This window comes from Stagnihabitans sp., from assembly GCF_964946895.1.
In genome coordinates, this window is record NZ_CBBQHX010000032.1 from 1 (window position 1) to 52213 (window position 52213).

Genomic DNA, 52213 nt, shown 5'->3' on the forward strand with positions numbered 1-52213 from the left:
TCTTCTCGTCATCCGTCCAACGGCGACGGCGACCCGTATCGGAAACCGACAAAACCTGAATGCGGGGGGTGTCTTCGTGTGCGTCCATACGGACACTCGATAATCGATCAGGACAAAGCCCCTCAAGACGGCCCTCACCGCAGGCTTACTCTTGGGCTTGCTCCTTTGGAAATACTCTCGGGGGGCAGACAGCCCCCTTCCGCCGCGATTTATCGCGGCTTGCGCCAGCAGGGGCCGGGCGCTTCAGCGTCCGGCTGCGGCTGGCAGGGCGTCGCCTGGCCCTCGGGATCGCCTGCCTTTGGCGTCAGACCCGTATCGGATTGGCCTTGGCCAGCCGGTCGAAGTCCATCAGGGTTTCGGTCAGCGCTTTCATGTCCTTCAGGTAGATCATGTTGGGGCCGTCGGAGGGCGAGGTATCGGGGTCTTCATGGGTTTCGATGAAGACGCCGGCGATGCCCAATGCCACGGCCGATCGGGCCATGACCGGCGCAAAGCGGCGGTCGCCGCCCGAGGAGCCGCCCTGTCCGCCGGGGGCCTGCACCGCATGGGTGGCATCCATGATCACCGGGTAGCCGGTCTGCGCCATGATCGGCAGGGCGCGCATGTCGGCGACAAGGGTGTTGTAGCCGAAGGAAACCCCCCGCTCGGTCAAGAGGATGTTGTCGTTGCCGGTGGAGGCGACTTTCGCCGCGACATTGGCCATGTCCCACGGCGCCAGAAACTGGCCTTTCTTGATGTTGATCACGGCGCCGGTTTCGCCGGCGGCCAGAAGCAGATCGGTTTGACGGCAAAGGAAGGCCGGGATCTGGATCACGTCGACGATCTTGGCGGCGATGCGGGCCTGTTCGATATCATGCACGTCGGTCAGAACCGGGATGCCCATGGCACGCACGGCCTGCAGCACCTTCAACCCCTCGTCCATCCCCAGACCGCGGCGGCCTTTCAGCGAGGTGCGGTTGGCCTTGTCATAGCTGGCCTTGAAGACATATTGGGCGCCTGCGGCCTTGCACACCTCGGCCATGTGGCCGGCGATCATCTGGGCGTGGGTCAGGCTTTCCAGCTGGCAGGGGCCGGCAATCATCAGAAGCGGTCTGTCGTTCGAGACCGTCAGGCCGCCAATCGTCACGTCTTTCATGCGTCTATCCTATCCCGCGACCTGTTCGCGCAGGATCGCGATGGTCATGGATATCATCAGGTAGATGCCGGCGAAGATCAACATCACCACCAGCGTATTCTCGAAGGCGCGCGGATAGCTGGGGGTGTCGGGGGCGGTGGGTTCCACCGCCGTCTCAAGATAGCGGGTCTGGCGGTTCGCTTCGATCCGGCTGGTTTCCATCGCCGTGGTGGCTTGCGCCAGCATCATCGTCCGCGTGGTGACATCGGCGGTGGCCATGGCCATCTGGCTTTGCACGGACGCGGTGGAGGGCGCATCACTGCCATCCGCGGTCAGGCCCTGTTTCAACTGGGCAATCTGGTCGTTCAGCGTGTTGATGCGGGTGATCACCGGGTCCATCCGGGCCTTGTTGGGTTCGGCATTGGCCTGCAACTGCGCCAGCGACAGTTTTTCGGTCATCAGCTGGGTGTTCAAGGCCGAGATCTGCGCGTTGACCATGCTGGCATCGACTTCCGTGCTGAGCGTCTTGTACTTTTCCTGCAGGGCCACCAGCCTGGTTTGCGCGTCTTCCAGCTTGGCCTGGGCGTCGACGAAATTGGCCTTGGCATTTTCCTCTTGGTCACCGCGCTGGCGGAGCGACATCTTGTCGACCTGATCCTCGGCATAGCTGATCAGCGCCTTGGAGAAATCAACCGCCACATTGGGATCGGCGGCCGAGACTTCCATGTTGATCAGGCCCTCGGTCGGGTCATAGCTGACCTTCACGTAGCGCTGGTAGAGATTATAGGCTTCTGTCTTGGTGGCGTTGGCGGGCAGGCGCTGGATCGGGTCGATCTTGGGCGAAGAGAAATGCGCGCGAAAGCCCTTGTCGTGATCCAGACGCTCCATCGCGACGGGCGATTGCAGGTAGCCTTGCACCGCCACCGAATCCGGCCCGGTGGCAAAGCTGGTGCCCGAGAACAGCGAGGTGATCTGCGAGGCCTGGGTGGCCTGCTGGATGACGAATTTCGAGGTCACCGAATACATCGGTGTGGCGACCATGAAGTAATACCAGCCGGCAAGCAGGGTGGGCAGCAGGACGAAAACCCCCAGCTTGGCCCACATCAGCAGGGTCTTGCGGCGACGGCGGGCGACGATATCGGTCTGGATGCGGCGGACTTCGGCGATATGCGCCTGTTCCAGACGGACCTCGGTCGAGGGGAGTTGCGGCGGCTTGACGGTTTGCGGCAGCTTGTCGGGCGACAAGGCCAAAGCGCGCGAGGGGGCGTGATCGGGGACCGGCAGGCCCGCGGGGTCAAGACCGCCGTCCCCTTGCACCAGTTCCAGCACGGCGGAGCGGCCAAAGGGGTCGATGCCGGATTTGCGCAGCAAGCGGACGGCGTCAAAGTCTGACGTCGCAGGCAGATCGTGCTTTTGCGCCATGCGGCGGGCGACACGCAACTGGCGACCGGTCAGCCCCTCGCGCCGGATGGCGTCGATCTCTTCGGGGGGGGAGGCGTCGGGCGACAGCGCGGCCGAGGCGGCTGGCAGCGGCGGCAGGAAGCTTTGCCCGGCAAAGCCGTCATCGCCATCCTCGGGCATGAAGGGATTGTTGGCCACCTGAAAGGCGGGCTCTGCCAAGGCGGCGTTGCCTTGGGTTGCAAAGGGTTTTTGCGCCACCGGATCGGGCTTGCGGGTGCGGAAACGGCTAATTGTGAGCTTCGTAGTCATACAGCTGTTTCGCTTCTTCGAGGGTTTCGAACATGTAAAGCTGGCCATTCTTCAGCACGGCTGCGGAACGGCAGAATTTCTCAAGCGTCTTGGCCTGATGGCTGACCACGATCACCGTGGCGTTTTGCAGGCGCTGGCGCAGGATCAGCCCGGCCTTCTTGTTGAAGGCCACGTCTGTGGTCGAGGGCATGCCCTCGTCGATCAGGTAGATGTCAAACTCCAGCGCCAGCATCAGGGCGAAGTTGAAGCGCGACCGCATGCCCGAGGAATAGGTGCCGACCGGCTGGTCAAAATACTCCTCGATGTCGCAGAGCCAGCGGCAGAAGCTTTCGACATAGTCGGGGTCAAGCGCATAGAGCCTGGCGATGTAGCGGGCGTTTTCGGTGGCGGAATGCTTGTTGACCACGCCGCCCATGAACCCCAGCGGAAACGAGATGCGCGAGGTGCGGCGGATCTTGCCCTCATCCGGTTTTTCCAGACCGGCCATCATGTTGATGATCGTGGTCTTGCCGGTGCCGTTGCGGGCCAGAATCCCCATCGAATTGCCCAGCGTGACCTTGAACGATGCCCTGTCGAGAATGACCTTGCGGCTTTTCCCGGTCCAGAAGCTTTTGCTGACATTCTCGAACTCGATCATGTCTGTCCTGTGTGTGTCACCCGGCCAAAGCCTGCCACTGGTACCAACATCTGCCCCATGCGTCCGGTCTGCGCACCGGCCTATCCTACTGACATTAACGGCAGGTGCATACCTGACCCCACCCCGGAATTTAGGCCTCCAAGGTTAATGAGACAATACAGCGCATTCGGGCAGCAATGTGACTTTGCAGCGCGATTGCGCGGATTTTCTTCAAAGGCGTGTCAGATTTCGCGGCCGACCTGGCCGCAGGATCAGCGCAAGGCCGAGGGCGAGGGGTCCGAAGAGCAGGCTGAGCGCCACGCCCGCGCGGGCCTGTTCGGCAACCAGACCGCCGGGCAGCGCGGAATCCAGCGCCAGAAGCGGTACCGTCGCCCCCATGCCCGACAGGATGGCGATCAGGACAAGGTCGGACAAATGCACGCCCTTGGGCAATTGCCAGCCGCGCAGGCCCAGCACGGCCAGCGCGCCCAGCAAAAGACCCAGCGGCTTGCCGATCCACAGGGCCTGCAGCACCCGGAAGGTCGTTGGCCCAATGACATGCACATCGACCCCGCCCCGCGTCAGGCCAAAGAGAAACAGCACCCCGGGCAAGGTCCGGATTGCCTGTTGCGCCAGCCGGTTCAACGGGTCGTGCAGATAGGCCTCGGCTTCGGCAAAAAGGCCAAAGCTGCGCTCGGCATGCGGGATGACGAGGATCAGCGGCAAAAGGCCAAGCGCGCCGGGCAGGCCGGACAGAAGGACGCCCAGCCAGCACAGCCCCCCGGCCAGGATATAGGGCCAAAGATGGGCGGCGCGGCGGTGCTGACGCTCGCTCGCCTCCGGTTTGGCAAAGCGCGAGGACAGGGTCCAGACCCCGGCCAGCGCCAGCAGCGACAGCATCAGCCAGGCCGGACGCAGGCCGCTGGTCGGAACATCAAGGCCAAGCGCAAAGAGGCCAAGGATGTCGAAGGCGATCGAGATCAGCAGCAACAGATGCAAAGCCGGATGGGCGCGGCCAAAGACCTTGACGCCGAAGACATAGCACAAGACGACATCCGACCCGATGGGCAGGGGCCAGCCGGTTGCGCGGCCAAGGTCCGCCAGATCGGGATCGGCGGGCCAGGTTACAAGCCACAGAAGCACCGCGCCCAGAACGCCCCCCAGCACCGCGCCCAAAGGCATCGAGCGTCGCGTGGCCCCGGCCAGCGCCCCACGTTCCAGAACCAGCGCCTCCCACAGCTCTTTGGCGATGAAGGCGATGAACAGCGCCATCAGCCCTTCGGAGGTGATATATTGCAGTGTCAGCACCGGATCGGGCAGTCTGGTCCAGGCCGGGAGATTCGGGCTCGGCAGACGATATTCGATCAGGTCGTAGTAGCTGTCGGGCGCAAGGCTGACCCAGAGCGAGGCGATGGCGGCCCCGCCCACCAGACTGGCGGCGAATTGGCGGACATGGGGGGAGATGCGGTACATGTTGCGAATCGTCGCGTTGGGGCTACTTCCCTTTGGGATAGGCCTCGGCAGGGTGTCTGGCAACGCACGGCTTGGCGCGGCGCGCATTTGGCCTGCGGCCGGGGGGGGCAAAGCCCCGCGCCCAGCCGAAGAGCGGGGGTTTCACCCCCCCGCGCCCACCGAAAAAGCGGGGGTTTCACACCCCCGCGCCCATCGAAAAAAGCGGGGGTTTCACACCACCGCGCCCCCGTGGGATATTTGAACCTGAATGAAGGGGGGCGTTGTGGAATTGCAGGAGCAGATTGCGGGCTGTCGGCTGTGCGGAGCGCGGTTCGCGGCAAAGGTGACGGGGCATGGTCCGCGCCCGGTGGTGTGGTTCAGACCCACGGCCCGGATTCTGGTTTCGGGGCAGGCCCCGGGGGCACGGGTTCACGCCTCGGGTATTCCGTTTGACGATGCGAGTGGCGAAAGGTTGCGGGACTGGATGGGGCTGGACCGGGCGCAGTTCTACGACCGGGATCGCGTGGCCGTGGTGCCGATGGCGTTCTGCTTTCCGGGCTATGATGCCAAGGGGGCGGACCTGCCGCCGCCCGCCCTTTGTGCGCAGACCTGGCGGGCGCCGGTGATGGCAGCGCTGGCGGCGGTGCGGCTGACGCTTTTGGTGGGTGGTGCTGCGCAGGGATGGCATCTGGGCCGCGCACCGGTTGCCGCCTGCGTGGCCGCGTGGCGCGACCATGCGGCGGCGGGCGTTTTTCCCTTGCCGCATCCGTCGTGGCGCAATACCGGCTGGCTGAAACGCAATCCGTGGTTCGAGGCCGAGTTGGTGCCGGACTTGCGGGCGGCCGTGCGACAGGTGTTGGAGGCAGGATGACGGTTCTCGATATGGCCCACGCGGCGATGGAAGCGGGCGGCGAGGCGGAGGCCCTGGCTTTCTGGCGCGCCTTTGCCGATGCGGAGCTGCTGCTGGTGCTGGACCGTGACGCGCAGGGGGACACGCTGGAGCCAAGGGTCTTTGATCTGTCGATGGGGCAAATGCTCTTGGCTTTCGACACCGAGGAGCGGCTGGCCACGATCAGCGATGTGCCGGTGCCCTATGTGGCCTTGCCGGGGCGGGTGCTGGCTGGTCAGCTGGCGGGGCAGGGGCTGGCCCTGGGGTTGAACCTTGGCACCGGTGCAGGATGCGAGACGGTGCTGGCCGCAGGCTCGATCGACTGGTTGGCCGAGATGCTGGATCAGGCCGAACCCGAGGAGCGGCAGGCGCAGATTGCGCGGCTGGCCGCGCCCTTGATGCCTGAGGGGTTGATGGGGGCGCTGACCGGGCTTCTGCCGCCGGGCGGTGTGGCAGCCCTGGCGCAGGCCGAGTATGAGGCGGGCGGCTGGGGACATGTGCTGGCCTTCGCAGGGCTTGACGCCTCCGTCGAGGCGCGGATGGCGCGGGCGGTGACCGAGGCGCTGGCGTTCTCGGGACTGGATGCCGCGGCGCTGGATCTGGTGTTTCTGGCGCCCGATGCGGCGCTGTTTCAACGGATCGCCCGCGCCGGGCAGGTTTTGCGGCCTGCGGCACCTGTGGCCGCTGTGGAGCCGCCGGTTGCGGCCCCCAAGGGGCCGGGAATGGACCCGGAGCGGCCGCCGCGGATCAGATAAGTGGGGTATTTTGATACCCCATGCAATAACCAATTGAAAATGCTTAATTTAAACTTTCCCATGCCTCTTGACCTGTGATCCGGCTTCAGCGATAAGCCGCCATCCGAGATCACAAGGCGGGTCGTCCGCTTTCAACCGCCGCCCTTCAACTTAGGTTCCGATATGAAAACCTTCACCGCAACACCAGCGGATATCGAGAAGAAGTGGGTCCTGATTGACGCTGAAGGCGTCGTTCTGGGTCGCCTCGCCACGATCGCCGCTTCCATCCTGCGCGGCAAGACCAAGCCGACCTTCACGCCCCACATGGACATGGGGGACAATGTCATCATCATCAATGCTGACAAAGTCCAGATGACCGGGACCAAGCGCAAGGACAAGAAGTACTACTGGCACACCGGCCACCCGGGCGGCATCAAGGTCCGCACCGCCGAGCAGATCCTCGACGGCGCACACCCTGAGCGTATCGTGGAAAAGGCCGTTGAGCGGATGATCTCGCGCAACCGTCTTGGCCGTGTGCAGATGACCAACCTGCGCGTTTACGCCAGCGCCACGCATCCGCATGAAGCCCAATCCCCCGAGGTCATCGACGTCAAGGCGATGAACCCGAAGAACACCCGGAGCGTTTGATCATGGCCGACATCAAGTCTTTGGACGATCTGAAATCGGCCGTGGGTGCAGCTGCTCCGGCAGCGGCGGCCGCTCCGGTGCGTGTGGCTGTGCGCGACAAGCTGGGCCGGGCCTATGCCACCGGCAAGCGCAAGAACGCGGTCGCCCGCGTCTGGATCAAGCCGGGCACCGGCAAGGTCGTCGTCAATGGCCGGACCATGGCGGAATACTTCGCCCGCCCGGTGCTGCAGATGATCCTGCGTCAACCCTTCACCGTCGCTGGCCGTGAAGACCAGTTCGACGTGATGGCAACGGTCGCTGGCGGCGGTCTGTCGGGCCAGGCCGGTGCGGTGAAGCACGGCGTGTCCAAGGCGCTGCAGCTTTATGAACCCGCGCTGCGTGGCGCCCTGAAAGCCGCTGGCTTCCTGACCCGCGACAGCCGCGTCGTGGAACGCAAGAAGTACGGCAAGCGCAAAGCCCGCCGGTCCTTCCAGTTCTCCAAGCGCTGATCGGTTCTTCTGTCACGCCAAAAGCCCCGCAGTCATGCGGGGCTTTTTCATGTGCGGCGCACTGTCAAAGTGGCTGTTATTCCGGTCCCCCTGCTGGATGTTTCAGATGGAGCCGGCCGAAGCAGGTGTGTCACAGCTTCTCCTGTGGGACTGCCTTGGCGGTTGACCTATCAAACCTTGCAGAAGTTGTGACGATCGCAGGCCGTTTTGGGTCAGACTTGACGGCACTTTCCGTCACAGGACAGCCTCCTGCACCGGATGCCGCGCCCGGGCCCTATTCGGCAAGGCAAGACGGCCAACTGCATGGCGTTCCGCTGGCAGATCCCTGCAATTGAGTCCGAAGATCCCAGCAAGACCTTGCGCGTGACGGGTATGCATCCGATGGCACTTTCCAAGTGCATCGTGCGGCACTGTGGGGCCTGGTGACATGTTTTTGCGTGGCGTCGATAACGGTGACGGCAGCAAAGGCGTTCAACGCATCCGCTTCGCCTGATGGGCGCTATCAACCGTGTTTGAAAACAAGTGAATGCAAGCGTGCGCAGGAAAGTGGGCGGATTTACCGCGCGAAAGATTATGAACGCTAACTGATATCCAGATTATCGCCCAAAGCTGTTAAATTTCGCACCTAAGATTTAAAATAGCGGGATATCGTGTTGTAAATTCGAGACATGGTTTGAATAAAATCCACTTGCTGCCCAACTGATCTGTCTTCCATCGGGTGCAGATGTAGATGAAACTTTCAATATGGAGTTCAATATGAGTTTCGTTAATCTGACCGCCGCCTTCGCTATCTCGCTTGTCTCAAATTCCGCTTCCGCTGCGGATATGCCGAGCAAGAAGACCCTTGATCCTACCCCTCCCGTGTCAAATCGTAGTTTCGATTGGTCAGGCCTCTATGTCGGCCTGAACGCAGGTGACAGTCTCGCCAACCTGCATGACGAGGTCTATGACGGCTATTACGGCAACAAAGTCGGCGGAACGTCGGTTGGCGGCCAAATCGGTTACAACTTTGTCATGAACAAGCTGGTTCTTGGCGTTGAAGCCGAGGGTGACTTCGATCACGTGCGGGGTTCAAATCCCAATTGGAAGATCGCCTATCACAAGAATGATTCCACCTCTTTTCTTGGACGATTTGGGGTCAATAAAGGTTCCTATCTGCCTTATGTGATCGCTGGACTTAGTTCGGCGTCTTTGTCCGACAGTGACGGCAACAAGTCCTCGCGGGCGGGATGGGCGGCGGGCTTTGGCGTTGAATATGCTCTGACCGAGAATTTGGTGGGTCGCATTGAATATCGTTTCAGCGATTTCGGATCTATTCCGTCTTCTGAGGGCTGGTATCAATTGCATGCCACAGACTCCACAATTCGGGTTGGCGTCAGCTACTATTTTCATTGAGCAAGCAGGGCCGATGAACGGCACGCCTAAAGCCCGCCGGTCCTTCCAGATCTTCAAGTGCTGACTGGATCACATCTTCGAAAGGCTCGCGCCCGTTGCGCGGGCCTTTTGGCTTGCGGGCGGCTCATAAAAAAACGGGCCGCATCTGCGGCCCGAGTCGGGGAAACGACGGTTTCAGGAAAAGGTCAGGCGCGCCAGAAGGGTTTTGCGGCCTCATGTGCTGCGGCGATCGGGTCAAGGCCGATGTCGCGCAGCATGTGATCCGACATCCCGCGCAGATCCTTTCGGGTCCGGCGGCGCAAGTCCCATTGCACGACAACCATCAGCACGCGCGACAACGGCGGCAGGGGATGGGGCGTGAACGTGGGCAGGGCGGCGTGGGATGCGGGCAGGGTGGTCATTTTCGTCTCTATTGTATTGATACAAGTTACATTATCTCGTATACAATAGGTACAATACTGCGCCCAGAATCGCCAGAGGACAATTGTCATGGATACAATATGGCGGCCAGACTTGGCACAGGGTGGGCCGAAATACCTGTCCTTGGCCCAGGCCCTGCGTGAGGCGATCCGGGTGGGGACCTTGGCCGAGGGCGCGCAACTGCCGCCGGTGCGTGATCTGGCCTGGGCAATCAAGGTGACGCCGGGCACCGTGGCGCGGGCCTATCAGATTGTCACGCAAGAGGGGTTGTTGCAGGCCACCGTCGGGCGCGGCACCTTTGTCGCGGCACGGGTGCCGCGTTTGGGCCCGGTGCCGCCGGCCCCGGCTGAACGCGACAACCGGCCCGTCGCGGGGCGGTTGGACCTGCGCTCTCCCAATCTGCCAGAGGTTGGACAATTTGCGGCCTTGGCCGAGGCAATGCGGCGGCTTGCGACGAAAATTGATTGCCATTGGCTGGATTATACCAATCAGGCCGGCGAGGCGCAGTTGCGGGCCGCCGTGTGCGGCTGGCTGGCGGCGCGGGTTTTGGGGCAGGTCGGGCCGCAGGACGTGGTGCTATGCCACGGCGGGCAAAGTGCAATCTCGCTGATCCTGCAGTGCTGCTTGCGCGGCGACCGGCCGGTCGTGCTGGTCGAGGACCTGTGCTATCCGGGCTTCCGCTATGCCGCCCGTCTGGCGCGCGCGGATGTGCATGGCGTTGAAATTGATGCCGAGGGGGTGGTGCCCGATGCGCTGGAGGCCGCCTGCCGCCGCTATGGCGCGCAGGTCCTGTGCCTCACGCCCGAGGCGCAGAACCCGACCACCGCCCGGATGTCCGAGGCGCGGCGGGCGCAGATTGTATCCATTGCGCGCAGGTACAATCTGCAAGTCATCGAGGATGAATGCTACTCGGCCCGGCTCAGCGATCGGCCGACGCTGCGGGCGCTGGCACCAGAGCGGGTCTGGTACATCGGCAGCCTGTCAAAATCGGTGTCGGCTGCGCTGCGTTTTGGCTTTGTCGTCTGCCCGACGGCGATGGGCGATGCGGGGCGGCTGGCCGCGCAGCAGGGCTATTTCGCCTTGTCGCAGGCGGTGTCGGCGCTCTGCCTGGACCTGTTCCAATCCGGGGCCGCCGACGAGATCCGTGACAAGGTCATGGCCGAGTTTTCGGCCCGCAGTCAGATCGCCGTCAATGTCCTTGGTGCCTATGACATCGGTTGGCAGCCCGGTCTGCCCTTCGTCTGGCTGAACCTGCCCACCGGTTGGCGCGCCTCGACCTTCGCGCGGCGGGCGGAGGAGGCAGAGGTGCTGCTGCGGCAGGCAGACCAATATGCGATGGTTTCGGGGCGGGCACCTAACGCTGTAAGGATGGCGCTGGCCGGGGATTCTTCGCGTGTCAGGCTGGAGGCGGGCTTGCGACGTCTGGCCGGGCTTTTGGCCAGTCCGCCCAATGACATGGCGGTCTGAGTGTTGCCAGGCAGACTCATGTTGCACTGCGGCGGAAGCGGGGGATTGACCTGCAGGTCAATGAGCGGCAACCTGCCGACATGGGCATAATCGAGCAGCTAAAAAGCGCCCAGACCAAGAAAAAGACGAGGCAACATCATGGGACTTCAAACCACGTTTCACGCGCCGCAGGGCGCGGACTTTCTGGGCTGGCGGGTCAGCCGCGCCGGCCGAACCGAGATCGTTTATGAGGATGGCGCAGCACATCGTCAGGTTTGGCGCCTGACCACCGCAGCCCCTGACGAGCGTCTGGTCGAAGCCATGCAACTGGCCGTCTCTGGACCGCATGTCGTGCCGCGTTTGATGGACGAGTTGAAGAAGCGGGCGATTGCCATCGAAAGCAGCCCTCTTTAGCCTGCAATCGTGGCAGATGCCGCGCTGAGGGCAACGCAGGCCTTGCCAGACGCGGCGCGCTTCACCAAGGTTGGCATCAAGGGGCTTGTGCTATCGGCGGCAAGCTGCTTAATTTGATCAAACGTTGATAACAACGCACGCCAGCAACGAAGCGACAGGGTGATAGATGTCAGAACCGCAACCGCGGAACCGCTTCTGGGGGTCTGAGGCCGCAAGTGGCCTGTCCTTGATCAGTCCGACAGCGCTGTACGCCATTCTGCTTTTGGCCGCACCCTTGGCCACGACGCTGATCTATTCGGTCTTCACCGACGGCTACCTGACCGTCATTCCGCACTTCCAGCTGTGCAACTACTTTGGCGAATGCCATTCGCAACTGCAGGATGGCACCGTCTCGCCTGAGGCCTATCTTGGCGCCTGGTCGGATCCGGTGGTGCTGTCGCTGATGGAGCGATCGCTGTTCGTGTCGGTACTGGTGACGGCCACCACGGTGCTTCTGGCCTATCCGGTGGCTTACTTCGTAAGTTTCAACGTCAGCGCCTCGCGCAAGTCGTTGTGGTTGTTCCTGATCACCATCCCGTTCTGGACCTCTTATGTGATCCGGGTGTTCATGTGGAACGTGATGATCAGCCGGACGGGGGTGATCAACTCTGTCCTCGAAGAGTTGCACATCATCACCGATCCCTTGCAGATGAGCTTCACCATTCAGGCGATGGTCGTGACCCTGGCGCATGCCTATGCGCCGTTTGCCATTCTGCCAATCTATGTGGCGCTGGAAAAGATTGACCGCAGCCTGCTGGAAGCCGGGCAGGATCTGGGGGAGACGCGGTTTTCCACCTTCCTGCGGGTGACTTTGCCGCTGTCGATGACCGGCGTGATCGCGGCGGTGCTGATCGTCTTCATCCCCACGATTGGCGACTATGTGACGCCAAACCTGATCGGCGGCGGAAAGATACCGATGATTGCCAACATGATCGAAAAGCAGATGCTGAAGGCCGACAACCGGCCTCTGGGCTCGGCCATCGCGGTGTCGGCGATGCTGGTGGTGGGGTTGGTGTCGGTGCTGTTCCTGTTCCTCAACCGCCGTTTCCTGAAGGGGCAGAAATGAAAATTCCGGTCCTGCGCATCTACACGATCGCTTACCTTCTGTTCTTGTACTGCCCGATCATCATCCTGCCGATCTTCGCCTTCAACAACTCCACCGCGGTGGCCTTTCCCTTGCAGGGCTTCACCACGGAATGGTTTCAAGAGGTCTGGGCCGATCCGGCGCTGCGCGAGGCGCTCAAGAATTCGCTGATCGTGGCGGTCTCAACCTCGGTTGTTGCGACTTTGCTGGGCATCCTCGCCGCCCGCGCCAGCACGCGCTACAAATTTCCGGCGATGGGCTCGTTGATGGGGCTGATCATGTTGCCGATGGTCCTGCCCGAGATGATCATGGCGATGGCGCTGCTGGTGGTGTTCCTGTCGATCGGCATCCCCTTGTCCTTGTTCACTATCATTCTGGGCGACGTGCTGATCTGTACGCCCTTTGCCGTGGCGATCCTGACGTCCGCCTTCCAAAGCCTTGACCGGTCGCTGGAAGAGGCGGCCCAGGATCTGGGCGAGGGGCCGTTTTCCACCTTCTATCTGGTCATCCTGCCCTTGGTCATGCCCGGCATCATCTCGGCCCTGTTGATCTGCTTTACCATCTCGATCGACGAGTTCATCGTGGCGAACTTCCTTGGTTCGGGGCAGAAATTGCTGTCGACCTACATTTTCGGACAACTGCGCTTCCCGAAAAACGTGCCCAATATCATGGCCTTGGGGACCATTCTGGTGGGGGTGTCGATCACCCTCCTGTCCTTGGCCGAGTTTTTCCGCCGGCGTGGCATTGCCAAGACCGGCGCCAAGGATACCGGAGGCTTCCTGTGACGTTCTCGAACGAAAAACCCACGATGATCGAGTTTCGTGACGTCCATAAATATTATGGCGATTATCATGCGCTGCGCGGCATCACGGCCACGATCAAATCCGGCGAGTTCTTTTCGCTGCTGGGCCCCTCGGGCTGCGGCAAGACCACCTTGTTGCGCACGATTGCAGGGTTCGAAGGGATATCCTCGGGTGTCGTGCTGATTGACGGCAAGGACGTGGCGGGGATCCCGCCCAACCACCGGCCGACCAACATGGTGTTCCAAAGTTACGCGATCTTCCCGCATCTGACGGTGGAACAGAACGTGGGCTTCGGCCTGCGCAAGGACAGCCGCTCGAAAGAGGCCAAGGCAAAAGCCGTGGGTGAAGCGCTGGAGATGGTCGGCCTTGCCGGCTATGGCAAGCGCGCAGCACATGCCCTGTCGGGGGGGCAACGCCAGCGGGTCGCCTTGGCGCGGGCGCTGATCCTGAAGCCGAAGGTGCTGCTGCTGGATGAACCGCTGTCCGCCCTCGACAAGAAGCTGCGCGAGAACATGCAGGTCGAGCTGATCAAGTTGCAGCGTCAGGTTGGCATCACCTTCATTCTGGTGACGCATGACCAGGAAGAAGCCCTTGTCATGTCAGACCGTATCGCGGTGATGTTCGAAGGTCAGATCGCCCAGCTGGACAGCCCCGAGGCGCTGTACCGTCTGCCCAAGACCCGCGCCGTGGCCAATTTCATCGGCACGATGAATTTCTTGCCCGCCAAGATCCTGGCCGAAGGGGGCGGCAAGGTCGAGGTCGAGGCGCAGGGCTTTGGACGCATCCTGCTGGATGAACAAAAACAGGTGACCGGCACCACCTCTCCGGGTGGCCCCACGGTGGGCTTCCGACCAGAGACGGCCACGATCCTGTTCGAGGGCCAGACTGCGCCCGACCGCGAGACGATGGCCACGGTGGAAGAGGTCGTCTATTACGGCGACATGACCTATTACGACGTCCGACTGGATGGGACGACAGATCCGATCCGCCTGTCGATGCGCAATGTCTTTGGCCGCCCGGTGCTGGACATCGGCACCCGCACCCGCATTGGCTGGAGCCAGGGCGCCTTGGTGATGTTCCGCTAAGCTTGCACTGTAAGGGCATAGTCCTGCGCTGTAAGGTCGTGCGTCTTATGGCGTAAGCTCCAAGCAGGGTGGGGTAGTAACCCCACCCTACGCAAGCGCCCTACGTGTCGCCGGGCAGCAGTCCCAAGCCGCGCAGATAGATTCCGATCCCGGTCTCCAGCAGATCTTCCGGTGTAAAGGGTGACTTCGCGCCGGGATTGCCGCGCATGAACAATTCCACCACGCCATGGCTCATCGCCCAGATATGGGCCGAGAACATCGAGGCCGGCGGCCGCCGCCCCGCCGGCAAATGCTGGCTCAGGCTCTCTGCCGCCTTCTCCAGTACGCCACGCGCCTTTTGCGCCATCAGCGCCAGATCGGGATGGGCGTTGAACGACAGCCCGCTTTCAAACATCGCCATATAATGCCCGGGATACTTACGGGCAAAGGCCAGATAGGCCCGCCCGGTCGCCTCGAACGCCGCCAGCGCCGAGGGTTTGCCGTCGTTGTAGGCGAACTCCATCAGGGCCGCGAAAATGTCATAGCCTTGCCGCGCCACCTCGGCGATCAAGTCATCGCGCCCGGCAAAATGCCGATACACCGCTGCCGGTGTCACCGCCACAGCCTTGGCCGCCTCCGACAGGGTGAACCCTGTCGGCCCCTTTTCCGCAATCAGTTCCAGGGCCGCTTCCACCAGCGCCTGCCGCAGATTGCCATGATGATAGCCCTGCTTCACTTAACGTTTTCGCCTTCCACAAATATCCTCGGGGGGTCTGGGGGGCAGACAGCCCCCCAGCCGGGGCCGCCGCGCGCCCTCCGCCGGTTACATCCCGATCAGCGCCGGTCCGCCGCAGACCTTGGCATCCACCGCGCCAATCAGAGCGGGATCCTTGCCGACATAATCCATCGCGTTCAGCACGGTCTGGATCGCTGCCACCCGCGCCCGCAGCTTGTCATCCGACAGGATCACGGTCCACGGCGCGTAAGAGAAGTGCGAGCGCTGCATCGTCTCGCCAATCGCTGCCGAGTATTCGCGCCACTTGGCCAGCCCGTCGATATCGATCTGGCTCAGCTTCCATTGCTTCATCGGGTCGCCCTCGCGGTCAAGGAAGCGCTTCAGCTGCTCGGCGCGGTCGACCTCCAGCCAGAGCTTGACCAGAATGATCCCCTCATCGGTGATCATCCGTTCATATTCCGGCAGTTGGCGGAAGAATTTTACCCGTTGTTCCGGCGTGCAAAAGCCAAAGACCGGTTCGACAATGGCCCGGTTGTACCAGGACCGGTCGTACAGCGAGATTTCCCCGGTGGCCGGCAACTGGTCGACATAACGCTGGAAGTACCATTGCTGGGCCTCGCGCTCGGTTGGTTTGGCCAGGGCCACGACCTTGGCAACGCGCGGGTTGAGGTTCAGTCGCACCGCCTCGATGGTGCCGCCCTTGCCGGCAGCGTCGCGGCCCTCAAACACGACGATCAGGCGCTTGCCCTTGGCTTTCAGGTCGTAATGCATCCGTACCAGTTGCATCTGCAGATCGACCATCCGCGCTTCGTAATCCTTGCGCTTCATCTCTTCGCGGTAGGGATAGGACTTCGACAGGATCTGATCCTTGGACGCGTCTTCGATCGCCTTGCGCACCTCTTTTGGTGCATCCTTCTTGAAGTAGCGCGTGATGGCGCTGTCGAATGGCAGGTCCATGATCATCCTCCGCTTTGTCCCTTCTTAGGCCGAAGGGGCATCGCAAGTCCATCCGGCGCGGGTTGCGGCGCGACGGATGGCGGCGATCACCGCCTCTGGGTCGCTGTGGTGGGGCATGTGGCCGCTGCCGTCCAGCAAGGTCAGGTGGGCATCCGGCAGCAGGGCCGCGAGGGGTTCGGAGTGGATGCGGGCCGGCACGATCGCATCCTGCGCCCCGTGAACGAGTTCGACAGGCAGGTGCAGGCCGGGGTAGCGCGCCTGCATGGCCATGACATGACCGTATAGTCCGTTGACCTGCAAGACATTTGCCCCCATCGCGCCGCGCGGCATGGCCAGCGCGGCCCCGGTGGCGCGCGCGTAATCCGGGGGCGGCGGATTGGGGGCGAAAAGTCCGGGCATGATCCCATCCAGATAAGCATCGGTTACCAGGGCCGTTGCAAGCGGCACGCCCAGGGCGCGGCCCACCTTTGTGTTGGTCAATTGATACCACCAGTCCAGCTTGCCCGGCCAGGGCAGCGAGGGGGCCGAGACCAGGACCAGCGCCGCAGGCGTCAGGTCGCCCGCCACCTCCAGCCCCCATGCGAGGGCCACGGTGCCACCATAGCTTTGTCCCAGCACAATGGGCCGCCTGATGCCCAGTTGCGCCGCCGCCTTGGCCAGATGCCGGGCCTGTGCGGTCGGGGAAATCCCTGCCATGCCCAGACTGGTCGAATAGCCCAGACCCGGCCGGTCGAACGCCGTCACCCGAAACTCGGACGCAAGGCGCCGCATCAGCGGCTCCAGATCCCGCAATTGGCCAGAGGCGCCGTGGATCAGCACCAGATCCCGCCCCTGACCCATCATCAAGGCGTGGACATGGCCCCCCTCCACCGGCACCAGAACGCCCAGCGGCGGATAGCGGCGGCGGATCGTGGCCTCGCGGGTGCGGATGCGCCAGATCAGCGCCGCGAGGGCCAGAAGTGCCAGAAGGGGAAGGCTAGCTGCCAATCTTGCTCAGGTCGAAATAGGTGGTCTGGTACAGTTCGTTGACCCAGTTGCCGTAGAGCAAGTGGGCATGGCTGCGCCAGCGGTTGAGCGGCTTCTGGGTCGGGTCATTGCCGGGATAGTAGTTCATCGGCACGTTGATCGGCGTGCCATTGGCCACGTCGCGGTCGTATTCCTGCTTCAGCGTTTCGTTGTCGTATTCGAAGTGGTTGAAGATATACAGCGCGCGGTGGGCGGTATCCTCGACCAGACAGGGGCCGGTTTCCGCCGAGCCAAGCAGCGTGCGCAGGCCGGGGGCGGCGTCGATCTCGGCTTGCTTCATCTCTGTCCAGCGCGACACCGGGATCACGCATTCATCCGAAAAGCCCCGCAGATAGGGCGAGGTCGGGGCCAGGTTGTCTTGCGGGAAGCAGCCGAAGGATTTGTGCGGCAGCATGTGCTTCTGGACGCCATGGAAATGGTAGATCATCGCCATGCCACCCCAGCAGACGCCGAAGGTGGAGTGCACATGGGTTTGGGTCCAATCCATCACGCGCTGCAGTTCGCGCCAGTAGGTGACGTCTTCAAACGGCAGGTGTTCGATGGGGGCGCCGGTGATGATCAGGCCGTCGAACTTCTCACCGCTGGCTTCCACGTCGGCGAAGGGGCGGTAGAAAGTTTCCATGTGTTCGGCGGCGGTGTTCTTGGTCTGATGCTCGGTCATGCGGATCAACTGGAAGTCGATCTGCAGGGGCGTGGCCCCGATCAGGCGGGCAAATTGGGTCTCGGTCTGGATCTTCTTGGGCATCAGATTGAGCAGGCCGATCCGCAGGGGCCGGATGTCCTGACTGGCGGCGCGGTCGGGCGACATGACCATGACGCCCTCGGACCGCAGAACGTCAAAGGCGGGCAGATTTTCTGGCAGCGTGATGGGCATCGGTATCCTCGGGGTCTGACGGCAGGTAGGGGTTCAGGCGCGGCGGTCAAGCGCCGTGGCGATCAGCGCATCGAAGTCTGACGGAGATTTGACCTCTGCCACCTCTTCGGCGGTGACGGTCACACCCCAACGGGCCATGGCGGCATAGCGCGGCTGGCGGCTTTCCAACAAACGCGCATAGCCAAAGCGCAGAAAGGCGTCGGGATCGACCGCGTCCGCAGCCTTGCCCTCAAGGGCCAGAAACTCGCCCCAGACCTGCATCAGGAACTCGGGGCGGTAATACATCGGTTTGGGTGCGCGCGCGAAGCGGCGGCACAACTCTTCGCGGTGGGCTTCCGATCCTTTGATCCAGACCAGAAGCAGATGGTCGGCGATCTCGCGCATGACGGGATCGGCGGGGTTTTCGGCCTCGACCACCTCGCAGATGGATCCCGAGGTGTCGCAGATGAAATTGTCGTAGCCGTAGATGTCCTTGGCGCGTGCGATGAAGCGGGTGGTGTCCAGCATGGCGGCCACCTCGGCCTGCGCGTGCTGACCTTGCCGGCGCTGGTATTCGGCAAAGGGCAGACCGCCCTTGTCCGCCGCCCCCGGCTTGCCAAGGTAGGTCGACAGCGGCGCCAGATTGTCGAAGGTGATGTTGGAGGCGATGTAGACCGAATCCGACATCAGAAGCTCGCGCAAGAGCGGAACCTTCATCGCCTCGCGCTTGAAGTTGTCGGCAATGTATTCGCCCATGTAGCGCGTGCCGATCCGGTAATCGACCGAGTAGTGAAACCAGCCCGCCCCGCGCACCAGGTTGGAGAGCGTGGTCTTGCCAAGGCCCGACATGCCAAAGAGCAACACCTGCTTGCGCCGAGCAGAGAGGTAGTCTTGCGCAGTGGGATAGATCATCAGCGTCTGGTCCTGTTGCCGGCAGCCGGGGGTTTCACACCCCCGGACCCCCGTGGGATATTTTTGCCTGAATGAAGGCCATGGGTCGCGAGGGGTTTAGCCCGGCGCGCGCAGGGATTCACGCGGAAAATTTGTGGGCCAGCCAGCGAAGCGGGCGACCGTCGAGGAGGAGCATGCCGAGGGTCAGAAGGGCCAGACCGGCGAAGGCCTGCGGCGGCAGCGCCTCGCCGAACAGGAGGGCGCCAAGGAGGACGGCGACCGGGGCGATCAGCAGGGTCACCAGCCCGATATTGCCCGCGCCCGCCTGCTGCAGGATCGTGTAGAACAGCCGGTAGGCGAAGGCCGAGGCCACGATGGCAAGGTAAAGCAGGGCGGCGAGGGTCTTGGGCTCTGGCAGCGGCGGCACGCCGTTCAGGAAGAGGGAGGTGGGCAGCATGATCAGGGCCGAGGCGGTCAGCATGGCGGCGGCGCCGACCTCTGGCCGGATGCCTTTGAGGGCGCTGCGGCCATAGGCGCCCGACCCGGCATAGGACAGGCCCGCGCCAAGGATGGCCAGTTGGCCAAGCGAGGTCAGGTCCAGATGGGCCAGCGCCTGCGGGCCGATCACCACCGCCACCCCGGCAAGTCCCGCGAGCACCCCGGTCAGGCGGGCAAGGCCAAGGCGTTCATCGGGGAAGACGCAGGCTGCGACCAGCACGGAAAAGAGCGCTGTCGAGGCGTTCAGGATGCCGGCAAGGCCGGAGGCGATATGGGTCTGACCCCAGACGATCAGGCTGAAGGGCACGACATTGTTGAACATGCCCAGCACCAGTGCATCGCGGGCAAAGCGCCAGCCCTTGGGCACCGCCAGGTCCGTGGCCCAGATATAGGTCCAAAGCACCGCCGCCGCCCCGCTGACCCGGAAAGCGACGACCGTGGCGACCGGCATCTGCGCCAATGCAGCGTGATTGGCGGTGAAGGATCCGCCCCAGATCAGGGCGAGAAGAAGAAGCAGGCCCCAGCTTTTGAGGCTGATGCGGCGTTGGGGGATGGCTGTGGTCATGTGCGTCCTGTGCGCGATCCGGCAGATCTGGTCCACCCGGAACCTGCGCTATGCGATGGCTTTTTGCGGCGCGAACTGGGCGCGGATGTTGAGAAGGATGCCGGCGAAGATCACCGCTCCGCCCATCAGGACGAAGGGATCGAATGGCTCGGCGAAAAAGAACGCGCCGACGACCGCGATGAAGGGCAGGCGCAGGAAGTCGATCGGGACGACAAAGCCCGCCGGGGCGAGGGCGAGGGCGGAGGTCAGGCTCAGGTGGGCCACGACGCCGCAGACGCCGATCAGGGCGAGCCATGGCAGGGTTTGCGCCGTGGGCCATGTGATATGGCCATCATAGCCCGCCCCGATCAGGCCAAACCAGAACTGCATGAAGGTCAGCCAGAACAGGATGCCGATCACCGGGATGCCCCGCGTCAGGCGCTTGGTCATGATCGAGACGGCGGCAAAGCAGACCGCCGCGCCCGCGCCCGCAGCCACGCCAAGGTTGAGGGAGGCCATGCCGGGCCGGGTGACGATCAGAATGCCGGCAAAGCCCAGGGCTGCGGCGCCAAGCCGTTGCGGGGTCAGGCGTTCCGCCAAAAGCACGGGTGACAGCAGGATCACCCAGATCGGCGAGGTGAACTCCAGGGCGAAGACCTGGGCCAGGGGGATCATCGTCAGGGCGATGAACCACAGGTTCTGGCCGGTGAAATGCACGATGTTGCGCAGGAAATGCCCGGGCAGGCGTTGGGTCGTGACCTCGTGCAGCCGTCCGGTGGCAAGACCCACCGCCACCACCAGCACAAAGCCGAAGGCCGATCGCACCATCAGCACTTCGAAGCTGTCGTGGACATGGCTGACGTTGCGCCCGGCGATGGCGATCAGGGAAAACGAGACGACCGAGCCCATCATCCAGCCAGCGGCCTTCCAGAGATTGCGGTCAGACATGGGGCGCGTCAGTCATGGTGCGTGCCGTCCAGCCGGTCTGCCTTGCGCAGGGCGGGGAACATCCAGGCCCAGCTGCCGGTGACAAGGATGGTCCCAATGCCACCGAATGCCGCAGCCATCACCGGGCCGATGAAGCGCGACAGGACGCCGCTTTCGAACTCGCCCAACTCATTGGAGCCCGAGATGAACATCCCCGACACAGCCGAGACGCGGCCACGCATGTGGTCCGGGGTGACGATCTGGATCAAGGTCTGGCGAACGTTGACCGAGATCATGTCCCCCGCGCCCAGCACCGCCAGCGCCACAAGCGACAGCGGCATCGAGCGGGAATAGGCGAAGACGATGGTGGCAAGGCCGAAGGCAAATACGCCGCAGAACATCTTCACGCCGGCCGCCCGCTTGATCGGGAACAGCGTGAGATAGCCGGACATCGCCAGTCCCCCAACCGCAGGCCCCATGCGCAACAGCGCATTGCCCATCGGGCCGACGTTCAGGATATCGGTGGCGAAAGCCGGTAAAAGCGCTGTGGCACCGCCCAACAGGACGGCGAAGAGGTCCAGCGAGATGGCGCCGAAGACAACCTTGTTTTCCCAGACATACACCAGCCCCTCGCGCACGAGGGTGAGGGGATGGCCCTCTTGCCGCTCGGGCGTGGTGTTGGCCTTGATCGACGACACCATCAAGACGCCCAGCACATAGGTCAGCGCCGTCACCCCGTAGGCCGTGGCAATCGACGAGGCGATCAGCACGCCGCCGATGAAGGGGCCGACGATGACGGCGGTCATCCAGACCGTGGTCGAGAAGGAAATCGCCTTGGGCATGTCGGTGCGCGACACCAGCATCGGCACCAAGGCAGAGGCTGCGGGCGACAGGAAGGCGCGGGCGGCACCGAACAGGGCGGCGATCAGGAAGATGTGCCACAACTGCGGCGCGTCCTGCAGCGAGATCAGGGTCAGGGCCACCACGCCAATCCCCTCGGCCAAGAGCGCCCAGAGCACGATGGCCTTGCGGCTGACCCGGTCAGCCAGCGTGCCGGCAAACAGTGTCAGGGCGAACATCGGCACGAATTGGCACAGGCCCACCATCCCCACCATGAAGGCACTTTCCTCGATCGACTGGGTCAGGCGGGCGATGTGATAGACTTGCCAGGCGATGGTGATCGCCTCGATCTGCGCGCCGAACTGGATCGGGATCATCCCGATGAAATAACGCAGATAGTTCGGATGACGGGTCAGGAATTGAAGGGGACTATCGGCCATGGTGCACCTGCGCGGTTTCGCCGCGACCTTTGCCGATCTGGCGGACAGGCCGCAAGGGGCAAATGGCACGCGTCGGGCGACATGGTCCGCGCGGCGGTCTTGCGCAGACCATGGTCTGGCCGGATCACCGTGGCGTGGCAGGTCGCAAGGCCCAGACAACCGGGCCGCGTCTTGCGTTTGCTCCTTGGCAAATACTCTCGGGGGCTCGGGGGCAGACAGCCCCCGCCGTCGGCCAAGGGGGACCGGGTGGGTCTGGATCGGACGGGCAATCTGCCCCGGCCGTGCCCCGCGTCAAAGCGCGCGGCCATCGGGGTATTCTGCCGGGCCCTTGATTTCCAGTTTGTTGCCGAAAGGGTCGCGGATGTAGAAGGAATGCCCCATGCCACGGGCGCCGCCATGGGTGGCTTCGCGCTCGATCGTCACACCATGGGCTGCAAGGTGGGCGCGCATTGCCTGCGGTGCGAAGGGCGAGGTGGCGATGCAGACGTGATCGACGTTGCGGCCTCCGGCCACGGGCGGGATGGCCGAGGCCGCGCCGGGATGGGTGGTGTCCCACAGCACGATCAGCGCTGATCCGCACCAGACCTGCTCCATGCCAAGGGCCGGATAGGTGTAGCCGGGCACCGAACCCAGCACCTGAGCATAAAAGCGCATCGCCTTGGCCATGTCGTCGACCAGAAACACCACATGGTCGATGCCGACCAGCGTGAAGGGTGGCCGTGATGTCTCAAGTCCTGTCATCATGGCCTCCCAGCCCCGGAATGCTGCTTTTCAAGGGCGGGGCCGCATGCTAGAGGCCCCCGCATCCCTTCCGGCGCCGGACCATCGTTCTGCGCCCTGCCTCATGGAGTCAAGACATGGCCATCGAACGCACGCTTTCCATCATCAAGCCCGACGCCACCAAGCGCAACCTGACCGGCAAGATCGTTGCCAAGTTCGAGGATGCCGGCCTGCGCGTCGTCGCCTCCAAGCGCATCCGCCTGTCGACCGAAACCGCCGGCGCCTTCTATGCCGAACATGCTGGCCGCGGCTTCTATGGTGAACTGGTGGCCTACATGGCGTCCGAGCCGGTCGTCGTTCAAGTGCTGGAAGGCGAAGGCGCCATCCTGAAGAACCGCGAAGTCATGGGCGCCACCGACCCGGCCGCCGCTGCTGAAGGCACGATCCGCAAGGACTTCGCACTGTCCAAGGGCGAAAACTCGGTCCACGGCTCGGATTCCGAAGCCTCGGCCGCGCGCGAGATCGCTTTCTTCTTCTCGGGCCTTGAACTGGTCGGCTGATCTCTGCTGCCTTGACATTGCAAGACCCGCAGCCAGACCGGTTGCGGGTCTTTTTTCATTCAGCGCCGTGGAGCGCTGACGACGCCGAAGAAGCTCAACTCCCGTTCGATGGCGTGCGACAGGGTGCCCGGGGTCGGGGCCTGCGCAGCGGCTTCAGCCTTCACCGCATCGAACCTGGCGCGCAGGGCCTTTTTCTCTTCACCCTTGCAGTCATTCCACGGGCGGCCTTGCAGGGCCATGACCAGAACATAGTAGCCGATGAAATGCGGTGGCAGGCCGGCGCGCAGCCAGCGGCGATAGGCTTCGTCCGCGCCCATCGCGCGCAGTTCTTCCGCCGTGGTGATGCCGGCCTTGGCGAAGCTCGCCTCGGTCGCCGGGCCCAGATTGCGGATGGTGGAAATGGCAGACATGTGACGGCCCTGAAATGACAAGGGGCCAGCCTAGCGGCTGACCCCCTGTGTTGCCAAGTGGCCGATCGTTGATCAGATCGCCGCCCAGTCACGGATGACGGGCTTGGGCGCGGGGGCGCCAGCGGTCTGTTGCGCAGAGGTGCCGGTCTGGCCCTGTTGTTGCGATTGCGGCTGCGGGGCGCTGCCGTGTTGCTGTGTCGTGGACATGTGCTGCTCCATCGTCCGGTTGCGGCGTTCTGCCGTTCTGAAAGGATCATCCGGTTCTGGGGCCTGATCAGGTCGAAACCGTGGCATGATGCGGTCATTTAGGTGTCTCAGGCCTTGATTGCAACGGCTTTTCGCCGTCTCGGGCCGGGTGGGGCTTCACGTCTGCGCGACGGCAAACCCCACCGCCGCCTGAACCGTCCTGCCTTTTCCCTTTCGGATAGGGGCGTTGCTGCCCCTTGGCAGCGGCGGGCACGATCGGCGGGGTGGCTCGGGCTTGGAGGAATAAGCCGCCGCGTCAAGGCTTTGCTTCTCAAACCGCTTTGAAAAAGCAACGCTGCTGGAATTCTGTGCAAATAGGGAAGACTTTCTCAAATGTTTGCGGTAACAGAAAAAGCGGTTTGAATGGGTGGAATCATCCGTTCTGATCATTTGCGTGCCTTGACGGGGCTGCAGGGCAGGGTAGGCTTGACGCTGATAGATGTTAACGCGGTGGACAAGACAGTGAACGATCTGAGCCTTACCCCGAAGAGCCTGCGCACCGATGTGCTGCGGCATCTGACCTCGACCCTTGGCAAGGACGCCCCGAACGCCTCGGCCTTTGACTGGCGCATGGCGCTGTCTTTCGCCATACGCGAACGCATTGTGGAGCCGTGGTTCGCCTCGACCCGCAGGACCTGGGGCGAAGACCGCAAGCGGGTCTATTACCTGTCGATGGAATTCCTGATCGGGCGTCTTCTGGAAGATGCCTGCGTCAACCTTGGCCTGCGCGAAACAGCCGTCGAGGTGATGGCGGGCTTTGGGCAGGATTTCCGCACGCTGGTGGAAGACGAGCCGGATGCCGCCCTTGGCAACGGTGGTCTGGGCCGTCTGGCGGCCTGTTTCATTGAATCGATGGCCACGGTCGGATGTCCGGCTTACGGCTATGGCATCCGCTACGAACACGGGTTGTTCCGCCAGCGCTTCGTCAACGGTCAACAGGCCGAGGCGCCGGAAGACTGGCTGATCCACCGCAACGCCTGGGAGTTTGATCGGGCCGAAAGCCTGTACACCGTGCCCTTCAAGGGCAATGTCGAAACCCGCGACGGCAAGGAAATCTGGCATCCGGGCGAAACTGTCTATGCCAGCGCCTATGACACACCGGTGATCGGCTGGCAGGGCAAATGGGCAAACACCTTGCGTCTGTGGTCGGCCCGCCCGACGACGCAATTCGATCTGGAGCGTTTCAACCGGGGCGACTACACGGCGGCGGCGGAACCCGAGGCTTTGGCGCGCACGCTGTCGCGGGTTCTTTATCCCGACGACACCACCTATGCCGGCAAGGAACTGCGCCTGAAGCAGGAGTTCTTCCTGACCTCCGCCGCCTTGCAAGACATCCTGCGCCGCTATCTGTACAATCACACCGATCTGAAGGCTCTGCCGAAGTTCGTGGCGATCCAGATGAACGACACCCACCCGGCCATTGCCGGCCCCGAGTTGGTGCGTCTGCTGACCGATGAACACCACATGGCCTTCGATGACGCGGTGGAAACCGCGCAGGGTTGCCTTGGCTACACCAACCACACGCTTTTGCCCGAAGCGCTGGAGCGGTGGGCGACCTACACGTTCGGCAACGTCCTGCCGCGTCACATGCAAATCGTGGAACGCATCGACGCCTGGCACCGCAACGCCTACCCCTCGCGCCCGCATTATGTTGGCATCGTCAAGCACCATGAAGTGCGGATGGGCGAACTGGCCTTCATCATGGCGCATAAGGTCAACGGGGTTTCGGCCCTGCACTCGGACCTCGTGAAGTCCTCGCTGTTCCCGGAACTGAACAAGCTGCACCCCGAACGCATCATCAACCAGACCAATGGCGTCACACCGCGCCGCTGGCTGAAGATGTGCAACCAACCGCTGTCAGGCCTGATCACCCGCACGATCGGCGAGGGTTGGGAAGACAATCTGGACCGCCTGAAGGAACTGGAGCCGCATGTCGAAACGTCGTCGTTTCGCGCCGATTTCGATGCGGCCAAGCGGGCCAACAAGGTGGCCCTGTCCGGATGGATCAAGTCGGAATGTGGCATCACGGTCAATCCTGATGCCCTGTTCGACGTGCAGATCAAGCGCATTCACGAATACAAGCGCCAACTTCTGAACATCCTGCAAACCGTCGCCCACTGGAACCGCCTGCGCGAGAATCCCGGCGGCAACCATGTGCCGCGTGTGAAGGTCTTCGGCGGCAAGTCGGCGCCCGGCTATGCTGTGGCAAAGGAAATCATTCATCTGATCAATGACGTGGCGGCCACCATCAACGCGGATCCGGTTACGGGCGATCTGTTGAAGATCGTCTATCCGCCGAATTACAACGTGTCGATGGCCGAACATCTGGTCCCGGCAGCAGATCTGTCCGAACAGATCTCGACCGCGGGGAAAGAGGCGTCGGGCACTGGCAACATGAAGTTCATGATCAACGGCGCGCCCACAATCGGCACGCTGGATGGGGCCAACGTCGAAATCCTGCAAGAGGTCGGGGCCGAGAACTTCTTCCTGTTCGGCATGACCACGGACGAGGCCAACAAGCGGCGCGAGGATCCTGAACAGTCCCGCAAGGCAATCGAGGCCAGCCCGATGCTGCAGATCGTCTTGCAGCAAATTGCCGAAGGCCGCTTCTCGCCGGGGCAGACCGACCGTTACCACGGCCTTGTCAATCGCGTTTGGCATCACGATTATTTCCTCGTGGCGGCGGATTTCGATGCCTATGATGCGGCTCAGGGCGAGGTTGACAAGGCGTTTGCCAATCGCGACCGTTGGGTCAAGATGGCGGCCTTGAACACCGCGCGTTCGGGCTTCTTCTCTTCGGATCGCACGATCCGCAATTACATGCGCGACATCTGGGCCATTCCGTCCGCCTTGTGACGCAGGCCCTTTGACGAAAGGACGCTTCATGACGACCCTCTCCATCGACTCTGGTGCTGCACAGGCGATCGTAGAGGGGCGTCATGGCGACCCCTTTGCCGTTCTGGGACCCCATCCCAAGGGCAAGGACTGGGTGGTGACCGTCTTTGTGCCGGGGGCCGCCAAATTGCTGCTGGTGCCCGCCGGCAAAGGCGCCAAGCCAATCGAGGCGGTGGAGGTGGCGGGGTTTCCCGGCCTTTATCAGGCGCTTTTGACCAAGCGGGTCGATTACCGGTTCCGGGCCACGTCGGAAGGGGCAGAGTGGGAGTTCGAGGACGCCTATCGCTTCGGCCCCGTGCTGGGAGAGTTGGACGAATACCTTTTGGGCGAAGGCACGCACCGCCGGATGTGGAAGGTCCTTGGCGCGCATCTGATCCACCATGAAGGCGTCGATGGCGTTCATTTCGCCGTCTGGGCGCCCAATGCGCAGCGTGTCTCGGTGGTGGGCGATTTCAACATCTGGGATGGCAGGCGCAACCCGATGCGGCGGCGCGGGGCGACCGGCGTGTGGGAAATCTTCATTCCCGGCCTGAAGGATGGCGCCAGCTACAAGTACGAAATCCGCACGCCCGATGGCACGATCCTGCCCTTGAAGGCAGATCCGGTGGGCTTTGGGTCAGAGCATCCGCCGGCCAATGCCAGCGTGGTGCGCGACATCTCTCCGATCAAATGGGACGATGGCAAATGGATGACCAAGCGTCAGGCCTTGCAGAACATCGAAAGCCCGATCTCGGTCTATGAGGTGCATCTGGGGTCGTGGAAGCGTGCGCCGGGCAACCGGATGCTGTCTTATCTGGAAATGTCCGAACAGTTGGTCGATTACGTGGCCGACATGGGCTTCACGCACATCGAGATGCTGCCCGTGTCGGAATATCCGTTTGACGGATCATGGGGCTATCAGCCCGTCGGCATGTTCGCCCCCACCATCCGCCACGGCACGCCGCAGGAATTCCGTGCGCTGATCGAAGCCGCGCACAACAAGGGGCTGGGGGTCTTGATCGACTGGGTGCCGGGCCACTTCCCGACCGACGCGCATGGCCTTGGCCAGTTCGATGGCACAGCGCTTTATGAACATCAGGACCCGCGCGAAGGGTTCCATCAGGACTGGAACACCCTGATCTACAACTATGGCCGGATCGAGGTGTCGAACTACCTGATCTCCAACGCCTTGTATTGGCTGGAGGAATACCACATCGACGGGTTGCGCGTCGATGCCGTGGCCTCGATGCTGTACCGCGATTACAGCCGTCAGGAAGGCCAGTGGGTGCCCAACAAGGACGGCGGGCGCGAGAATTACGAGGCGATTTCCGTGCTGCAGCGCACCAACGTCATTGCCTATGGCGAGGTGCCGGGGATCATGACGGTGGCCGAGGAAAGCACCGCCTTCCCGGGCGTGTCGCGTCCGGTGGATGGCGGTGGCTTGGGCTTTGGGTTCAAGTGGAACATGGGCTGGATGAATGACACCCTGTCCTACATGCAGAAAGACCCGATCTACCGGAAGTATCACCACCATCAAATGACCTTCGGGCTGGTCTATGCGTGGAGCGAAAATTACATCCTGCCGATCAGCCATGACGAGGTTGTGCATGGCAAGGGCAGCATGCTGTCCAAGATGCCGGGGCAGGGTGCCGAGAAATTCGCCAACCTGCGGGCTTACTATGGCTTCATGTGGGGCCATCCGGGCAAGAAGCTTCTGTTCATGGGCCAGGAGTTCGCCCAAGGGGCGGAGTGGAACCACAAGCAAAGCCTTGACTGGCATCAGCTTGAAATTCCTGAACATCTGGGCGTGCAGTCCCTCGTGCGCGATCTGAACCGGGTCTACCGCGACAACGCGGCCTTGCATGTCAACGACACGCGGGCCGAGGGTTTCCAGTGGATCGACGGCAACGATGCCGAAGGCTCGACCTATTCCTGGGTGCGCAAAGGCAAGGCGGGGGATGCGGCGGTCGTGGTCGTTTGCAACATGACCCCGGTGGAGCGCCGGATGCGGCTTGGTCTGCCATTTGCCGGCCAATGGACCGAAATCCTGAACACCGACGCCGCCATCTACGGCGGTGCCAATCGTGGCAACATGGGTGGGCTGACCGCCGAGGCCGAGCCGTGGAACGGCATGGCGCAATCCGCCATGGTCACCGTGCCGCCGCTTTCGACGCTTTATTTCCGGCAAGACTGAATTCAATGCGGCTGAGACCGCACATCTCGGGAGGATGACATGCAGCCTAAACCCAATGCGCGGCTTTCCAGCCAGGCGATGGCGTTTGTTCTGGCCGGAGGGCGCGGTTCGCGTCTGAAGGAACTGACAGACCGCCGTGCCAAACCGGCCGTCTATTTCGGCGGCAAGACACGGATCATCGACTTCGCGCTGTCAAATGCGCTGAACTCGGGCATCCGGAAGATGGCGATTGCGACGCAGTACAAGGCGCACAGCCTGATCCGCCACATGCAGCGCGGCTGGGGCTTTCTGCGGGCCGAGCGGAACGAATATCTGGACATCCTGCCGGCCTCGCAGCGCATGGATGAAACCAACTGGTACCGTGGCACGGCCGATGCGGTCGCACAGAACATCGACATCATCGACAGCTATGGCATCAAGTATGTCGTCGTTCTGGCTGGCGACCATATCTACAAGATGGACTACGAGATCATGCTGCAACAGCATGTGAACACCGGTGCCGATGTGACCATCGGCTGTCTGACAGTGCCCCGGATGGAGGCATCTGCCTTCGGTGTCATGCATGTCGACAAGGACATGCGGATCACCCAGTTTCTGGAAAAGCCGAAAGACCCGCCGGCGATCCCGGGCGACCCAGACCATGCCTTGGCCTCGATGGGGATCTACATTTTCGACTGGGTCTTCCTGCGCGATCTTCTGATCCGCGACATGGCCGATGACACATCGCAGCACGATTTCGGCATGGACCTGATTCCGGCCATCGTGAAGGGCGGTAAGGCGATGGCGCACAAGTTCAGCGACAGCTGTGTCAAGTCGGGTCTGGAGACAGAACCCTATTGGCGCGATGTGGGGACGATCGACGCTTTCTGGCAGGCCAACATCGACCTGACCGATTTCGTGCCCAAGCTGGACTTGTATGACAACGCCTGGCCGATCTGGACCTATGCCGAAAGCGTGCCGCCCGCCAAGTTCATCCACAATGAGGATGGCCGGCGCGGCTCTGCGGTGTCGTCGCTGGTTTCGGGTGATTGCATCGTGTCCGGGTCCGAAGTCAGCAACTCGCTCTTGTTCACCGGGGTGCGGACGCACAGTTTCGCCAAGCTGGAATATTCGGTCGTGTTGCCTTACGTCACTGTTCACCGCTCGGCGAGCCTGAAGAATTGCGTGATCGACCGCGGTGTGGTGATCCCGGAGGGACTGGTGGTCGGCGTCGATCCGGGCGAGGACGAGAAGTGGTTCCGCCGCAGCGAAGGCGGCATCGTGCTGATCACGCAGGATATGCTGGATGCACGGGCGGCCAAGCTGGGATAGGCTGGCGCCTGCCGGACACGGCGGGGGGCCTGCCCCCCGCACCCCCCGGGATATTTGGACCTGAATGAAGAGGATACGTCGATGACACTCAAGGGCCGGGTTTTGTCGGTTGCCTCGGAATGCGTGCCCTTGGTGAAGACCGGGGGCTTGGCCGATGTTGTGGGGGCGCTGCCGGGGGCGCTGGCGCCTTTGGGCTGGGAGATGCGGGTTCTGATGCCGGCCTACCGGGCCTTGCGGGCGCGGTCGGTGGGTTGGACCGAGGTTTGGCGCGAAGAGGGACTTTGGGGGGGCGTGGGCCGGGTCCTTCTGGGCAAGGTCGACGGGCTGGACGTGATGCTGCTGGACGCGCCGCATCTTTATGACCGCGAGGGCGGGCCCTATTCCGGTCCCGGCGGCGATTGGTGGGACAATGCGCAGCGTTTTGCTGCCTTGTCCTGGGTTGCTGCGCGCATCGCGCGCGAGGGGGCCAGTGATGGCTGGAAGCCGGATGTGCTGCATGTGCATGACTGGCAGGCCGGATTGGCCCCGGCCTATCTGGCCTATGGCGGCAGCGAGGGGGTGGGGTCGGTGCTGACCATCCACAACATCGCCTTTCAAGGCTGGGCCAATGCCAGCCAGTTGAACGACCTGCGGCTGCCCGCCGATCAGTTCTATCCCGGTGCTTTGGAATATTACGGTGGCTTGTCGAGCCTGAAGGCCGGCTTGATCACCTGCGACAGGATCACCACCGTCTCGCCGACCTATGCCGCCGAACTGATGCGGCCGGAGTTTGGCATGGGGCTGCAGGGCGTGATTGCGACGCGGGCCGGGGTTGTGTCCGGCATCCTGAACGGGGTGGACACCGGGGTCTGGGCGCCCGAGTCAGAGCCGATCCCGTTTTCGCCAGCGGCGATGACGGGCAAGGCCGCCAACCGCGCCGCCCTGTGCGCCGAGTTCGGGCTGGACGTGCCGGGGCCCTTGGCCATCATCGTCAGCCGCTTGACCGATCAAAAGGGCATCGACCTTGTACCGCAAGTCCTGCCCGAATTCATGGAGGCGGGCGGTGGACTGGTCGTGCTCGGCTCGGGCGATCCCAAGCTGGAGGGCGCCATGCGCGACCTTGCAGCGCGTTATCCGGGCCGGGTCGGCCTGCGCATCGGCTATGACGAGGCGCTGAGCCACCGGCTGTTTGCGGGCGGTGACGCTGTACTGGTGCCCTCACGGTTCGAGCCCTGTGGCCTGACGCAGATGTATGGCCTGCGCTATGGCTGTCTGCCGGTGGTGGCGGCGGTGGGGGGCTTGGCCGATACGGTTATTCATGCCAATCCGGCGGCCTTGTCCGCGGGGGTGGCGACCGGGATCACCTTCCATCCGACCGATGCCGTGGCCTTCGCCACCGCGATGCGGCAGCTTCTGGCGCTGCATGCCGAACCGAAAGTCTGGGCCAAGGTGCAGAAGAATGCCATGAAACAGGACGTGTCCTGGGCGGCCTCGGCGGGCGAATATGCCGCCCTTTATGAAGGTCTGGTGGCGTGACAGGTCCACGCAGCAATCTACCGGGCACGCTGCCGGGCCTGACGACAGCCCCCGGCCGCCCCTGGCCGATGGGGGCCTCGGTCGACGAGGGCGGGGTGAATTTCGCTGTCTTTTCCGCCAACGCGCATTTCATCGAACTTTGCCTCTTCTCGGACGACGGACGCCGCGAGGTGGCCCGAATGCTGATGACCGACCGCGAGGGCGACATATTTCATCTGCGCGTTGATGGCATGAAGGCGGGACAGCGCTATGGTTTGCGCGCCCATGGCCCCTATGCGCCCGAGGATGGTCATCGCTTCAACCCGCACAAATTGCTGCTGGACCCCTATGCCCGGGCCTGGGACGGCCGTCTGCGCTGGTCGGATGCGGTGATGGGCTACCGGATCGGCTCATCCCGCGGCGATCTGTCCTATGACACCCGCGACAGCGCCTTTGCGGTACCGAAATCGGTGGTGGTGGACGAACGCGCCTGGCCAAGCCTGCCGCATGGCCCGAACCATGCTTTGGCCGACAGCGTGATCTATGAGGCGCATGTCAAAGGGCTGACGGCCCTGAACCCCAAGGTTCCGGCGGCCGCGCGCGGGCTTTACGCCGGGCTGGCGCATCCGGCCATGGTGGATCATCTGGTCAAGCTGGGCGTCACGGCGGTGGAACTCTTGCCGGTGCAGGGCTTCTTTGACGACCGCTTTCTGGTGGCCAAGGGTCTGACCAACTACTGGGGCTACAACACCATCGGCTTTTTCACGCCCGAACCCCGCTATGCCAGCCGCAATCCAAGGGCCGAGTTTCGCGAAATGGTCTGGCGCCTGCATGAGGCCGGGATCGAAGTCATTCTGGATGTGGTCTACAACCACACCGGCGAGGGCGACGAGTTGGGGCCGACGCTGTCGTTCCGGGGGCTGGACAACCGCAGTTACTATCGGCTGGCAGGCGGCGGGCGACACTATGCCAATGACAGCGGGACCGGGAATTCGCTGAACATCTCCCATCCGATGGTGCTGCGGATGGTGGCCGACAGCTTGCGCCACTGGGTGACGCATTTCGGGGTCGATGGCTTCCGCTTCGATCTCGCCACCAGTCTGGGCCGCGAACCCGGTGGCTTCGACCCCGGCGCGGGCTTCTTTGACGTGCTGCGGCAGGACCCGGTTCTGGCGGGTGTGAAGCTGATTGCGGAACCGTGGGATATTGGCCCCGGCGGTTATCAGCTCGGCGGCTATCCGCATCCTTTTGCCGAGTGGAACGACCGCTACCGCGACGGCGTGCGACGCTTTTGGCGGGGCGATGCGGGGCTGACGCCGGACCTGGCGAAGCGGTTGCTGGGCAGTGCCGAAAACTTCGACCATGACGGGCGCAGCGCTACCGCCTCGGTCAACTTCCTGACCGCGCATGACGGCTTCACGCTGCAGGATCTGGTCAGCTTCACCGTCAAGCGCAACCTTGCCAATGGCGAGGACAACCGTGACGGCCATTCGGAAAACCACTCGGACAATCTGGGGGTTGAAGGGGCAACGGCGGACCCGCTGATCACCGCCGCGAGGGGCCAGCGCAAGCGCAACCTTCTGGCGACGCTGCTGGTGTCGCAGGGCACGCCGATGATCCTGTCGGGTGACGAGGTGGGCCATACGCAAGGCGGCAACAACAACGCCTATGCGCAGGACAACGAGACGACCTGGATCGACTGGGCCAAGGGCGATGCGGGGCTGGCTGATTTCGTGGCCCGGCTGATCGCCTTGCGTCGGGCCCATCCCGTGCTGCGCCAGCGCCGCTTCCTCCATGGCCGCAAGCGCCATGCTGAGGGTTTGCCCGATGTGATCTGGCGCCACGCCGATGGCCGGGTGCCCGAAACCGCCGAGTGGCATGACCCGGCCTTTCGTTGCCTGTGTCTGGAACTGCGCATGGCGGCAGAGAGCCATTTCAGCCCTGACGTGATCTTTGCCATCTTCAACTGCGGCCCCGAACGCGCCCTGGCGCTGCCCGCCACGGAAGCGGGCTGGCGGCTGGTCATCGACACAACACGGCCGCTTGCGCCCGAGGCCTTGGTCAAACCGGGCCTGACCGTGCCCGCCAACTCTGTTCTTGTCTTTACCGCTGATCCGCAAGGAGCGTCAAAATGAGCGTGAAAACCGTCGCGACCCAACCGATTGCGGGGCAGAAGCCCGGCACCTCTGGCCTGCGCAAGAAGACCCCGGTCTTCATGGGGCCGCATTATCTGGAGAACTTCGTCCAGTCGATTTTCGATGTCGTCGGGGCAGAGGGCAAGACCTTCGTGCTGGGCGGCGACGGGCGCTATTTCAATGACCGCGCAGCCCAGGTGATCCTGCGGATGGCAGCGGCGAATGGGGCCGCACAGGTGATCGTGGGGCAGGGGGCTCTGCTGTCGACGCCTGCCGCCAGCCACCTGATCCGGCTGAACAAAACCGATGGCGGCATCATCATGAGCGCCTCTCACAACCCCGGCGGGCCGCATGAGGACTTCGGCGTGAAGTTCAACATGCCGAACGGCGGGCCGGCGCCTGAAAATGTCACCGAGGCGATGTTCCAGCGCACCACGACGATCACCAGTTACAAGATCCTTGAAGCGCATGACGTTGACCTATCTGCCATCGGCCGATCGACCCTGGGCGGGATGGTGGTGGACGTGGTGGACCCGGTGACGGATTATGCCGCGCTGATGGAGACCCTCTTCGACTTCGACGCGATCCGGGCGATGTTCGCCAAGGGATTCCGGATGCGGATGGATTCGATGTGCGCCATCACCGGGCCCTATGCGGTGGACATCCTTGAAAAACGACTTGGTGCGGCACCGGGGACTTGCGTCAATGCGCAGCCCCTGCCGGACTTCGGCGGCATGCACCCCGATCCGAACCCGACATGGGCCAAGGTGCTGATGGATGAGATGTTCGGGGTCAATGCGCCCGATTTCGGCGCGGCTTCGGATGGAGATGGCGACCGCAACATGGTGGTGGGACGCGGGATCTATGTCTCGCCGTCCGACAGCCTTGCGGTGCTGGCCGCCAATGCGCATCTGGCCAAGGGTTACAAGGCCGGCTTGAAGGGCGTGGCGCGCTCGATGCCGACCTCTGCCGCCGCCGACCGGGTGGCGGATGCCTTGGGCATTGGCAAATATGAAACGCCAACCGGCTGGAAGTTTTTTGGCAATCTTCTGGATGCCGGCCGGGCCACGATCTGTGGCGAGGAAAGCTTTGGCACCGGATCGGACCATGTCCGCGAAAAGGACGGGCTGTGGGCGATCCTTCTGTGGCTGAACATCCTCGCGGTGCGGGGTGAGACGGTGGCCGAGATCCTGAAGGGCCACTGGCTGACCTTTGGCCGTAACTACTACTCCCGCCACGATTTCGAGGCGATCGAGACAGCCAAGGCCGATGCGATGATGGGCGCGCTGCGCGCCAAGCTTGCCGACCTGCCGGGCATGGAGGTCGAGGGCATGACGATCTCTGCCGCCGATGACTTTGCCTATACCGACCCGGTCGATGGCTCGGTCAGCCTGAAGCAGGGGGTGCGCATCCTGTTCGAGGATGGCAGCCGGATTGTGCTGCGGTTGTCGGGGACCGGAACCGAAGGGGCCACCCTGCGTGTCTATCTGGAGCGTTATGTGGCGGGGCCGGAGGGGCTGGACCATGACGCGCAAGAGGCGCTGGCGCCGGTGATCCGGGCGGCGCATGTGCTGGCGGGGATTGCGTCCTTCACCGGACGCACGGAACCGAATGTGGTGACCTGAACCACGGCAGGGGGGGTGCCGCCCCCCTGACCCCCCGCGCAGAGGGGAGCCTCGGCCCCCCCTCTGCACACCCCCGAGGATATTTGTGCAAGAATGAAAGGGCAAAGAACGACCTGAACGGGTCGCTTGTGGCCAAGTCTTTGGGGCAGCTTGGCTTTTCCTAAGGCAAAGCGGGGGAGCATGATGAGCGAAGCGAAACGGTCAGGGCGGCAGGCGCGGCAGGCGGAACGGTCCAAGAAGGGCACCGGGATCGGTCGGCCCTATATCGTGCGAAATATTCCGACCTATGACGTCTTGTCGGACGAAAACCTTGTCAAAATCGAGCGGGCGGCGGACCGGGTGCTGGCGGAGACTGGCATCGAATTCCGCGACGACCCCGAGGCGCTGGAGCTGTGGCGCAAGGCCGGGGCCAAGGTCGACGGGCTGCTGGTCAAGTTCGAACCAGGGATGCTGCGCGAGATCTTGAAATCCGCCCCTGCCAGTTTCACCCAGCATGCCCGCAATCCGGCGAAATCGGTGGAGATCGGCGGCAAGTCGGTGATCTTTGCCCCCGCCTATGGCAGCCCCTTCGTCATGGACCTCGACAAGGGCCGCCGCTTTGGCACCATCGAGGACTTCCGCAACTTCATCAAGCTGGCGCAGTCGAGCCCGAATTTCCACCACTCGGGCGGGACCATTTGCGAGCCGACGGATGTGGCGGTGAACAAGCGCCATCTCGACATGGTTCTGGCCCATATGACCCTGTCGGACAGGCCCTTCATGGGGTCTGTCACGGCGGTGGAGCGGTCGGAAGACAATATCGAAATGTGCCGGGTGCTGTTTGGCGCGGACTTTGTGAATGATCATTGCGTCATTCTGGGCAATGTGAACGTCAATTCGCCGCTGGTCTGGGATGGCACTATGACCAAGAGCCTGCGCGCCTATGCGCGCGCCAATCAGGCGGCGGTGATTGTGCCCTTCATCCTCGGCGGGGCGATGGGGCCGGTGACCAATGCGGGCGGGATCGTGCAGAGCCTGGCTGAGACCATGGCCGGCTGTGCGCTGACCCAGCTGGAGCGCAAGGGCGCGCCGGTGATCTTCGGCAACTTCCTGTCCTCGATGAGCTTGCGGTCGGGATCGCCCACCTTCGGCACGCCGGAGCCCGCCATCGGCTCGATGGTGATCGGCCAGCTGGCACGTCGGCTGAACCTGCCGCTGCGCTGCTCGGGCAACTTCACCACATCAAAGCTGCCCGACGCGCAGGCGATGATGGAGGGCACGATGTCGATGCTGGCCGCCGTGCACTGTGGCGCGAACTTCATCCTGCATTCGGCCGGGTTCCTTGATGGGCTGTTGAGCATGTCTTACGAGAAATTCATGCTGGATGCAGACCTGTGCGGTGCGCTGCATGCCTATCTGGATGGCGTCAAGATCGATGACGACCAATTGGCGGTCGAGGCCTTTGCCGAGGTTGGTCCGGGCAACCATTTCTTCGGGTGCAGCCACACCATGGCGCATTATGAAACCGCGTTCTGGGACAGCGAGCTGTCCGACAACGAGCCGTTTGAAAAATGGGAGGCAGAAGGGTCGACCGATGCGGCCACCCGGGCCAACGCGCTGTGGAAGAAGCGCCTCGCCGAATATGAAGCGCCGCCCATGGATGTGGCCACACGCGACGCGCTGCAGGACTTTGTCGCACGGAAGAAGGCTGCGGCGCCCGACGCCTGGTACTAGTTTCGCAAGCCGGTTTCTTCCAGCAATCCCATGCGTTTGGCTTCGTAATAGTAGCCATTCGCATACCAGTAGACCGCCTTGTCCTGATTGCGGCGCGCCACCAGCCAGGCGCCGCGCAGGTACTTTCCGGCGTATTTCAGGTTGGTTTCTGCATCCAGCAGGCCCTCGGCAGGTCCGGTGTAGCCCATGGTATGGGCAGTTTGCGGCAAGATCTGCATCAGCCCGTAATAGGGCCCGTGCCGGGCTGCCGCATTGTAGCTGCTTTCGCGTCGGATGATCCGGTGGATGAGGCTTGCGGGCATGTCATAGATGCGGGCATATTTGGCCACCAGACGGTCCATCTCGGGTGTTTCGGCCGGGTAGGATTGCTGGGTGTATCTGTGTCCGCAGGCCGCGAGGGCCAACAGGCTGAGGGACAGGAATTGGCGGCGCGGCATCTGCATCGGGTCGTCCCTTTCGTTTCAAGCCTCTTAGCCGGGTCGTCCGGTTCTGCAAAGAGGAAGAATGCCCTGCCGACCGGACCGGCAAGTGCTTGCTTGTCACGCAGATGTCACCGGGGCAGGGCAATACTGCGGTCAGGCGTATATCCGGGGGCTTGTCAGCGGACGAACGCCATATATAGTCTGACTTAAGTGCGCGGTGGCGCATCTTGTGCCACTGTGCGGGCTACCGGAAGGGGTCTTTGCGGAATGGACGGCGATTTTCGAACCAGCTTCGTGCGCGATCCGGCGACGCTGAAATACTGCCCGGCTTTGGTGCTGAACGCGGATTACCGCCCGCTCAGCTACTATCCCCTGTCGCTTTGGCCCTGGCAGGAGGCGATCAAGAGCGCCGTTCTGAACCGCGTGACCATCGTGGCCGAATATGACCAGACGGTGCGAAGCCAAAGGCATGAGTTCAGGCTGCCCTCGGTCGTGGTGCTGAAAGAATTTGTCCAACCCCAGAAGCGCGTGGCATTCACGCGCTTCAATCTTTTTCTGCGGGACGAATTCTGCTGCCAATATTGCGGGGCCAAGGGGGATCTGACCTTCGACCACGTGGTGCCGCGCGCCAAGGGCGGCATCACCTCATGGGAGAATGTCGTGGCCGCCTGCAGCCCCTGCAACCTGCACAAGGGATCGCGAAGCCTGCGCCAGTCGGGGCTGCATCTGCAGCGCCCGCCGCGTGCGCCCAGCCCGGAAGAGATGCAGATCCACGGACGCCGCTTCCCGCCGAACCACCTGCATGAAAGCTGGATGGATTATCTGTACTGGGACGTCGAACTCGACGCCTGAACCTGCGCCTTGGATGGTGCTAAAATGCGCTTCAGTAGGCCTTGGCGTCGCGGAGCGTTCACAGTTCCACATATTTTGACAATATTGCACAATCTTCAATCCTGCCGCGACACCGGTGTGGTGTGATGACTCTAACGAATAGCGGAAAGGCCAGTGGTCCACATTGAGGGGCTGGGCCCTCCTTTCGTCCCCAAGAGATGGAGATCCCCATGCTTCCGATGCGTGCAGTTCTGGTGGAAAGCGATGAAGCGGTTCGCGATCATCTGCACAAACGCCTTCACCGGATGGGTTACAGTGTAACCCTAGCCCACGATTCCAGCAAGGCGCTGGATTTGCTGGACAATGGCGACAAATTCCATCTGCTCATGGTCGATGCCAATATCGAGGGCGCGATGGATGGGTGGGATCTGGCGCAGGTGTGCCGGGCGCGCTATCCGCAGATGGGTTTGTTGATGACGCTTGGCCGCAATGCCAGCCGGACGGATTGGGAGCGGGCAGGGAACCTGAACTTCCCGGTGCTGCGCCGCATGCTGCCGTCTGACGATTCGATGGAAAAGCCGCGCTCGCGTCGGCAGGCTTGAACGGCCCGTCAAAATGCGGAACCGCGGCGGCCCGTCTTGCCCAAGGGCAGGTACCGGGTTGCGGCGGTTCAACGTCATAAGATCGTCATAAAATTGTTACAAATCCTTCACATTGTCGCTGCGATGTGAAATGCCTTCCCGAAACGGGAACGCGCCATGACCATCGCCCTGCACGCCGCCGCCTTCAACCTTGTGATTGCCCTGTCTTGCGGCGCCTTGATCGGCTCGGAAAGGCAGGTGCGACAGCGCATGGCGGGTCTGCGCACCAACGCCTTGGTGGCTTTGGGGGCTGCGGGCTTTGTTACCTTCTCGCAACTGATGCCCGGCACCGACACCAGCCCGACGCGGGTGGCGGCACAGGTCGTTTCTGGCATCGGCTTTCTTGGGGCGGGAATCATTTTCCGTGACGGATTCGAGGTGCATGGCCTGAACACCGCCGCAACGCTGTGGTGCTCGGCCGGGGTGGGCCTGATGGCGGGTGAGGGGGCTTGGCCCTATGCGCTTTTGCTGACCGGGTTGGTTGTGTTCATCAACCTCGGACTGCGGCCCCTGGTCAAATTGCTGAAAAGGTACACGGCGGCGGGGACGCCGTTGGTGCGATCGTGGCTGGTGCAATTGTCCTGTCGTCCGGCAGATGAAGGCGCGATGCGCAGCCTGATGTTGCGCAATCTGACCCTTGGCGGTCTGCATCTGGCGGAATTGTCCGGCGAGACGGCAGATGATACGGTGGAGTTGTCCGCCGTGGTGTCCGGTGAGGGCATCACTGATCCGATGCTGGAAGCTGCCGTGCACCGCATGGCCGCCGAACCTGGCCTGTCGCGGCTCCGCTGGTCGGTGATTGAGGAATCCTGACGCGGCCTTTCGCTACAATCGAAACGCTTTGAAGGCTTTCCTTTCCTCTGCCTTGCGCTCTTGCTAGACTTTTCCTGTCATCGGGGGTAGAACCTCCGCGTTAGCGCTAACGGCGCCTCTGCGAGCGAGGACTTCTCATGGTTTCCCGAGTCATTCCGGTCGATACGTTCGACCTCGTGATTTTTGGCGGTACGGGCGATCTGGCCCGACGGAAGATCTTCCCGGGGCTCTATCGGCGCTTCATGGCCGGCCAGATGAATGCCGACAGCCGGATCATTGGCGCGGCGCGCGCCAAGAACACCGACGAACAGTTCCGCCAGATGATCCACGACTCCCTGCTGGAGTTCGTGCCGAAAGACCGGCAGGACACCGCCATGATCGACGCCTTTCTGGCCCGCATCGACTATGTCTCGATCGACGCCAAGGTGGAAGCGGGCTGGACCAAGCTCAAGTCGATGATCCGCGCCAATGTGGTGCATGCCTTCTATTTCTCGGTGGCGCCGGCGCTGTTTGGCGATCTGGCCGAACGTCTGCATGCCCATGGCATCACCGACGCCTGGAGCCGGATCGTCGTGGAAAAGCCCTTCGGTCGTGACCTGACCTCGGCCCGGGCGCTGAATGCCACGCTGGCCAAGTACTTCACCGAAGCACAAATCTACCGGATCGACCATTACCTGGGCAAAGAAACCGTCCAGAACCTGATGGCCGTGCGCTTCGCCAACATCCTGTTCGAGCCGATCTGGAAAGCCCAGTACATCGACCACGTTCAGATCACCGTGGCCGAGACCGTGGGTGTCGAAGGCCGCGGCGCCTATTACAACCAGTCGGGCGCCATGCGCGACATGGTGCAGAATCACATGATGCAGCTTCTGTGCCTGATCGCGATGGAGCCGCCCTATCACTTCGACCCCGACGCCGTTCGCGACGAAAAGGTCAAGGTCATCCGCGCCCTGGAGCAGGTGACGACCCATGACATCGTACGGGGCCAATACCTCGCCGGTGGCGGTGAGGGCGGCTATGTCGAGCATTCCGAGGATCCGAACTCGCGCACCGAAAGCTATATCGCGCTGAAGGTCGGTATCGCCAACTGGCGCTGGAAGGGCACGCCCTTCTATCTGCGCACCGGCAAGCGTCTGCGGGCGCGGTATTCGGAAATCGCCATCACCTTCAAGGAACCGCCACACTCGATCTTTGACGATGCCAAGGGCTGGAAGCCAAACGTTCTGGTGATCCGGTTGCAGCCGAATGAGGGCATGAACCTGATGGTGATGATCAAGGAACCCGGCCCGGGCGGCATGCGCCTTATGCAGGTGCCCCTGGACATGACCTTCGCCGATGCCCTTGGCCAGGACGCCGAGGATGTGCCGGATGCTTACGAGCGCCTGATCATGGACGTGATCCGTGGCAACCAGACGCTGTTCATGCGCGGCGACGAGGTGGAGGCCGCCTGGGCCTGGACCGACCCGATCATTCAGGGCTGGGAAGCCCGGGGCGACAGGCCGCAGGGCTATGATCCGGGCTCTTCCGGCCCGGAAGATGCGCTGATGCTGTTGCACAAGGATGGCCGCCGCTGGCGCGAGATCAAGGGATGATCCTGCAGACCTATCCGAGCCGCGAGGCGTTGATGGCGGGCCTTGCCTCTGTCATCGCAGACGAACTGCGGGCGGCGCTGGTGACTGGCCCGGCCACCCTGTCGGTTCCGGGCGGCACCACGCCCGGTCCGGTCTTTGACGCGCTGTCCGACACCGGCCTCGACTGGTCCCGCGTCGCCGTGCTTTTGAATGACGAGCGCTGGGTCGATGAGGCCAGCCCCCGCTCCAACACCCGCCTTCTGCGCGAACGCCTTTTGCGCGGCAAGGCGGCTGGCGCAACCCTCGTGCCGCTCTACGCAGACGCGCCCCAGCCCGAGGACAAGCTTGATGGCCTGTCGCAGGGCATCGCGCCGCACCTGCCGATCAGCGTTCTTTTGCTTGGCATGGGCGCTGACATGCACACCGCCAGCCTTTTCCCCGGGGCTGACAAGCTGAAGCTGGCCTTGGCCCCCGACGCCCCCATCCTGATGGCGCTGCGCGCCGCCGCGGCGGGCGAGCCGCGCATCACCCTGTCGGCCCGCGTGCTGCAGGCAGCCCGCCACATCCACATTCTCATCACCGGGCCGGAAAAGCGCGAGGCCCTGTCGCGTGCCCTGACCCTGTCCCCGTCCGAGGCCCCGATCCGGGCCGTTCTTGACCATGCAACCGTTCATTGGGCGGAGTAATCATGCCGAACTCGACCGCATCCGACAAATTCGCCAGCTTGAAAGCCCATCACGCCAAAGTGGCGGACCGCAAGATCCTGTCGCTGTTTGGCAAGGACCGCGCCCACCACTTCTCGGTGCGCGCGGCTGAGATGCTGTTTGATTTTTCCAAGACCAACATCGACGAAACCGCGTTGGGCCTGCTGCTGACGCTGGCCGAAAGCTCTGGAGTCGCGGCCAAACGCGCCGCGATGTTCGAAGGCCAGAAGATCAACGAAACCGAAGGCCGCGCCGTCCTGCACACGGCTTTGCGGGCGGGCGAGGATGCCGTGATCAAGGTCGACGGCCAGGACGTCATGCCCGAGGTGCGCACGATCCGCGCCCGCATGGTGGGCTTTGTCAACGATGTCCGCTCAGGCGCTTTCGCGGGACAGGGCGGGCCGATCACCGATGTGATCAACATCGGCATCGGCGGCTCTGACCTTGGCCCGGCGATGGCCACGCTGGCGCTGTCGCCTTGGGCCGACGGACCGCGCGTCCATTATGTTTCCAACGTCGATGGCGCCCATATCGCCGACACGCTGAAGGGGCTGAACCCGGAAACCACGCTGGTGATCGTCGCCTCCAAGACCTTCACCACGATCGAAACGATGACCAATGCCGACACCGCCAGGCGCTGGATGTCGGCCAAGGTCGCCAACCCCGCCGCGCAGTTCTGCGCCGTCTCAACCGCTAGTGATAAGACCGCAGCCTACGGCATTGATCCTGCACGCGTTTTCGGATTCGAGGATTGGGTCGGCGGCCGCTATTCCGTCTGGGGTCCGATTGGCCTTGGCGTGATGCTGGCGATCGGCCCCGAGGCCTTCGCGCAATTCCTCGCCGGCGGCCGTGCGATGGACCAGCACTTCCTGTCCGAACCCCTCGCCTCCAACATGCCGGTTCTGCTGGCCCTTGTCGGCCTCTGGCACAACCAGATCTGCGGCTATGCCACCCGCGCCGTGCTGCCCTATGACCAGCGCCTGTCGCGCCTGCCCGCCTATCTGCAACAGCTAGAGATGGAATCGAATGGCAAGCGCGTCTCGATGGATGGCGTCGATCTGCCGTACAACTCCGGCCCGGTGGTCTGGGGCGAGCCCGGCACCAACGGCCAGCACGCCTTCTACCAACTGATTCACCAAGGCACCCGCGTTGTCCCGTGCGAGTTCCTTGTGGCCAAACAGGGCCACGAACCCGACCTTGCCCATCAGCACCTGCTTCTCGTCTCCAACTGCCTTGCCCAGTCCGAAGCGCTGCTGCGCGGCCGCTCGCTGGAGGAGGCCACCGCGCTCATGGCCAAGAAGGGTTTGACGGGCGCCGAGCTTGACCGTCAGGCGCGCCACCGCGTCTTCCCCGGCAACCGCCCGACCACGACCCTAGCCTATCCGCAGCTGACCCCCTTCACCCTGGGCCAGATCATTGCGCTCTACGAACACCGGGTCTTTGTCGAGGGCGTCATCCTTGGGATCAACTCCTATGACCAGTGGGGCGTGGAACTGGGCAAGGAACTGGCCCTCGCCCTGCAGCCGATCCTTGAAGGCAAGCAAGGCACCGAAGGCAAAGACGGCTCGACCACCGCGCTCGTGGCCTATCTGAAACCCTGATTTCATCTGTTCACAAATATCCCACGGGGGGCGCGGGGGGTGTGAAACCCCCCGCTTCCGTCCGTGCAGACGAGCCCCCAAAGCAGGGGGGTGCGGGGGGATGCGCGCCTCCCCCCGCTTTGCCTTCACTTCAAGGCAGCGGTTACAATGACCTCAACCTTGTAATCCGGCGTCGCAAGCTTGGCTTCTCCAGTGGCCCGCGCCGGGGTGTGTCCAGCAGGAACCCATTGATCCCAAACCGAATTCATCTCCCCGAAGGTGGAAATATCGGCCAACCAGATCTGGGTGGACAGGATGCGGGTCTTGTCGGTGCCTGCAGCCGCCAGAATACGGTCCACTTCCGCCAGACAGGTGCGGGTTTGCTCGGCCACCGAATCTCCTGGCCGCCCAACCTGACCCGCCACCCAGACGATGCCGTTATAGGCCACCGCCTCCGACATCCGTGCCCCGACGCCGATCCGCTTGATATCCGTGTTCATGAAAGTCTCCCTGTTGGATGGCGCTTGCTAGCGCATCACTCGGCCCATGGGAAGTGCACAGCAGGCCGCGATAGGGGGAGTGGAGCGGGTGAAGGGAATCGAACCCTCGTATTCAGCTTGGGAAGCCAGACGCGACCGCATCATATCAATCGGTTACGGCTGACTTCGGGGATTTTCTCGGGACTCGGGTAGTGACGGAGTAGTTATCTAGGGCCTCACGGAGGTCATCTTGAAGCACGTGAGCATAGCGCGTCGTCGTCTCGATCTGGCTATGGCCCAGCAGGCGTGACACCAGTTTAATGTTCCCAGTTTGGCGGAGGAGGCGCGTTGCAAAAGTGTGGCGCAGGTCGTGGAAGCGGAAGTCGTGCACCTCGGCGGCGGTCAGAGCTGCCTTGAAATCTTCCATGATGCCGCCTGTCGGGGTGATCTGGTGACGCTGCGGTTCTTTCGTGCGGTGGCTGAGATAGGTCAGCACATAACGGGCATGGGGCAGCTCGGTCGCGCGGGGCAGGCTGGACAGGAAGGCCCGCATTTCGGCATTGATCGGGAAGCGGTGCAGCTTGGCACCCTTCTCACGCAGGATCAGGATGCCGGCATCGAGGTCGACATCGGACCAGCGCAGATCGCAGATGGCAGAGACGCGGGCGCCGGTCATCAGGGCGAAGGTCACCAGCGGGTGGAGATCGGCGCGCAGGTGCTGGAACAGGCGGTCCTGTTCAGCGCGGGTCAATTCGCGGACACGCTCTTCCGGCTCGGCGGTTTCGGCGGCGCGCAGGTCGAGATCGGGGATGGTGGCAGCATAGACCCGGGCCATGTGGCGTAGCGCGCGGCCCAACGTCTGCAACTCGCGGTTTACGGTGCCATTGGCCACGGTGGCGCGGCGGGTCGAGACGTGGCGCTGAATCATCGCGGCCGTGAGGTCTGGCAGGCGGGTCTTGGGATCGAGGACCGATGTCAGCGCCTTGCCGTGCGACAGCATCGTGCGGGCAGAAGGCTGGCGGCAGGCCACATCGGCGTAATAGGTGCCCAAAGTCTCGGACAGGGTGAAGATGCCGGTGGGTGCGGCAGCCTGGGTCTTGGCGGCAACGCGGGCCTCAGCCTCTACCGCTTTTGCTTCTTCGAAGCTTTCCGTTCCAGTAGAGCCGTGAAATCGACAACCCCGGATCTGGAAGTCGTAGTGCCAGTTTTTGGAGCCTTTGGGGCGGAACGGCATGTGCGGGACTCGATGTAGGTTTCAAGATCGTCGGCACGATAGCGGATGGATCGGCCAACGAGAACGAATTTCAGGCCGGTGTTGCGGAGGCGCGCAAGGGTCTTGGTGGAGACCTGAAGGAGGCTGGCGGCTTCTGTTGGGAGGAGGAGGGGTTGGAGGGTCATGTCATAGCACCAGTGATCGTCGCATGTAACGCGCGCCGCCGTTGCCTGGATCTATAGGCCCTTGGTGTCTCAATGATCTGCAGAGTCGGGTCCTCAATTCCGCGAATGCGCAAAGCCGCAGAAAGCAGTTGATTCCGGTGCCTTTCCCGATAGATCGCCGCCCTCAAGCCATTGATGATTGATCGGGCAGTATCTTCTGACCACTCGCCGCAAAGACACTCCGCGTCCGGGTCATGTACTCTGTTCCAGCATCCCGGAATCAGAGTAGTTGAGCCATCCTCACCTCGCACCCAGTAGCACCTTTCATCAGCGGCGATCATCCCACACCGCCTTCCGCATTCGTCAGCGCGTCGATATTGCCCTTGGCGACGGTGAAGCTGATCGCCACAACCCACGGGTTTGCGTCCCAAGCCTCGGGGCCGTGCAGCATGTCCCACAGGTTGCGATACCAGTTGCCCGGCGTGGCATAGACATACGGGCTTTCTGTTCTGACCATGATGCCTCCGTCGATGCCAGGGCATCTCGGCGCAATTTCAGCACCCTCGGCCACAGCATCCGCCTCGCTGATGTCCTGCAAGCGCTGCACCCTGACCTCGGTGACGGTCAGCGTCAGGCGGGATGCCCATCGGGGCATGTGGATTGCCGGGCGATCCTTGCCGTTGAGGTCGAAGGTGCCATCGGCCAAATACTCGATGGCGGTCGCGGCAGGGTCGAAATCAGAGGGCTTGGCCACGCGGCCAAGATCTTCGCGCCAGCCCTCGGCGGCGTAGGTCGGCCGCCATGCCTCACGGACATAGAGCCGGTCACCGGGGGCGTAAGGTTGGTTGGCCGATCTGACAGCGCCATCCGGCAGGAGCAAATTCGTGTTGTAGCACTTGCCCGGTTTCAGAAGACGCCGCGTCTGGGTCTTGGTCCCGGCCAGCAGGGCTTTGATCATGGGCGCGGAGAAGATGATGGGGCGGTCGGTCATTTCGTGGCCATCCCCGCCCGCTGGTTCCAGAGCCGCACCTGATTGGCGACCGTCCATGTGAACAGCACCTCGTCGCTCATCAGGCAGTCTGCCGTGGGGTGTCGTGTCCAGGCGCCCTCGAAGATCGGGGCGGTGGCGCAGAAGGGGCAGGGGGAGAGGGTGGGGTGGGTGATGTGGTCAGCCATGCTTGGCCTCACCTTCCGGCTGAAGCTCAGCTTTGATCTCTTGCACTGCCATGATGAAGGCCACTGCCGCCTTGGCCAGCTTTACCTGCTGCGCGAGACCCTTGCTGTTCAGCGCCTTGATGTAGAGGGTGGGGTCGGTAATGTGCAGGCTGTTGTGCATCTGTCGCTCAGCCTTGATCAGGGCTGCATAGATATCGACCTGCGGCGTCAGGACCTGGGCGGCAAAGCCGATTGAATCCATTGCGGCTTTATGAAGCAGTTGATCTGCTGTTGCGGTTCTCTCAGCCATGCTTGGCCTCCTCTTGTGCATATCCACCCCATTGCATCGCGCAGGCGGCAGCGATGCCAGGGAATGTGCGGCTGCGCAGCCGTGCCCGATCCGGGCCGGGGGAAGCCCTATGGATGGCCGACCAGCGCTTATGCTCGTCTGTGCCAGCCTTGGGCGGTGTCAGCTTGTCGGTGGCCTCCAGCGGCGGCAGGCCGCGCAGATAGAAGCCGGTCGCCTTGAACGCAGCATCACCGAACCACCACGGTTGCACGATCTGCGGGCGCGGCAGGCTGGCGGGCATCCGTTCGCGGGCGTGGCCGTGCATGATCGGGTTTTCTACCGCCACCTGCTCAATCGGCGCATTCCAGCAGGCCGCGAACAGCGCAACGCCGTCGTCCAACTCGGCCCACATCTCGGCTGCGGTACGTCCGGGCGGCGGCACCGACAGCCACCGCACGCCGGAATTGCAAAGCCGGGTGCAGGGCGGATGGCAGACCGCCAACAGGTCCCAGCCGTCGGCTAGCACGTCCCGCACATCGCCTCGAATGTGACGGTTGGACCCATCGGCAGCGGGCTGCAAATCGCAGGACCAGGCATCGTGCCCAAGGGCTGCGAAGGCACGCCGCATGACACCCGACTCCTCGCAGCCGATCAGGACGCGGAGGGGCTGGTTCATTCCGCTGCCATCCTTGCGTCTTCAATGTGCTGCCGGATGATGCTGGTGAAGGCCGATCGCGCCGCCGCTGAAACGCTGATGTGTTCTGTCTTGGCCAGGCCAGCTGCAGCCTCAATCACGTTGAAGGGGCGGCGCTTGCGCAGGATCACGGCCAATGCTGCGGCGTCCAGGCTGGGGAACTCGGCCACGGCCTTCATCAGCGGATTCAGCACATAGTCCGAATAGAGCAGGATGGCGCTGCTGCCAAAACTGCTATCGATGGCGCGGAGTGCGGCGAGCGTCGTGGTGACGGCATGGGCATTCCCCTTTGTCACCAAGTCACGGATGAGCCCGACTGAGCAGACCTGACCGAGCTTGCGGGCAGCGCTGGACGGGTTGAAGGTCATCAGCTGACAGCCCGCATCTGACACGGCCCTGTCTGCCGCCAAAGCCCACGGCACGTCTGCCGCAAGGCCTGCCTTAAACAGGTTGTAGTTCGACATGTTGGTGCGGGCGGTGTTGACCTGGATGAAGGCTTTCGCCTGTTCAGTCACCGCGATGGGCACCACCATGGCCGGAACAGATTTGATGCCGCAGAGCAGGGCTGCATGGACCCGGTGTTGACCATCGATGACGCAAAACTGACCGCCCTCGATCGGAGCCAGCAAGACGGGTGTAAAGCAGCTCCACCGGAAGTTGGCAGCGATATCTCGGATCGTGCGCAGACCGCCAGAGTTGAGGGGACGCTGATATTGGTCGTCGATCACCATGGCAGCAATCTCAACCCATTGCAGCATGGGGCTGGGTTGGTCGGCGAGGCCGATGGGCTCGGCCATGCCGTCAAGATGGATCGGGCGGTATTGGGTCATGCTGCCACCTTTGGATAATCGCCATCGCGCTCAAGCCGTTTGCGGCAAGGAGCGATCCAGTCGAAGCGGGTTTCAGTTGAGGCGGTTTGCCAGACCAGCCAGCAATAGGCGGTGGCCGTGGAGCCTTCTGGCGCCAAGCGACCTTTGTGCATCACGACCCGCTCGCTGAACTGCAGGATCAGGCTGGGTGGGGTGACCTTGAACAGGCTGTTGTAACGGCTGACGGATTCAAGGAAGGCCGTGCGGACGATGACCGCCACGCCATGGCGGCTGGTTTCGCGGGCGCGGTCGATGAACTGTTCGGCCAGACGGAAGGGCGGGTTGGTGATCGTCCAGTCCACATCGGGCGGCGGCAGGCCGAAGAGGTAATCTCGAACCGGGAAGCCCGCGCCGTAGTCGTGGATGTCAGAGGCCTCGACGCTGGCAAAATATTCGGTCAGTGGGCGCACCATATGACCGCGATTGGCGGCGGGTTCGCGGCAGATCATTTTGCCCGTGGTCCAGCCAGGAGCTTTACCCCCAAAAATCTGATCCCACTCGTTCTGCAGCCGTTCACACAGCGCCCGGGTTGCCCACGGTGGCGTGGGGAAATCATCAAGGCTATCGTGGGCTTCGCGGCGCTGCTGCATGACGGCGCTGGAGGTGTTGGCGGTCATGCTGCCACCTCATCACCTTCCCAGCCGATCGGGCGGGTGAACCCTGCGGCATTGCGGTGGCCGCCGCCGCCGTAGGTCTGGGCGATCAGGGCGACATCGAGGCCGGCGTCGGTTGAGCGGAGCGAGAATTTGCGGCCGGTTGCGGTGTCGAAATAGATCGCGGCGAAGAGGTTGCCCTCGGCCAGCAGGTGGCCTGCCTCGGACGCCAGATAGGCGGGCAGGTTGGCCACGGGGACGCGGTGGCCGCCGATCCGCATGTAGCGCAGGGTCATGTCGCAGCCCTGTGCCACGAAGCGGGCGTGTTGGTTGAGGAGTTCAGCCCCCGTTTCGGCGATCCGGTTGGGGAATTGCTCCAAGTCCCGGGCTAATTGATCCCAGGCCTCAAACGATCTGTCGGTATTGGCGATGTAGGCATTGATCTTGCGCGACTCATTGAGGGCAAACCGCCAGAGATCGCGATCCTCGACATAGGCGACCAGGCGGGGCGGGAGTTCGACCCCGGCATAGAACCAATCCCAGGCGAGGCCCGCACCAGACCGGGCCATGTCGAAACGGATTTGCGTGTTGGGAAGCGTCAGGCCCTGCAGTGCCTGCTGGGCGGACTGATGATGATCCAGCACGACCATCATGGCGGCGCGGCTTGCCATGCGGGCCAGCACCTCGCGCGGGTAGGAGAAATCGACGATGAAGACGCTTGCCCCGGTCACATCGGGCGGGGCATCGCCATAATTTGCCGGGATCATCACCGTATCGGGTCCGGTGGACAGGCGCACGACCCAAGCCGCGGTGAAGCCGTCGATGCAATGGGCGTGGTAGATGCAGATTGTGCGGGACATCATTGCGCTTTCTGAAAAAAGCCCCCGGTTCGGGGAGGAGGTCGAACCGGGCGTTCAGGTCCAACAGGGAGGTGCCGGGAGACCCCGCCCGGCGCGGGATGAGTCAGGCCATGCCGAGGGCGGCTTTGTAGACGTCCAGCACGGCCTCTTCTTCGGCCACTTCGTCGGGCTTGCGTTTGCGCAGGGCGAGGACGCGGCGCAGGATCTTGGTGTCGTAGCCACGGCCCTTGGCCTCTGCCATGACTTCCTTGATCTGGTCCGCGATGTCCTTCTTCTCCGCCTCCAGCTGCTCGGTCCGTTCGATGAAGGACCGCATCTCTTCGGCGGTGACGGAATAGGCGTCGGTGTTCTGCTTGGCAAAATCGGGGTCGTGTTTCATGGGCGGGATTCCCTTGGCGCGGCGGCGGGCGGTGTTGGTCTTTGCAAGATCGGCGACAATGGCCTTCAACAAGATCGCTCCTGCCTCTTCGCCCGCGATGTCGGTGATTTCCTTGCGGATATTAAGGGCAGCGCGCAGGGCGTCCGGATCGCGGACCTCGCGCTTGCCGACATGATTGGCCTTGGAAACGATGCCCATTTCCTCCATCCGCTCGATCAGGCGGGCGGCGAAGTTGTAGCCAATTCCCAAGGTGCGCTGCAGGGCAGAGCTGCTGGCGCTGCCGGTTTTCCAGACGTGCAAGACGGCCCTGGTGAAGACATGGTCGTCACCTTGTTCGCCCATGTCGCCCTGAAAGGTGACGTTGCCGGTGCGGATGCTGGCATTGGTGCCCCAGCGAATGTGATCCGGATCGGCCTTCTCGATCGGGGCGAGGATGCTTTTCAGCAGCGTGGTCTTGTCGGTCGCGGCGGCAATTTCGGCCCATCGCGGCACAAGGGCGCGCCAGTAGGCGTTGACCTCGGCCATGCGCGGAAAGGCTTCCCGCAGTTCTGGGATGTTGGTCAGAAGCGCCTCGCATCGGGAAAAATCACCGGCGTCGTGGGGATAGTCGCCGCGCTGGGGGCCAAGGCCCGCAAGATGTGCGGCAATGCTTTTGGAAGATGCGCCGTGAAGCGGGCCGATCCGTTCGGCAAGGGGTGTCTCTGTCGCGATCATTGCGCCACCTGTGCCAACACAGCGGGCAGGCCGGTGGCCAGCGTCAGGGCCATGTGGGCGGTCCTTTCGGTGATGGCGGTGATGGCGGTGGGGCGCGGAAGGGCGTTCAAGGGCGGCTCCAAATGAATTTGGGGGTTACCAGGCGGCGAGGGTTTGGGATTGGGCGATGATGTCAGGCAGGGCGCAAAGGGTGGCGTGGGCGGCGCCAAGCGCCCAGCCGGCGAGGGCGGCGGTCAACAGGCCTGCGCCCAGAATGGTCAGGTCACGGGCCAAGGCCAGACGGCGTTGGTGGCGGGCCTGACGGTTCATCCGCGCGTAGTGGGTGGTGACATCGTGCTGCACACGGGGCGAGATCTGGGTCATACCGGGCAACCGTAGGCGAATGGCGCCATGCGGTTGCCGATCCAGTCGGTGATGGCATCGGCCTCGGCATCGGATTTGAGTTCGATGACCAGAAAGCGGGTGCCTTTGCCGCCGATGATGTCGGACAGGGTTGCCACCACGGCCTTGCGCGGCAGCTGGCTTTCGACCGGCAGCGACAGGGGCTTGACGATCATGCCGCATCCCCCGGTTCGGCCCGGCGCAGGATGGCACGACGGCGGGCCAGAAGACGGGCGGCGTGATCAGCCAGCAGGATATCCCAGGCCGTCTCGCGCAGCTCGACCGCCTCGGTCACCCCATGGGTGCGCAGCATATCGTCGAAATGCGTCACCACCGTCCGGGCCTGCGCGACCTCGTCTGTGGTGTGGGGAGAACGGTGCAATGTGGCCTCCATCGGTTGCGATGGGGGCAAGATATAGGATAGTTCTCCCAAGTCAATAGGTGTGTGGGAGAATTATCCTATCGCAACTAGTGTACAAACCTACATCCATGCCAGAATCATCCGGTAGGACGCGAAGTCAGAGACGATCAGGCAATGGGAGCTGGAGGCA

The 52213-nt window shown here is 63.0% G+C and carries 55 protein-coding genes and 1 pseudogene; 24 read left to right on the plus strand and 32 right to left on the minus strand.

Annotated elements, in window-relative coordinates; translation table 11 throughout:
• Positions 1-304 precede the first annotated feature (304 nt).
• The 4 genes from kdsA to AC1Y2B_RS17545 all read right to left on the minus strand — a co-directional run bounded on the left by kdsA (position 305) and on the right by AC1Y2B_RS17545 (position 4913).
• Positions 305-1135, minus strand: coding sequence for a 3-deoxy-8-phosphooctulonate synthase (gene kdsA, locus AC1Y2B_RS17530; protein WP_482254409.1), 831 nt, complete (start codon positions 1133-1135; stop codon positions 305-307).
• 9 nt (positions 1136-1144) lie between these two features.
• The gene (locus AC1Y2B_RS17535) at positions 1145-2824 is read right to left on the minus strand and encodes a KpsE/RkpR family capsule polysaccharide export protein (RefSeq protein ID WP_482254410.1); all 1680 of its coding nucleotides are present in this window, start codon (positions 2822-2824) and stop codon (positions 1145-1147) included.
• Positions 2802-3461 carry an ABC transporter ATP-binding protein gene (locus tag AC1Y2B_RS17540; RefSeq protein WP_482254411.1) on the minus strand — a complete coding sequence of 220 codons (660 nt, stop codon included), beginning with the start codon at positions 3459-3461 and terminating at the stop codon, positions 2802-2804. The genes AC1Y2B_RS17535 and AC1Y2B_RS17540 overlap by 23 nt, the downstream gene beginning before the upstream one ends.
• A 210-nt stretch (positions 3462-3671) precedes the next feature.
• Positions 3672-4913: a Na+/H+ antiporter NhaA gene (locus AC1Y2B_RS17545; RefSeq protein WP_482254412.1), complete on the minus strand. Its 1242-nt coding sequence runs from the start codon at positions 4911-4913 to the stop codon at positions 3672-3674.
• Between the two features lie 262 nt (positions 4914-5175).
• Between AC1Y2B_RS17545 and AC1Y2B_RS17550 the strand changes: the two genes are divergently transcribed.
• From AC1Y2B_RS17550 to AC1Y2B_RS17570, 5 genes are all read left to right on the plus strand, one after another.
• The gene (locus tag AC1Y2B_RS17550) at positions 5176-5763 is read left to right on the plus strand and encodes a uracil-DNA glycosylase family protein (protein ID WP_482254413.1); all 588 of its coding nucleotides are present in this window, start codon (positions 5176-5178) and stop codon (positions 5761-5763) included.
• Positions 5760-6536 carry an SseB family protein gene (locus AC1Y2B_RS17555; protein WP_482254414.1) on the plus strand — a complete coding sequence of 259 codons (777 nt, stop codon included), beginning with the start codon at positions 5760-5762 and terminating at the stop codon, positions 6534-6536. Before AC1Y2B_RS17550 ends, AC1Y2B_RS17555 begins: the two co-directional genes overlap by 4 nt.
• A 162-nt stretch (positions 6537-6698) precedes the next feature.
• Entirely contained in the window at positions 6699-7163 is a 465-nt protein-coding gene (gene rplM / locus AC1Y2B_RS17560) for a 50S ribosomal protein L13 (protein ID WP_482254415.1), read from the plus strand.
• 2 nt (positions 7164-7165) lie between these two features.
• Positions 7166-7651, plus strand: coding sequence for a 30S ribosomal protein S9 (rpsI, locus tag AC1Y2B_RS17565; protein ID WP_482254416.1), 486 nt, complete (start codon positions 7166-7168; stop codon positions 7649-7651).
• 756 nt (positions 7652-8407) lie between these two features.
• Positions 8408-9046: an outer membrane protein gene (locus AC1Y2B_RS17570; RefSeq protein ID WP_482254417.1), complete on the plus strand. Its 639-nt coding sequence runs from the start codon at positions 8408-8410 to the stop codon at positions 9044-9046.
• 185 nt (positions 9047-9231) lie between these two features.
• Here the strand turns inward: AC1Y2B_RS17570 and AC1Y2B_RS17575 are convergent, their stop codons facing one another.
• Positions 9232-9447: a DUF1127 domain-containing protein gene (locus AC1Y2B_RS17575; RefSeq protein WP_482254418.1), complete on the minus strand. Its 216-nt coding sequence runs from the start codon at positions 9445-9447 to the stop codon at positions 9232-9234.
• 88 nt (positions 9448-9535) lie between these two features.
• Here AC1Y2B_RS17575 and AC1Y2B_RS17580 point away from each other — a divergent pair, with 88 nt between their 5' ends.
• The 5 genes from AC1Y2B_RS17580 (at position 9536) to AC1Y2B_RS17600 (ending at position 14337) form a co-directional block, all read left to right on the plus strand.
• Positions 9536-10933, plus strand: a complete 1398-nt coding sequence (locus tag AC1Y2B_RS17580) for an aminotransferase-like domain-containing protein (RefSeq protein ID WP_482254419.1) — start codon at positions 9536-9538, stop codon at positions 10931-10933.
• 138 nt (positions 10934-11071) lie between these two features.
• Positions 11072-11326 (plus strand): hypothetical protein, encoded by a 255-nt coding sequence (locus AC1Y2B_RS17585; RefSeq protein ID WP_482254420.1) that lies wholly within the window; start codon positions 11072-11074, stop codon positions 11324-11326.
• A gap of 166 nt (positions 11327-11492) precedes the next feature.
• Positions 11493-12431 carry an ABC transporter permease gene (locus tag AC1Y2B_RS17590; protein WP_482254421.1) on the plus strand — a complete coding sequence of 313 codons (939 nt, stop codon included), beginning with the start codon at positions 11493-11495 and terminating at the stop codon, positions 12429-12431.
• Entirely contained in the window at positions 12428-13234 is an 807-nt protein-coding gene (locus AC1Y2B_RS17595; RefSeq protein WP_482254422.1) for an ABC transporter permease, read from the plus strand. The genes AC1Y2B_RS17590 and AC1Y2B_RS17595 overlap by 4 nt, the downstream gene beginning before the upstream one ends.
• A gap of 23 nt (positions 13235-13257) precedes the next feature.
• Entirely contained in the window at positions 13258-14337 is a 1080-nt protein-coding gene (locus AC1Y2B_RS17600; protein ID WP_482254461.1) for an ABC transporter ATP-binding protein, read from the plus strand.
• 100 nt (positions 14338-14437) lie between these two features.
• Here AC1Y2B_RS17600 and AC1Y2B_RS17605 read toward each other — a convergent pair whose 3' ends face one another.
• From AC1Y2B_RS17605 to AC1Y2B_RS17645, 9 genes are all read right to left on the minus strand, one after another.
• Positions 14438-15052 carry a TetR/AcrR family transcriptional regulator gene (locus AC1Y2B_RS17605; RefSeq protein WP_482254423.1) on the minus strand — a complete coding sequence of 205 codons (615 nt, stop codon included), beginning with the start codon at positions 15050-15052 and terminating at the stop codon, positions 14438-14440.
• A gap of 87 nt (positions 15053-15139) precedes the next feature.
• Entirely contained in the window at positions 15140-16009 is an 870-nt protein-coding gene (ppk2, locus tag AC1Y2B_RS17610; protein WP_482254424.1) for a polyphosphate kinase 2, read from the minus strand.
• 24 nt (positions 16010-16033) lie between these two features.
• Positions 16034-16996, minus strand: a complete 963-nt coding sequence (locus tag AC1Y2B_RS17615; RefSeq protein ID WP_482254425.1) for an alpha/beta fold hydrolase — start codon at positions 16994-16996, stop codon at positions 16034-16036.
• Positions 16986-17909 carry a homoserine O-acetyltransferase MetA gene (gene metA, locus AC1Y2B_RS17620; protein ID WP_482254426.1) on the minus strand — a complete coding sequence of 308 codons (924 nt, stop codon included), beginning with the start codon at positions 17907-17909 and terminating at the stop codon, positions 16986-16988. The genes AC1Y2B_RS17615 and metA overlap by 11 nt, the downstream gene beginning before the upstream one ends.
• A gap of 33 nt (positions 17910-17942) precedes the next feature.
• On the minus strand, positions 17943-18800 hold the full coding sequence (locus AC1Y2B_RS17625; RefSeq protein ID WP_482254427.1) for an ATPase: 858 nt from the start codon (positions 18798-18800) through the stop codon (positions 17943-17945).
• A 118-nt stretch (positions 18801-18918) separates the two neighbouring features.
• Positions 18919-19842: a DMT family transporter gene (locus AC1Y2B_RS17630; protein WP_482254428.1), complete on the minus strand. Its 924-nt coding sequence runs from the start codon at positions 19840-19842 to the stop codon at positions 18919-18921.
• A 48-nt stretch (positions 19843-19890) separates the two neighbouring features.
• Entirely contained in the window at positions 19891-20769 is an 879-nt protein-coding gene (locus AC1Y2B_RS17635; RefSeq protein WP_482254429.1) for a DMT family transporter, read from the minus strand.
• 8 nt (positions 20770-20777) lie between these two features.
• On the minus strand, positions 20778-22028 hold the full coding sequence (locus AC1Y2B_RS17640; RefSeq protein WP_482254430.1) for an MFS transporter: 1251 nt from the start codon (positions 22026-22028) through the stop codon (positions 20778-20780).
• 291 nt (positions 22029-22319) lie between these two features.
• A complete protein-coding gene (locus tag AC1Y2B_RS17645; protein ID WP_482254431.1) occupies positions 22320-22769 on the minus strand; it encodes a VOC family protein in 450 nt (149 codons plus the stop codon).
• Positions 22770-22885: 116 nt separating this feature from the next.
• Between AC1Y2B_RS17645 and ndk the strand changes: the two genes are divergently transcribed.
• Positions 22886-23308, plus strand: a complete 423-nt coding sequence (ndk, locus tag AC1Y2B_RS17650) for a nucleoside-diphosphate kinase (RefSeq protein ID WP_482254432.1) — start codon at positions 22886-22888, stop codon at positions 23306-23308.
• Between the two features lie 59 nt (positions 23309-23367).
• On the opposite strand, the gene AC1Y2B_RS17655 is transcribed toward ndk, so the two are convergent.
• Together AC1Y2B_RS17655 and AC1Y2B_RS17660 are read right to left on the minus strand one after the other, a co-directional pair.
• Positions 23368-23718 (minus strand): TfoX/Sxy family protein, encoded by a 351-nt coding sequence (locus tag AC1Y2B_RS17655; protein WP_482254433.1) that lies wholly within the window; start codon positions 23716-23718, stop codon positions 23368-23370.
• A gap of 72 nt (positions 23719-23790) precedes the next feature.
• Positions 23791-23925 (minus strand): hypothetical protein, encoded by a 135-nt coding sequence (locus AC1Y2B_RS17660; RefSeq protein WP_482254434.1) that lies wholly within the window; start codon positions 23923-23925, stop codon positions 23791-23793.
• Positions 23926-24426: 501 nt separating this feature from the next.
• Here AC1Y2B_RS17660 and AC1Y2B_RS17665 point away from each other — a divergent pair.
• From AC1Y2B_RS17665 to AC1Y2B_RS17695, 7 genes are all read left to right on the plus strand, one after another.
• Entirely contained in the window at positions 24427-26820 is a 2394-nt protein-coding gene (locus AC1Y2B_RS17665) for a glycogen/starch/alpha-glucan phosphorylase (RefSeq protein WP_482254462.1), read from the plus strand.
• A 28-nt stretch (positions 26821-26848) separates the two neighbouring features.
• The gene (gene glgB / locus AC1Y2B_RS17670; RefSeq protein WP_482254435.1) at positions 26849-29032 is read left to right on the plus strand and encodes a 1,4-alpha-glucan branching protein GlgB; all 2184 of its coding nucleotides are present in this window, start codon (positions 26849-26851) and stop codon (positions 29030-29032) included.
• Positions 29033-29071: 39 nt separating this feature from the next.
• Positions 29072-30343, plus strand: a complete 1272-nt coding sequence (gene glgC / locus AC1Y2B_RS17675) for a glucose-1-phosphate adenylyltransferase (RefSeq protein ID WP_482254436.1) — start codon at positions 29072-29074, stop codon at positions 30341-30343.
• Positions 30344-30424: 81 nt separating this feature from the next.
• On the plus strand, positions 30425-31858 hold the full coding sequence (gene glgA / locus AC1Y2B_RS17680; protein WP_482254437.1) for a glycogen synthase GlgA: 1434 nt from the start codon (positions 30425-30427) through the stop codon (positions 31856-31858).
• Positions 31855-33972 (plus strand): glycogen debranching protein GlgX, encoded by a 2118-nt coding sequence (gene glgX, locus AC1Y2B_RS17685; protein WP_482254438.1) that lies wholly within the window; start codon positions 31855-31857, stop codon positions 33970-33972. Before glgA ends, glgX begins: the two co-directional genes overlap by 4 nt.
• On the plus strand, positions 33969-35597 hold the full coding sequence (locus tag AC1Y2B_RS17690; protein WP_482254439.1) for an alpha-D-glucose phosphate-specific phosphoglucomutase: 1629 nt from the start codon (positions 33969-33971) through the stop codon (positions 35595-35597). Before glgX ends, AC1Y2B_RS17690 begins: the two co-directional genes overlap by 4 nt.
• A 183-nt stretch (positions 35598-35780) precedes the next feature.
• Complete coding sequence (locus AC1Y2B_RS17695; protein ID WP_482254440.1) at positions 35781-37310, plus strand: trimethylamine methyltransferase family protein; 1530 nt, start codon at positions 35781-35783, stop codon at positions 37308-37310.
• Here the strand turns inward: AC1Y2B_RS17695 and AC1Y2B_RS17700 are convergent.
• Positions 37307-37753, minus strand: coding sequence for a transglycosylase SLT domain-containing protein (locus tag AC1Y2B_RS17700; protein WP_482254441.1), 447 nt, complete (start codon positions 37751-37753; stop codon positions 37307-37309). The two genes, AC1Y2B_RS17695 and AC1Y2B_RS17700, sit on opposite strands and share 4 nt — an antisense overlap.
• 246 nt (positions 37754-37999) lie before the next feature.
• On the opposite strand from AC1Y2B_RS17700, the gene AC1Y2B_RS17705 reads away from it, so the two are divergent.
• From AC1Y2B_RS17705 to pgi, 6 genes are all read left to right on the plus strand, one after another.
• Positions 38000-38584 (plus strand): HNH endonuclease, encoded by a 585-nt coding sequence (locus AC1Y2B_RS17705; RefSeq protein ID WP_482254442.1) that lies wholly within the window; start codon positions 38000-38002, stop codon positions 38582-38584.
• Positions 38585-38793: 209 nt separating this feature from the next.
• Positions 38794-39165, plus strand: coding sequence for a response regulator (locus tag AC1Y2B_RS17710; protein ID WP_482254443.1), 372 nt, complete (start codon positions 38794-38796; stop codon positions 39163-39165).
• Positions 39166-39321: 156 nt separating this feature from the next.
• Complete coding sequence (locus AC1Y2B_RS17715; RefSeq protein WP_482254444.1) at positions 39322-40017, plus strand: MgtC/SapB family protein; 696 nt, start codon at positions 39322-39324, stop codon at positions 40015-40017.
• Between the two features lie 137 nt (positions 40018-40154).
• Positions 40155-41609, plus strand: a complete 1455-nt coding sequence (gene zwf / locus AC1Y2B_RS17720; RefSeq protein WP_482254445.1) for a glucose-6-phosphate dehydrogenase — start codon at positions 40155-40157, stop codon at positions 41607-41609.
• Positions 41606-42274, plus strand: coding sequence for a 6-phosphogluconolactonase (pgl, locus tag AC1Y2B_RS17725; RefSeq protein ID WP_482254446.1), 669 nt, complete (start codon positions 41606-41608; stop codon positions 42272-42274). The genes zwf and pgl overlap by 4 nt, the downstream gene beginning before the upstream one ends.
• A 2-nt stretch (positions 42275-42276) precedes the next feature.
• Entirely contained in the window at positions 42277-43893 is a 1617-nt protein-coding gene (gene pgi / locus AC1Y2B_RS17730) for a glucose-6-phosphate isomerase (protein ID WP_482254447.1), read from the plus strand.
• A 125-nt stretch (positions 43894-44018) separates the two neighbouring features.
• Here pgi and AC1Y2B_RS17735 read toward each other — a convergent pair whose 3' ends face one another.
• The 15 genes and pseudogenes from AC1Y2B_RS17735 to AC1Y2B_RS17805 all read right to left on the minus strand — a co-directional run bounded on the left by AC1Y2B_RS17735 (position 44019) and on the right by AC1Y2B_RS17805 (position 52044).
• On the minus strand, positions 44019-44372 hold the full coding sequence (locus AC1Y2B_RS17735) for a RidA family protein (protein WP_482254448.1): 354 nt from the start codon (positions 44370-44372) through the stop codon (positions 44019-44021).
• A 145-nt stretch (positions 44373-44517) separates the two neighbouring features.
• Positions 44518-45585 carry a tyrosine-type recombinase/integrase gene (locus tag AC1Y2B_RS17740; protein WP_482254449.1) on the minus strand — a complete coding sequence of 356 codons (1068 nt, stop codon included), beginning with the start codon at positions 45583-45585 and terminating at the stop codon, positions 44518-44520.
• Positions 45474-45749: a helix-turn-helix domain-containing protein gene (locus tag AC1Y2B_RS17745; protein WP_482254450.1), complete on the minus strand. Its 276-nt coding sequence runs from the start codon at positions 45747-45749 to the stop codon at positions 45474-45476. The genes AC1Y2B_RS17740 and AC1Y2B_RS17745 overlap by 112 nt, the downstream gene beginning before the upstream one ends.
• Positions 45750-46065: 316 nt before the next feature.
• Complete coding sequence (locus tag AC1Y2B_RS17750; protein ID WP_482254451.1) at positions 46066-46719, minus strand: hypothetical protein; 654 nt, start codon at positions 46717-46719, stop codon at positions 46066-46068.
• The gene (locus tag AC1Y2B_RS17755; RefSeq protein ID WP_482254452.1) at positions 46716-46904 is read right to left on the minus strand and encodes a hypothetical protein; all 189 of its coding nucleotides are present in this window, start codon (positions 46902-46904) and stop codon (positions 46716-46718) included. The genes AC1Y2B_RS17750 and AC1Y2B_RS17755 overlap by 4 nt, the downstream gene beginning before the upstream one ends.
• Complete coding sequence (locus AC1Y2B_RS17760; protein ID WP_482254453.1) at positions 46897-47193, minus strand: hypothetical protein; 297 nt, start codon at positions 47191-47193, stop codon at positions 46897-46899. The genes AC1Y2B_RS17755 and AC1Y2B_RS17760 overlap by 8 nt, the downstream gene beginning before the upstream one ends.
• Positions 47186-47848, minus strand: coding sequence for a hypothetical protein (locus AC1Y2B_RS17765; RefSeq protein ID WP_482254454.1), 663 nt, complete (start codon positions 47846-47848; stop codon positions 47186-47188). Before AC1Y2B_RS17765 ends, AC1Y2B_RS17760 begins: the two co-directional genes overlap by 8 nt.
• Positions 47845-48696, minus strand: coding sequence for a ParB N-terminal domain-containing protein (locus tag AC1Y2B_RS17770; RefSeq protein ID WP_482254455.1), 852 nt, complete (start codon positions 48694-48696; stop codon positions 47845-47847). The genes AC1Y2B_RS17765 and AC1Y2B_RS17770 overlap by 4 nt, the downstream gene beginning before the upstream one ends.
• Entirely contained in the window at positions 48693-49352 is a 660-nt protein-coding gene (locus AC1Y2B_RS17775) for a hypothetical protein (protein ID WP_482254456.1), read from the minus strand. Before AC1Y2B_RS17775 ends, AC1Y2B_RS17770 begins: the two co-directional genes overlap by 4 nt.
• Positions 49349-50188: a phosphohydrolase gene (locus AC1Y2B_RS17780; RefSeq protein WP_482254457.1), complete on the minus strand. Its 840-nt coding sequence runs from the start codon at positions 50186-50188 to the stop codon at positions 49349-49351. The genes AC1Y2B_RS17775 and AC1Y2B_RS17780 overlap by 4 nt, the downstream gene beginning before the upstream one ends.
• A 103-nt stretch (positions 50189-50291) precedes the next feature.
• Positions 50292-50567: a DUF2312 domain-containing protein gene (locus tag AC1Y2B_RS17785; protein WP_482254463.1), complete on the minus strand. Its 276-nt coding sequence runs from the start codon at positions 50565-50567 to the stop codon at positions 50292-50294.
• A 165-nt stretch (positions 50568-50732) separates the two neighbouring features.
• Positions 50733-51281: pseudogene (locus tag AC1Y2B_RS17790) on the minus strand (DNA translocase FtsK); the annotation flags it as partial.
• A gap of 135 nt (positions 51282-51416) precedes the next feature.
• On the minus strand, positions 51417-51644 hold the full coding sequence (locus AC1Y2B_RS17795; RefSeq protein WP_482254458.1) for a hypothetical protein: 228 nt from the start codon (positions 51642-51644) through the stop codon (positions 51417-51419).
• Entirely contained in the window at positions 51641-51838 is a 198-nt protein-coding gene (locus AC1Y2B_RS17800; protein ID WP_482254459.1) for a hypothetical protein, read from the minus strand. Before AC1Y2B_RS17800 ends, AC1Y2B_RS17795 begins: the two co-directional genes overlap by 4 nt.
• Positions 51835-52044: a hypothetical protein gene (locus AC1Y2B_RS17805; protein ID WP_482254460.1), complete on the minus strand. Its 210-nt coding sequence runs from the start codon at positions 52042-52044 to the stop codon at positions 51835-51837. Before AC1Y2B_RS17805 ends, AC1Y2B_RS17800 begins: the two co-directional genes overlap by 4 nt.
• Between the last annotated feature and the right edge of the window lie 169 nt (positions 52045-52213).

Bases quoted from the DNA above. Each gene is read 5' to 3' on its own strand.
- AC1Y2B_RS17640 (WP_482254430.1), bottom strand. From the start codon at position 22,028: ATGGCCGATAGTCCCCTTCAATTCCTGACCCGTCATCCGAACTATCTG.
- AC1Y2B_RS17630 (WP_482254428.1), bottom strand. From the start codon at position 19,842: ATGACCACAGCCATCCCCCAACGCCGCATCAGCCTCAAAAGCTGGGGC.
- AC1Y2B_RS17635 (WP_482254429.1), bottom strand. From the start codon at position 20,769: ATGTCTGACCGCAATCTCTGGAAGGCCGCTGGCTGGATGATGGGCTCG.
- AC1Y2B_RS17715 (WP_482254444.1), top strand. From the start codon at position 39,322: ATGACCATCGCCCTGCACGCCGCCGCCTTCAACCTTGTGATTGCCCTG.
- AC1Y2B_RS17590 (WP_482254421.1), top strand. From the start codon at position 11,493: ATGTCAGAACCGCAACCGCGGAACCGCTTCTGGGGGTCTGAGGCCGCA.
- AC1Y2B_RS17575 (WP_482254418.1), bottom strand. From the start codon at position 9,447: ATGACCACCCTGCCCGCATCCCACGCCGCCCTGCCCACGTTCACGCCC.
- ndk (WP_482254432.1), top strand. From the start codon at position 22,886: ATGGCCATCGAACGCACGCTTTCCATCATCAAGCCCGACGCCACCAAG.
- AC1Y2B_RS17705 (WP_482254442.1), top strand. From the start codon at position 38,000: ATGGACGGCGATTTTCGAACCAGCTTCGTGCGCGATCCGGCGACGCTG.
- AC1Y2B_RS17800 (WP_482254459.1), bottom strand. From the start codon at position 51,838: ATGATCGTCAAGCCCCTGTCGCTGCCGGTCGAAAGCCAGCTGCCGCGC.
- rpsI (WP_482254416.1), top strand. From the start codon at position 7,166: ATGGCCGACATCAAGTCTTTGGACGATCTGAAATCGGCCGTGGGTGCA.
- AC1Y2B_RS17700 (WP_482254441.1), bottom strand. From the start codon at position 37,753: ATGCAGATGCCGCGCCGCCAATTCCTGTCCCTCAGCCTGTTGGCCCTC.
- AC1Y2B_RS17710 (WP_482254443.1), top strand. From the start codon at position 38,794: ATGCTTCCGATGCGTGCAGTTCTGGTGGAAAGCGATGAAGCGGTTCGC.
- rplM (WP_482254415.1), top strand. From the start codon at position 6,699: ATGAAAACCTTCACCGCAACACCAGCGGATATCGAGAAGAAGTGGGTC.
- glgA (WP_482254437.1), top strand. From the start codon at position 30,425: ATGACACTCAAGGGCCGGGTTTTGTCGGTTGCCTCGGAATGCGTGCCC.
- AC1Y2B_RS17745 (WP_482254450.1), bottom strand. From the start codon at position 45,749: ATGACCCTCCAACCCCTCCTCCTCCCAACAGAAGCCGCCAGCCTCCTT.
- glgB (WP_482254435.1), top strand. From the start codon at position 26,849: ATGACGACCCTCTCCATCGACTCTGGTGCTGCACAGGCGATCGTAGAG.
- kdsA (WP_482254409.1), bottom strand. From the start codon at position 1,135: ATGAAAGACGTGACGATTGGCGGCCTGACGGTCTCGAACGACAGACCG.
- AC1Y2B_RS17765 (WP_482254454.1), bottom strand. From the start codon at position 47,848: ATGAACCAGCCCCTCCGCGTCCTGATCGGCTGCGAGGAGTCGGGTGTC.
- AC1Y2B_RS17540 (WP_482254411.1), bottom strand. From the start codon at position 3,461: ATGATCGAGTTCGAGAATGTCAGCAAAAGCTTCTGGACCGGGAAAAGC.
- AC1Y2B_RS17695 (WP_482254440.1), top strand. From the start codon at position 35,781: ATGAGCGAAGCGAAACGGTCAGGGCGGCAGGCGCGGCAGGCGGAACGG.
- AC1Y2B_RS17780 (WP_482254457.1), bottom strand. From the start codon at position 50,188: ATGTCCCGCACAATCTGCATCTACCACGCCCATTGCATCGACGGCTTC.
- ppk2 (WP_482254424.1), bottom strand. From the start codon at position 16,009: ATGGACCTGCCATTCGACAGCGCCATCACGCGCTACTTCAAGAAGGAT.
- AC1Y2B_RS17770 (WP_482254455.1), bottom strand. From the start codon at position 48,696: ATGACCCAATACCGCCCGATCCATCTTGACGGCATGGCCGAGCCCATC.
- AC1Y2B_RS17655 (WP_482254433.1), bottom strand. From the start codon at position 23,718: ATGTCTGCCATTTCCACCATCCGCAATCTGGGCCCGGCGACCGAGGCG.
- AC1Y2B_RS17595 (WP_482254422.1), top strand. From the start codon at position 12,428: ATGAAAATTCCGGTCCTGCGCATCTACACGATCGCTTACCTTCTGTTC.
- AC1Y2B_RS17750 (WP_482254451.1), bottom strand. From the start codon at position 46,719: ATGACCGACCGCCCCATCATCTTCTCCGCGCCCATGATCAAAGCCCTG.
- AC1Y2B_RS17555 (WP_482254414.1), top strand. From the start codon at position 5,760: ATGACGGTTCTCGATATGGCCCACGCGGCGATGGAAGCGGGCGGCGAG.
- AC1Y2B_RS17645 (WP_482254431.1), bottom strand. From the start codon at position 22,769: ATGACAGGACTTGAGACATCACGGCCACCCTTCACGCTGGTCGGCATC.
- pgl (WP_482254446.1), top strand. From the start codon at position 41,606: ATGATCCTGCAGACCTATCCGAGCCGCGAGGCGTTGATGGCGGGCCTT.
- AC1Y2B_RS17760 (WP_482254453.1), bottom strand. From the start codon at position 47,193: ATGGCTGAGAGAACCGCAACAGCAGATCAACTGCTTCATAAAGCCGCA.
- AC1Y2B_RS17795 (WP_482254458.1), bottom strand. From the start codon at position 51,644: ATGACCCAGATCTCGCCCCGTGTGCAGCACGATGTCACCACCCACTAC.
- AC1Y2B_RS17660 (WP_482254434.1), bottom strand. From the start codon at position 23,925: ATGTCCACGACACAGCAACACGGCAGCGCCCCGCAGCCGCAATCGCAA.
- AC1Y2B_RS17785 (WP_482254463.1), bottom strand. From the start codon at position 50,567: ATGAAACACGACCCCGATTTTGCCAAGCAGAACACCGACGCCTATTCC.
- pgi (WP_482254447.1), top strand. From the start codon at position 42,277: ATGCCGAACTCGACCGCATCCGACAAATTCGCCAGCTTGAAAGCCCAT.
- AC1Y2B_RS17535 (WP_482254410.1), bottom strand. From the start codon at position 2,824: ATGACTACGAAGCTCACAATTAGCCGTTTCCGCACCCGCAAGCCCGAT.
- glgC (WP_482254436.1), top strand. From the start codon at position 29,072: ATGCAGCCTAAACCCAATGCGCGGCTTTCCAGCCAGGCGATGGCGTTT.
- zwf (WP_482254445.1), top strand. From the start codon at position 40,155: ATGGTTTCCCGAGTCATTCCGGTCGATACGTTCGACCTCGTGATTTTT.
- AC1Y2B_RS17570 (WP_482254417.1), top strand. From the start codon at position 8,408: ATGAGTTTCGTTAATCTGACCGCCGCCTTCGCTATCTCGCTTGTCTCA.
- AC1Y2B_RS17585 (WP_482254420.1), top strand. From the start codon at position 11,072: ATGGGACTTCAAACCACGTTTCACGCGCCGCAGGGCGCGGACTTTCTG.
- AC1Y2B_RS17580 (WP_482254419.1), top strand. From the start codon at position 9,536: ATGGATACAATATGGCGGCCAGACTTGGCACAGGGTGGGCCGAAATAC.
- AC1Y2B_RS17600 (WP_482254461.1), top strand. From the start codon at position 13,258: ATGATCGAGTTTCGTGACGTCCATAAATATTATGGCGATTATCATGCG.
- AC1Y2B_RS17545 (WP_482254412.1), bottom strand. From the start codon at position 4,913: ATGTACCGCATCTCCCCCCATGTCCGCCAATTCGCCGCCAGTCTGGTG.
- AC1Y2B_RS17690 (WP_482254439.1), top strand. From the start codon at position 33,969: ATGAGCGTGAAAACCGTCGCGACCCAACCGATTGCGGGGCAGAAGCCC.
- AC1Y2B_RS17735 (WP_482254448.1), bottom strand. From the start codon at position 44,372: ATGAACACGGATATCAAGCGGATCGGCGTCGGGGCACGGATGTCGGAG.
- metA (WP_482254426.1), bottom strand. From the start codon at position 17,909: ATGCCCATCACGCTGCCAGAAAATCTGCCCGCCTTTGACGTTCTGCGG.
- AC1Y2B_RS17625 (WP_482254427.1), bottom strand. From the start codon at position 18,800: ATGATCTATCCCACTGCGCAAGACTACCTCTCTGCTCGGCGCAAGCAG.
- AC1Y2B_RS17775 (WP_482254456.1), bottom strand. From the start codon at position 49,352: ATGACCGCCAACACCTCCAGCGCCGTCATGCAGCAGCGCCGCGAAGCC.
- AC1Y2B_RS17740 (WP_482254449.1), bottom strand. From the start codon at position 45,585: ATGCCGTTCCGCCCCAAAGGCTCCAAAAACTGGCACTACGACTTCCAG.
- AC1Y2B_RS17755 (WP_482254452.1), bottom strand. From the start codon at position 46,904: ATGGCTGACCACATCACCCACCCCACCCTCTCCCCCTGCCCCTTCTGC.